The sequence below is a fragment of the Parviterribacter multiflagellatus genome (assembly GCF_056863265.1).
The window spans coordinates 1-54,197 of sequence record NZ_JBXPIZ010000011.1; the positions used below are offsets into that span (position 1 = coordinate 1).

Genomic DNA, 54,197 nt, shown 5'->3' on the forward strand with positions numbered 1-54,197 from the left:
CGCGGATGTAGTGGTCGCGGTCGTTGAGGAGTGGTTCGATGACCGGCAGTAGGTCGGGTGTGAGTCGGTCGCGCAGGGCGCTCATGGCGGTGAACCGGACGCTGCTGTCGGTGTCCGAGAGCGCTTGAACGATGCGCTGCGTGCCGGCCGGAAGGGGACCAGGCGGGCCGCCTCCATCGGACCGGTCAGCCTCTCGCAGTCCAAGCGGAGACGTACGTGAATCCGGCTCCGGTTGAGAATCGCCGGCGCTCGAGGGTCCGTCAAAGAGCGAACGATTCTCTTGGCTCCAATACCGGTCGATGACTTCGACAGGGATGCCGTAGCCGGTGCGGGGGTCAATGCCTTCCTCCCGCGGAAGATCCCGGCTCACCACGATGGCCACCACGGCACTGGCCGTCTCGTCCCAGACGGCCGAACCGGAGAACCCCGGTTCGAGCATGTACCCGCGCGGGGAATCCGCTTCGAGTTGTAGGCGTTCGTGGCCCGCCGCACCGACGATCTCACCACGAGACCACACACCACCTGTGTGGCCCCGCGGATACCCATAGCTCCGAAACCGGTGATTCCAGATGCCATCTGTCGTCGGCCTGAGCGCAGCCACAGCGGCACCCGCAGGCGGCGGTTCCTGAAGCTCGAGAACCGCGAAATCGCCGGTGCCGTTCGGCGCCTCGGGCACCCATCCGTCCGCTAGAGCAATCGCTTCAATCGGCGGCGCCCCGTCCACGAATTGGAACTGGACGTAGACAGGGTCCGAAGGAGCCTCACTGCTGAGCGCCCCGGTGACCACGTGCGCGCACGTCAAGACGTGACGGTCGGTGACGAGAACGCCAGCGCCAACCGGATCAGCCTCTTCTTGTCGCCGGATTTGGACCTGCCAGGCGGGCCGTTCGTTCATTTCGTGCTGCGCGCCCTCACGTACCGCCGGAACGAGTCCAAGCGAGCTTTACGACGAAGTGACTCTCGGCCGCGGTCTTGGCGACGATCACGCCGGCTTCAGCGTTCAGCTTGATTCCGAACTCGAGCTCAAACTGATCGGGACCGAGCTTGCGCAACCCGTCCGCCACGCGTTCCAGAGACGGCACGAGGCTCTCGACCGCGGCATCGAGTGTCTGGCTGGCTTCGACAACTCCACCGGAGCTGCGTGCTACTCGTTCGGTGCCGAAGTCCTGTCGTGATACCTCAACAGTCAGCGGCGCGCCCGCGTCTGTAGTGAACTGGACCAAGTCTGTCATGCCATACCAAGAACCCGTTCCATGCGCGGATGCTAGCTACGCGGGACCGCGGAAGGCGAAGACCAGATGACGCGGCAGTCAGGCGCTCGATTTGGCACTGCCGCCGGCTGTAGTTAGGTTGCGCAAATGAGCGACGAATTCGAGCTGTCCATCTCGCTGCCGCTGGATTCCGACGGATTTCTACGTCGTGAATGCCCCACGTGCGAGCGCGAGTTCAAGTGGCGCGTCACAGAGGACGAGGAGACGGCGGAGCCGGCGCCACAGCATGGCTACCACTGCCCTCTGTGTCGCGTTCAGGCATCCGCCGACTCGTGGTGGACGAAGCCGCAGCTACGCCTGGCCGAAGAAACCGCTGCCAAGGAGATCCTTGAACCAAAGCTCAAGGGCCTTGCCGATCGGCTCGGTAGCTCGTCAGGCGACTTCCTCAAGGTGACCGTAAACACCTCAGACCTACCCGAACCGCAGGCGCTCACGGAACCGAATGACATGCGGCGGGTCGACTTCTCGTGCCACCCGGCGGAACCGGTGAAGGTCCCCGATGACTTTGACGAACCAGTCCACTGCCCCATCTGCGGCACTCCCGCTTGACCTCATCCACCAGGAGATCGACGGGGTGCTGGTCGCCGTCGGCCATCGCGGCGTGTGCTGTCGATGTGAATCGGTCAGAGCACGGACATCGTCCGCGAGTAAGGGCGGGTGGACCACCCGTGGCTACCGCCACTACAGCCCATCGGGGACGATGTGACGATCGCCGACGAGGCGTTCGCGACCCCAGCTCCGGTCCCCTCCCGATCCCTCCTCGCACCCGTTCGCCCGGCGAACGGATAGACGTGCCGCTCAGCCCGATGGCGCCTGGCGTTCTGCTCCCTGTCCCGGTCCCGACCACCCCCAACGCACCGTGCAACAAGTTGGTCTGGGCGTTGGGGGTGGTCGGGTCCGGTCCAGGGAGCGAGCAGGACCAGGGCTGAGCGGCAGCGACCGAGGCCGGGCGAACGGGTGCGGAGGAGGTCGGGAGGGACCCGGAGCGGGGGACCTGGGACGGGGTCGAGGGCGTATAGCGAGCTAGCTGTACAGCGAGCGCGGCAGATGTCCTTGAGGCGGCGGAGCACTGCAAGCGAAGGGCAGGCGAGGGCGGCGACGGAGGTCATCCCATCCGTGGATGGCACAGGCGCATCAGCGCGAGCGCTCTCGTCATCGCTTCCGACCGAGTTACAACATATTTAGCGCTCTATCCGGCTCCGCCGGGGCGCGCTCCACCGAAGCCGAGCCGAGCATCGCGTCGCGCCTTCACGCGCATGAACGAAGCCGACGACAGCACCCGCGTGACGCTCGCCGAACCGCTCCTGACCGCCGAGGACGTCGCCGCCCTCCTGGCCGTCCCACAGTCGAGCGTCTACGACTACGCCCGCCGCCAACACGACCCTATGCCCTCCGTCGAGATCGGCCGCCACCGCCGCTTCCACCGCCCTGACCTCGCCCGCTGGATTGCCAACCAGCGAAACCGCAGCCACTGATCGTCACGACTCTGCGCAGCCTCTGCACCAACTCTGCGCAGACGACCCACATCTAGGGGGCACGCGGGTAACGTCGCCGGCTGACAATTGAAAGCGGCCCGGCCGGTGCGCAAACACCGCCGGGCCCGGCCCAAGGAGTCCTACCTCCGTGAGCACCGCACAGGCTACGTTGCGCCGTCTCGGCGCGCGTGTCCACCTCCGTCCGCGGAGCGCGTCATGACGCGCATCCTCGGCGAGTACACCACCCTTGCCGGCGGCTCTCGCCGCGTCGTCGCCGTCGAACGCGCAGGCCCGCCCGGCTGGTGCCTCCTCGACGTCTCCGCACGCACGGTTGCATCGGAGGACGATGTTCAGATCGTCCGACGCCACGGCGCCCCGCGAGGGTTCGCCGCGATCGCTGAGTGGTGGATCAGGCAGGCGAGCACCTCCCCGCTCTCTTCGAACTGGTTCGAGTGGTGGATTGCGCGGGAGGCCCAACGCAACGTACTCGCCGTTCAGGCGACGGTTGACATCTACCGTGACCGCTTAGGAATGCGACGACTCGTTCTAGCGGCAGAAGCCTCAACGGATGACTGCGTGCACCTCGTCGATGTCCCGGTGGACCCGAATGGAGCCGCTGCTCGCCTCGTAGCCATCGACGTTGAAGACCGTGACCACGGAAGGGCCTTGGCGAGCGTGTACGTGGAGCAGCGTCTTCTCCAGGTTGCCGCGCAAAGCGCGCGGGCCCGTTAGCCGTACTTCCGGACGGCTTCAGTCGAAACACGGCCTCCGAACCCCTCCGGCGGTCTCAATCTGAGAGCGCTCGGTTGCGTCACGGCAGCGCGCAGCCCTACGAAGCACTCGGTCGGACGAATCGCCAAACTACGTAGACATGGATGTGCGCGTCCTAGACGGTCGATTCGTGCTCGACCCGGTTCCGCCGCGGGTCGGCGGCACGGCCCACGTATGTCGAGCCACTGATCATCATGCTGAGGGCAGACGCGTAGCGATCAAGCTCTACAACGGTGACGCCATTGACGATGAGCTACTTCGTGAGTGCTTCTTGCGGGAGCGGGCGGCGCTCCAGGCACTTCATCACCCGAACGTGGTTCGTCTCATTGCAGCCGGGCACGATCCTGACCGCGGGCAGCACTGGCTTGCACTGGAGTGGATAGAACGCACTCTCGTCGACCATCTAGCTGACCTGCCTGCATCGGAGCGGGGGTGGAGCGCCATGGCCCGGACGGTTCTGCGTCCGCTCTTGGTCGCACTGGGCGCGGCACACGCTCGGAACATCCTTCATCGTGACCTGAAGCCGGCGAACGTGATGTTCGGCAACGACGAACGGATCAAGCTGACCGACTTCGGCGTCGCAAAGCTCTTGGACTCAGCGCGCTTTGGCATGACGGTTAGCGACCTCCACTCGCGGCCGTACGCGGCGCCAGAGCGCGACAGCGGGGACGTCGACGCCCGAAGCGATCTGTACTCGCTCGGCGTGACGATGATCGACCTACTTGGAGGAACTCGACTCCCGCGCTCCGCAGACCCCGCACAGGCTCTTGACGCGCTCGCGCTCGGACCGGATGCCAACCATTTTCTCGCCGCCCTGATCGCACCGGTACGCGACGATCGTCCGCTCACGGCGAAGGTTGCGCTTGTCGAACTCGATCGGATCCTGGCGTGGGAACAAACGGCAGCCGAGGTTCATCGTCCGCGCCTCCAGGTCGCGATCACGAAGGCGGTGATAGGCGCTGGGCGCGGTGCGCTCAATGTCGATGACGTTGTAGAGGTTCGGCGTCGACTCATCGCCGACCTCAACGCTGATCCTCCGAGCATCGTCCGCGATCGTAGGTCGGAGGGGGGTTGGTCTGACGAAGCGGCTGTGGATCTGGATCTGGTGGGCCAGGAACTCCTCTTCTCAGCCCGCTTCGATCGCGACGGCAGCGGCATCCTTGTTCTTAGAGGCCTACGGCCTGTTCCGCCAAGTCTGCTTGAGCGGCGACGTGAGGACGGCATCGAGGTCGCGTGCGAGCTCGTGTTTGACCGGCGGATCGACGACGCCCGCAGCGGAGCTGATCACTTGATTGAGGCTCTGTCGTCGCACGAGGTCGAGGCTCGAGCTGCTGCGCTGGATCGGGCAGAAAATGGGCTCTTTGATCGTTGGTCGTCGATGCTCGAGGCCAAGACGGCGCTAGAGGCCCGTCGTGAGCAGCCGGTCGCGTATGACGGTGTACGCCGTGACGGCGAGCTGGTTCTCTTCACCGTGAAGGCGGATATCGACGAGAGCTACGTCGGGCAGACTCGGCGAGTCCCCGTTCCCGGCGGCGGCGCGGTGGTTGGGAGCATCGCGCAAGTCGGCGACGGTGAAGTCGGCGTTGCGGTAGAGCGCGGACATGTAGATGGTTTGCCCGACCGCGGACAATTGCTCATTGACCGCTCTGCGTCGCGTCGGGCGATCGATCGGCAGAAGCGAGCACTGGCCGACGTGCGTGCGGGTGATGGTGCTCGCTCCGACCTAGGTGAGCTCCTCGTTCATCCGGACCGCGTAGCCGAACTCAGCGAGCTGACGCTGGGGCCCTTTCTGCAAGAGCTCGATGAGCCCAAGCGCCAGGCGGTCGAAGCAGCCCTCGCGTCACCGGATTTCACGCTCGTACAAGGCCCGCCTGGTACCGGAAAGACAACCTTCATCGCGGAGCTGGTCGCGCAGTTGCTCACCTCGCGCCCGGGCGCCCGAGTGCTCCTGTCGTCCCAGACACATGTCGCGGTCGACCACGCCGCGGCAAAGCTCGATTCACTGCCCGGTAGTTGGCGAATGGTTCGGGTGGGTCGGCCCGAGCTCGTCGATAGCAACGCGCAGCACCTGACCGTCGGAGAGCAGCTCAAGCTCTGGCACCGCGAGGCAGACCGCGACGGGCGCGCGTGGCTCGAGACTTGGGGGCGCGAGCGAGGTATCAGCCAAATCGCACTGGATGCGTACGCGCTTGCCGCAGAACTCGTGAGCACGGAGCAGGCGTCCCGGCGGCTATTTGATCGACTCGTCGAGCTCGCGGAAGAGGAAGACCTTCTACTCGATCGGGTAACGGACCCCGCCAGGCCAGCGCCGACAGCGACCTCTACGGGCGAAATGCTGAGCGACGCGGAGGACGAGCTCGCAGCGGTCCAGGACGAGGCTGAATCGAGGCGCGCTGAAGAGGCGAGGAACGCTGCCGAACGCGAACGAGTGGCCGCCGAGCTGAAGCGCGTTCTCCCTGGCGGAGCCTCGATTGACGCCGATGCTGTGGAGCAGACGCTGAGGACGCATTTCCCCGTCGTCGAGAGCGACCTGTCCGCCTACAGGCGGTTGCTCGCGTTGCAGGACGAGTGGCTCCTGCGCTTTGGTCAAGGGGACGGCTTCACGGAGGCGCTCATCGGCCAGGCGCAGGTAGTAGCCGGCACGTGCATCGGACTCGCTGGCGCGCTCGACGACCAAGACGCCTTTGACTTAGCGATCGTCGATGAGGTTTCGAAGGCTACGCCAACCGAGGCGCTCGTTCCCATGATCCGCAGCCGTCGTTGGGTGCTCGTCGGCGACGACCGACAGCTTCCTCCCTATGTGGACGGCCAGCTGTTGGACGATGGGCTTCTCGACGCTCACGGCTTGAGTCGGGAGGACCTGGAGGAGACGCTTTTCTCCGCGCTGGTCGACCTACCCGAGGACCGGCGTCGTGCGCTTTCGGTCCAGCACCGCATGCTGCGGCCGATCGGTGAGCTAATCAGCCACTGCTTCTACGGCGGCGAGCTAGAAAGCTCCCGTCCCGCAAGTTCGGCATTTCGGTCTCTCGACGTCTTCCCGGCACCGGTCACGTGGTTCTCAACGGCTCGGCTGCCGGGCCGTCGAGAGAAGAAGGTGGGCACGACGTTCTGGAACGAGAGCGAGCTGCGTGTCATACGACGACTGCTCAACCAGCTCCAGGCCCGGGCACAGCAGAACGACGAGCGCCTGAGTGTCGCGGTCGTCACCGGCTATGGCGAGCAGGCGCGCCGCGTCCGTCGCGATCTGCGCACACATGATCCAAAGTGGTCGCACCTGGCGATCGATGTTCACCCGGTTGACTCTTTTCAGGGACAGGAACGGGACGTCGTTCTGTACTCGGTCACGCGCTCGAATGCCGACAACGACCTGGGGTTCCTGCGGTCAGAACGCCGAATCAACGTGGCGCTGAGCCGCGCGCAAGACGCGTTGGTGATCGTCGGCGATGCTCGATTCTGCGCTAGGGCCCGCGGCGGAGACAATCCGTTTGCGACGGTCCTCGAACGGATCAGGATCCAGGACGGTTGTCAGCTGCAGGAGGCGAAGCGGTGACGGCTGAGGAAGTCGCGCGACGCTATGCCGGCGCGCGCTCCGGATATCGGCTGATCTCCTTCCGGGAGGTCGCTCTGCCCCTCTTCAAGATCGATCTAGAGCTACTGGTGCTGGAGCGAAAGGACCTGCCGCCCCTGCAGGAGTACGTTCTGCGTGCGGTCGAGGCCGGTCTCACTGATCTGGGCTCGATTGCCGGGCTGCTCGGTCTGCAGGAGCCAGTGGTGCGGACGGCCGCAGCCGAGTTGCTCGGCGCGGATGCTCTGGTCATGACGGGGGGAGCAGACAATGACCGTCACCATCGGTTGGCCCTCACCGACAAGGGCAAGCGCACTGCGAGCGAAGCAGCTTCCGTCCAGCCGGTCGAGGTCAACCTGCCTGTCTGGGTTGACGGGCTGACTCGCGAAGTTCTGTCGGTGACGGGTCGCGGCGAGCCGTGGTTTCCAGCCGGCCGCTCGCTTGAGCGCGGCCTAGTCGAGATTCCGGCGCATCCACGCCGGCGGCCAGGCCTTGAAGCGCTACCCCTTGAATCGGTCCAGGCGGTGATACGTGCCGAAAGTGCCGGTCGCCGCGCGCGTCGTGAGGTGGTTGGGATCACCGGTATGGGAAAGGCCCGACGGTTTGCGCGGGAGGCCGTCGCGCTCGCCTACGCCGCCCCGGGGGAAGACGAGCCGCTCATCACGCTAATCGTGGATGGTGAGCCGAGCGAGGCTCACGACGCGGCGCTCGCCCGCGCGCTGGCACGCTCGGCGCGTCGAGCCACGCCGCAGGACTGGCACGAGGCTCCCGCTGCGGCTCAGAAACTCCTTGGCGACGAGCTAGTTGCTGAGGCTGCCGAGGTCGACGTCACTGAACGTCTGGAACGCGAGCGCGAGGATCTCCGCGCCGAGGACCGGACTCTGCGGCTCGCCGCTGAAGAGGCTACGCCCAACGACCTTGCCGCGCTGCGAGAACGGTTGGCCGAGTCCGAGAGGCGACAGGCGCAACTGCAGCGTGCGCTCGACAACATCTCGGTGCGACACGTTCCTGTTTACGAGCATCCTGGGTACTTGCGGAAGGCACTTCAGCAAGCACGCAGCCGTGTGCTCATCGTGTCGCCGTGGATCCGTTTTGAGGTGGTCAACGATGAACTGATCTCCCAAATGCGCAAGACGCTGGATCGAGGTGTGGATCTATGGATCGCGTACGGGATTTCGCCCGAAGGCGGTTATCGGTCCAAGGCGAAGGGCGAAGGCGATCGTGCGGCAGAACGCAAGCTCAGGCTCTTGGGTGACGATTTCCCGCGAAACTTCCATATGACGCGCCTCGGGGATACTCACGCCAAGGTGCTGGTCTGCGACTCACGGTTCTCGATTGTCACCTCGTTCAACTGGCTCTCGTTTCGAGGTGACGACAAGCTCAACTTCCGGGACGAGCGCGGCTACTACGTCGGCCTTTCAGACAAGGTCGACGAGCTCTTCGAGAGCTACCGCCGTCGCTTCGACGAGGCAAATGCATAGTGGTTGGGGCGCCGGGCAAGGCAAGCGTCGCGGCCTTTCCCGTTTAGATGGCACGGATGCGAGGTGAGCACATGACCGGCGATCAAGGAGCCAGAAACAACACCCGGTTGCTTCCGCAACCCGTGCTCGAAGCTCTCCTTGAGGATCGACTACTGCCTGTGGTTGGAGCAGGCTTCTCGCTCAACGCTCTAATGCCCGCCGGACGAAAGATGCCTCTCTGGTGGCAGCTAGGGGAGCAGGTCAAGAGCGAGGTGGAGTACCTCACACCGAACGCCGACGCCGTCGAGGTGCTGTCGGCATACGCCGCCGAGCACGGTCGGCAAGCTTTGGTCGCGCGGCTACGGCGAGCTCTGCATGACGGATTCGCAGCACCTGGATCGGCGCACCTCGCCTTCGCTCGCCTTCCATTTACAACGGTGGTGACCACGAACTTCGATCCGCTGCTGGAGGATGCGTACCGTGCGGTCCGCCGCCCGTTCCGTGTCGTGATCCGCGAGGACCAGCTTGCGTCCCCCGTCCCTGGCGAAGCAGTCACCGTGGTGAAAGCGCATGGGGACTACGACAACGAACCCGTGCTCGTAGCAACGGAGGAGGACTACGACGCCTTCCTCTTGACCCGTCCGCTGTTAGCGACGCATCTCGCCAACCTCCTCATCACCCGCCTGGCGTTCTTGGTCGGGTACTCCCTGTCCGACTCGGATTGGCGCCAGCTGCTCACTGCTGTGAGATCCCGTCTCGGGAGGTCACGCCAGAAGATCTACGCCGTCGAAGTCGATCCCTCTCCGGCGACGGTCGAGCGGTTTCGCCGCCGCGACGTCACGGTCATTCCCCTGAGGTCGAACGGGCGAACGACTGCCGACACCTTGGAGGAGATGTTCAACGAGATGCGCAGCTACGCCGCTGAACATGGCCTTGAAGACGCGATAGTCCGGGACGAAGGGGCGCTCGAAGAGCTCCGTGTGACCGGACGGGCAGACCGGCGGCTAGTGTTGTTCCTTGTCCCGGAGCGGCTTCTCGCTTTCTACCGCGAGCAAGTGTTCCCAGCACTCCGCGCTGGACGACTCAATCCGATCACGGTCTTCGACGTAGATGCCCGCGGTGGAGGTTCGACACATACAACGACGCTCGCACTGATCGAACAATCGGTTGCGATCGTCGCTGACGCGACAGATGGCAACTCGAACGTGATGTTCGAACTGGGGCTCGCGACGACGACGCCATCCGCAGCCGGACGCGTTGCCATCATCTCTCGCGGTTCCGTCCCCTCGGAGGTGGGCGCGCTTGAGTCCATTCCGTTCATCTCGGACGCCGGCCATGAGCCGTTCCTCAGCCAGTTGCTCGCCTGGTTGAACGAAACAACAGGTGGCTCGTCTCCGGCGCCGCCTAGGGACGTCAGTCTGTCTGGCGAGCCTCAGCACGACCCTGGGTGGTTGGTCGTCCGAGCGTTCCGGGACCTCGAGATGGCGCTGCGGCAGCGATACGAACGTGACCAGCGTGTCGGACCTGTAGTCCCCTTGCTTCGTCGCGCGATCGACGATGGCGTGATTTCCGCCGACTTGGCCTCCCGCCTGGACTCTGCTCGCCGTCTGCGCAACGAGGTATTGCATCTGGGTGTCGATCCGGATGCCGATGAGGCGATCACCGCAGCTGCAGCGATGGATGAGGCAACGAAAGCGCTGGAGCAACCCTGAATCGACGTCCTCTGGTTCGCGTCGAACTTCGAGAGCCGAGCTCGTCCGCTCATTCCGCGACAGCGAGGTCGTCGGGGCGTAACGTCGCCGTTATGGGCTTCAACGAGAACGACAAGATCATCTTCCCGGACCCGCTGAACGACGGCGCGATGACGCCGGGCAGGTTCCACGAAGTGGCGGTGGACGAGCCGCTGGAGGTCTCCGGACCGGAGGGCGGCACGCGGAAGGTCGACGCGGCCTGGGTCAGCCGCGAAGAGGATGGAACGACGGCACGGGTCCGGTACGCCGACATCCGCCCCGCGTGAATTGGTCTGAGGTGAGGGCCGGAGCCCGAAGGAGTGCCGGCTAAGCGGACGCGAGATCCCGAGTGGGTTACGGATCGGGACCCGGTCTGCGGCCCCAGAGGTGAGCTGCGTAGGAGTCTCAGAACCGACAAACCCCGGTTCGGTTTGGACCCGAACCGGGGCTCTTCGAAGGTGCCGACGGCAGCTGTGACGCGCGCGTCAATGACGCATACGAGAGGGCGTGCCCGCTGCCGGTAGGCCGATTCCTCAAGGGCCCGGAAAGGTCAGCCTCGCGCCGACCTCGATCCCGAGTTCCGATCGCGAGCATTCCGCTCTTGACCGTGCGAGGCAGTCTGCAGGAGCCGTCGGACGGAACGCACTCAACTCTCGCGGTTCGACCGCCAGTCGTCCAGGCGAGCAGAGAGAGGGCGGGATCGTGCGTCGGGTTCAAGGGCTGGGCCCGTGCCGCGCGAGAACGGTCCGCCGCCTCGCGGCGCGTTCGACGCGCCGCCCGCTGGCTACGCGGGTTCGCGTGTGATCGTGAACGCCGCGCGAGCCCATGGATGGGCGTCCGGATGGTTGATCGGCGCCTGCCCTGCAGGGCCGATCAGCGCGGCCGCGCGCACGAGGAGTCGCATGCTCTCCGGCGTGTCGTCGATCTTGTCGCGCTTCCATTCAGCGAGCCAGTCCTCTGGCGTACGACCCGTCGCATCCGCGAACTGCTGACGCAGGGCCTCGGGGTCGGCAACGGGTGCGTCGTCGCGAAACCGCTGCACCCGAGCCTGCTGGGCCTGCATGTAGCGGTCGAGCGCAGCCTCTGGCACCTTTGTCTTGCGGGCGGAGACCCGCTCGACGTCGAGCTTGCCGCGCTGGATCAGCTTGTAGACCCCGTCGGGGGTCATGCCGAGTCGATCCGCCGCCTCCTGGACGCTGAGATATCCGGTCTGCGTCTGGGCCATGGGTTCACCGTACCAGTCGACTGTCCGCTTCGTCCACTTATTCTTCTTCGTCGGCTAGTTCTTCCCAGTCCTGAAGCCCGTCATCAAGAAGTCCGCCGAGGGCGCCGTTGACGTGATGGAGCCAGCCGTCCGGCGGCGGAAGCTCGGCCGGCTCGCGCACGTGGTTGGCGGCGCCGTAGGGGTGACGGTGGATCCGCGGGTGCGCGTCGTCCTCGTCACCGACGTCGAGCCGCTCGGCGCCAAACGCGCCGGACGTCTCGCCGACCTGGACGTGCCAGCCGCACGCGACGAGGTGGCACCCCTCCTGTTCGAGGCGCCGGTCGCCGTGGGGATCGTCGCCGTCCCGCCAGGCCTCGGCCACGGTGAGCGTCACCCGGACCGTCTCGCCGTCGGTCACGACGGTCCGTTCTGGCACGTTGCCTGCGACGCGTGGGGCTTCGAGATCGTGCCGCCGTTCAGTGAGGAGTCGCTGCGCGGAACGCGACCTCGCCGGGCGCGAGGCCGCGCACATTGGAACAGCCGGGTGTTGACGATGCTCTCCTGCGTCCCCGGGCGAGAGCCTAGAACCTTGCGAACGACGTCCCGCAAACGCCGACGAAAGGTCCCGAGAAGGTCCCCAACCGACCTCCGCCACCCCCACGCAACCGCTCCAGCCGGTACCATCCGCCCCGGAAACAGCGGGTTTCCGCCCCGAGGGCTGACCTACGGAACCGAAGGTCAGAGGTTCGAATCCTCTCGGGAGCGTTCTTGGGAGCCCCCGCTTTGACGGGGTTTCCTCGTTCTTCGGCCCTACTCCAGGTCGGGCGCTCGCGCCACGAGCGCGCGCAGGGTGGCGCCGGCCCGGTCGCCCCGGTGGGCGTCGAGCCACTGCGCCGCTCGCTCCGCCGCCTCGCGCCAGCTCCCGGCGCGGGAGGCGACCTCCTCTGACAGGTCGTAGGGGCTCGGCGCGGCAGTCGCGGACCATCCCTCCTCGGACCAGCGCAGCTCGACGTAGGTCTCGGGATCGATGGTGGCCTCCACCCGACCGATGTCGACCTCGAGCGTCGCGTCGGGGGCGTCGTCGAGGGCGACGATGTCGCGCGGCGGCGGCTCCCAGTGGGTTCCGGGGTCGAACGGCACGTCGGTGGCCGTCGCGGCGTAGCGCGCGACGAGGTCGCGGATGTCCGCGCCGCTGTCGCCACCGCGGTTGACGTCGAGCCAGTCCGCAGCAGCGTCGGCCGCCTCTTGCCAGGTGCCCCACGCGAGGTCGACGATCCAGTTCCCGCTGTCGTCCTTGGAAGTGGTCTCGACCACGCCCCATCGCGCTCCTTCGCGGCGCCGCAGCTCGAGCAGACGACCCGGTCCGAGTGTCAGCAACACCTGGTCGCTGCTCGTGACCTGGAGGCGGACCCCGGGGCGCGTCGACAGGTCGACGCCAAGGCGCGGCGAGAGCCGGCCGGGCTCGCTGCTCTGACGGCGCGGCACGATGGACTCGCAGCGTCGGAGCATCTCGGCGTGCGACGCGACCGGGGTGCCGGTGAGGCGAGCCTCGAGCTCGAAGCTCTCCTCGACCCAGTCCCAGTCGGTCAGCGGATCGCCGCTGCGGGTGTCGGCGGGGCTGCCGCTCGTCACGACGGCCGCCTTCACGAGGTCGACGCGCACGTCGTCCATCCCTTCGACACCGCCGGATTCCGCGATGGCGGCGAGGCGTCCGGCGTCCGTCTCGGGCCCGGCGGCCCTGGCCTCAGCGTAGCGTCCGAGCAGGTAGAGCACGCCGGCCCGGCCGTGCGGATGCGGCGCCCACTCGCGGCGGTCGGCGGCCAGCGGCTCGAGGAAGGCGGCCGCGCGCTCGCGGCGGCCCGCGAGGTGCCAGAGCCCGGCGATCCACGCGCGGTCGGCCGGCGTGCCGTCCGACAGCGTGCCCTCCAGATCGGCTGCGACCTCCGCGAAGAGCGATCGGTTGTCGTCCAGGTCCAGCCACCGCCGGGTGCGCGCGATCTGCTCGCGCGACGCTGGACCGTCGAAGCTCTCGGCGAGGTGCTCGAGCCTGCGCAGGGCTGTGGCGAGATCCGCGGCGTCGACCGTCACCGGCGTGCCTCAGCGGTTGGGGTACGGGACATCGATGATGTCGAGGTCGTCGACGTTGCCGCCTTCGCGGATGATGCGCGCACTGGTGTCCACCCCCGGACCGTAGGCCTTCACGCCGGCCAGATCCTGACGGACGTGCACCACCTTCGCGTCGAAGCTGCGGCGCCCGGCGTTGAGCTCGTCGATGAGCCGGGCAGCGAACTCGTAGTCGCGCTTCCCAGACTCCTTCATCAACCGAAGGTAGTCGTTGCTACCGCTGCGTTGCGCCCGCAGCCACGGGCGGCTCGGCTGCACGTGGACCCGTCCGCCCACCGACGACTGCAGCTTCTCCAGGGTGAGCGGCTTGTCCCCGGCCAGCGTGCCCTTCGACTCGACGACGATCAGGCGGTTCTGCCGGCGGTCGTAGGCGACGATGTCCGGGCCGTTGCGCCCCAGTCCGTTACCCGGCCGGCCGTCCACGAGAATCCTGATGTGTCCTGCTGGGCGAGGATCAGGTCGACCGTGACGAGCGGGTCCGGCCCGCCGTACAGGCCGAAGCGCAGCGTCTGCCGCTCGCGCACGCGCGCTGTGACGTCACGGTAGATCGCGGCCCGCGTCGTGACGGTGCCCCGGTCCCCGGTAACCCCTGTCCCCGGTGCATCAGCGGCGGGCGCTGCGCAACGGTCAGTTCCCGCCGCCCCCGCCGTCCCCGCCGTCCCCGCGCGGCGGTCGCGTTGTCGTCGGCGGTGGAAGCGCTCTCCCCAGCCCACGACCTCCCCAGGCCACGACCTCCGCGGCCCACACCTCGCCGACGAGCTCGACGCCGCGGGGGCGCGGACGTCGGGGGGCAGGTCGAGGTCGGTCTGCAGCACCCGCCACATGGCGCCGTGCACCGTCGCCGCGTGCGGCTCGCTCGTCATCCGCAGCCCGTCGTTGAGGCGGCGCGCCGCGGCGTGAGACGGCGCCGTCTCGTCGCCCAGGACGAGCTGGAGCTCCAGCGGCCACAGCGGCGGCACGGCGACGTCGGCGTCCCCGAGCCGGATCGGCACGCGGTCGCGCTCCCGCCCACCGCGCTCGAGCCGACAGACGCCGCGCACCACCAGCTCCTTGAACGCCGTCGGGACGAGCGACCGCTCGCCGACGCGGGGGTCGAGGAGCGCCGACGTCGCGGTCGCGGAGACGGGCCAGGGCGAGTGGACGTCCGTCGGGCGAGTCTCCCTGCTCTGTCAAGGCTCGCGGCGCTGGCGACGACCGAGGCGAGAGGGAGCAGGACGCGCGCGGGGCGCGCTACGACGCCGGCGTGTCGACGACGAAGATCAGGTTGCCGTCAGGGTCGGTGATGTGGAACATCGCCGGCGCCCCCGGAGTCGTCATCACGTCCGAGACCGTCACGCCGAGCCCGGCCAGCCGCGCGTGCTCACCCTCGACGTCGGTCGTCTCGACGCCGATCGTGCCGCCACCGGGCTCGCCGCCCATCGGCGGGTTGAGCGCGAGGCGCGCGGTCGAGCCGGGCGGCGCGACCTCGATCCAGCGGTGCTCGCCGCCCTCGCCGAACGGCACGTCCGCGCGCAGCTCGTAGCCGAGCTTCTCGGTGTAGTACCGGATCGCGGCGTCCTGGTCGGCGACGGAGAACATCGCGACGCCGATGTTGGTGACGGTGGTGGGGCTCTGCGTGGTGTTCGTCATGGCCCTTAGACGGCGGCCACGCGCGGAACTCATCGGTGGGCCGAGACTCACCCGCGCGGACGCCGCCCGCTGAGCGTCCCGCGCACCAGCTGCGGCTTGCGACGCGCGGGAACCGACCGGGCGGAGCGGCGCGCCTGCCCGAGCGTCCGCGGCGCCTCGCCGCGCCCCTCCGCCGCCGCGAGCAGCTCGGCGAGGAGGAGCAGCATCACCAGGTCGGGAGGCAGTCGCCAGATCGCGGGGCGCACTGCGACGCACGGTACACGCCGCGCCACGCGTCAACCACCGTCTCCGCCCCCGCCTCCGCCGTCTCCGCCATCGCCCCCGCCACCGCCGTCCAGCGCCGCCCCCGCGTCGTCGGCGGCGGCGAAGAGCTGCGGCCAGGTGACGACCTCGGCGGCCCACACGACCCCGGTCAGCTCGACCCCCCGGAAGCGGCTGGCCTTGGCGACCTCGGCGACGAGCGTCCGCGGCGCCAGCGCGACGAGCCCGCCGAGCGCGGTCATCGGCTCCGCGAGGTCGGAGCCGTTCTCCAGCGCGGCGCGGACGCCGCCCTCGCGCGTGCGGGCCTCCTCCGCGAGCGCCTCGCCGGCCGCCGTCGGCACGAGCACGCTGCGCGCGAGCCCCAGACGGCGGCGGCGCAGCGTGGCGAGGTCGCGGTCCACCAGCTCGCGCTCCACCTCGGCGCGCAGGTCGTCGAGCACCGTGAGGTCGGTCTGCAGGAGACGCCAGACCGCGACGCGCACGGGCGACCAGCCCGGCTCGCTCGTCGCCCGCAGCCCGTCGTCGAGGCGGTGGAGCACCGCGTAGGGCGGGAGGGCGTGGTCGTGGCGCACGAGCCGCAGCTCGCGCCGCCCCTCGGGGACCGCGAGCTCGGTCTCCCCGAGCCGCACCAGCAACGGCTTGCGGCCGGGCCCGCGCTCGAGCGCCCACGCGCCCCTGAGCAGCAGCTCCTTGAAGGCCGTCCGGAACAGCTCCTTCATCCCTGCACGTGGGTGGAGGAGCGCCGCCGTCGCGGTCGCGGAGACGGGCCAGGTGAGCGGCTGGAGGTCCACGGCGCGCGGAGTATGACGGCGCGCGCCGCCCTTGCCTACCGCGTCAGGTGGCCGCGACGAGCTGCGTCCGCATGGCCTCGACGCCGGTCCGCCAGATCGCGTCGACGTCCGAGTCCGGCGGGAAGCGCCCGAGGATCTCCAGATCGATCATCCCGTGGGCGAACGCCCAGATCGCGCGGGAGAGGTTCGGCCGGTTGTCGGTGACGCGTCGGACGGCCTCGCCGGCGTGGTGCTCGGCGGCCGGGTCGACGCGGGAGCGGTCGAGCTTGGCGCCGTAGCTGAGGCGGTAGACCTGCGGGTGCTCGAGCGCCCAGGCGCGGGCCGCCGACATCAGCGCCTCCAGCTGGTCGTCCGCGCCGGTGATCGCCTCCAGCAGCCGGTCGCCGCTCTCCCACAGCCCCTGCTCGATGATGATGAGCTCGAGCTCGCGCTTGTCGGGGAAGTGGCGGTAGAGCGCGGGCGCCTGGATGCCGAGCTGCGCGGCGACCCGCCGCATCGACAGCGACTCCAGCCCCTGCTCCTCGAGCAGGCGGCGTGCCGCGGTGACGATCTCCATCGCCCGCGGGCTGAGGTCACGGAAGCGCTGCGGGCCGGCGTGCGTCATGCGGCACTCCAAGCTACTCGGGGGCGCCGCGGTCCACCATGGGACGAACGCTTAGTGACGGACGGCGGGCGCGCTCCGGGAATCCGGCTCCCGGAGCGCGGCGCACGCCGGCGCCGGCCCTGCTCCTAGGCGATCGCGTACGTCACGACCACCGTCGCGGTCGCCTGCGCGGGGACCCGGCACGTGCGCCGCGTGCCCGCCCGCACCCGCCGGCGCGAGCCGTCGGCGCGCGTGACCGTGCGGTACCGCCCGACGCGCCCGCAGTACCGGCCGGGGCCGAACGTGCCGTCGAGGCCGCTGCGGAAGAAGGGCGGGAAGCCCCCGACGTTCGGCTGCGGGTCGCTGATCGCCGTCAGCGCGCCGAGCGTGACGCCGGCCTGCTGCGCCAGCCGCTGCGCGCGGGCGCGGCCGTCCGTGAGCGCGCGCGGGAGCGCCTTCTCGTACGCCTCCTCGACGGCGGCCTTGATCGACGCGTTGCTGTTGCGGTCCCCCGGCGTCACCGCGACCGACCCGGTGCCGACGGCGGTCACGCCCGGCGCGGGGACCGGCTGCTGGGCCGCGGCGGGAGCCGCGGCGACGAGGATGACGGCGGCGGGAAGGGGGGCGAGGAACAGACGGGCGAAGGGCAAGGGAGTCTCCTTGATCAAACGAGGCGTACAGCATGAAGTGGCGCGAGGGGCCGGAGTTGTGACGAGCACCCTCGCAAACACCTCGGTGTTCGAGTAGCGTCGCGTCCATGCGCGTCTCCCGTCCGCTCCTGCTCGCCCTGTCCTGCCTCGCGGCGCTCGCCGCGGCCGCCGGCGCGTTCGCCGCCACCCAGGGGGTGCCGATCGCCATCCGCGCGGACGTGAAGGTGACGCCGAACAAGGCCGGGACGCCGAGCAAGCCGCAGAACGTGCGGCTCAGCGGGACGGCGTGGATCGAGATGCCGGGCGACTTCGAGCCCCCGCTCACGCAGAACATCGACGTGTGGATCGGGCCGGGCGGCCGCTACCAGGGCGGCAAGCACCCGGCGTGCTCGCTCACGGTGCTGTCGCGGCGCGGCCCGTCGGCGTGCCCGGACGCGTCGATCATGGGCAACGGCAAGGCCACGGCGACCGCCGACACCGTCCCGACGTACCCGGAGATCACGATCGTCAACGGCGGCCAGTCGAAGATCTACTTCTACACCGTGATGCGCAACCCGGCCCGCGTGCAGGCGCCGGTGGTCGCGGACATCAAGCCGGCGACCGGCCGCTGGGCCTACAAGATCTCCGCGACGATCCCGCGCAACCTCCAGATCGTCGCCGGCATCCCGGTGCTGGTGAGCAAGCTGCAGATGCAGGCGGGCCGCGGCGACTGGCTCGTCACCACCTCGTGCCCGCGCGACAAGCGCTGGCGCTACCACGCCAAGGTGACGTTCAAGACCGGCCAGGTCGCCAAGTACGACGGCTCGGTCCCCTGCCGGTAGGGCGGCGCCGCCCATGACGCGCGCCCGCGTCGTCCTCGCGCTCTGGGCCGTCGCCCTCGCGGTCGCGGCGCCGTTCGCGCTGCGCCAGTCGGACGAGCTGACCGCCCGCGGCTTCGACGTCGGCGGCACCGAGTCGCAGCAGGCCGAGCGGATGCTCGCGGGCGTCCCCGCCGACTTCCGCGCGACGAGCCTCGCGGCGGTGCTGGTCAAGACCGGCGACGCGACCCGCGAGGACTACGCGCGGGCGCTCGCCGACCTGCGCCGCGCCGGCGACCGCATCCCCGGCGTCGACGTGCCGAAGGAGCTGGCCGAGGCCGGCCTGTACATGGCCGAGGAGCGCCCGGGCCGCCCGGTGGTCGTGCCCATGCGCGTGGGCGTCGACGAGTTCACCTCGCCCGACGTCGCGCGCGACCTGCGGCGTGAGCTGCGGCTCGGCGACGACGACGGCGGCCGGTACGGCGGCGTGCAGCTGTCGATCGTCGGCGCGGGCGGGCTGTGGGCGGCGATGCTCGACGTCACGAAGGACGACCTCCACGAGGCGGAGCTGCTCGGCTTCCCGCTCGTGCTGGTGATCCTGCTCGCCGTGTTCGGCTCGGTCGCCGCCGCGCTCCTGCCGCTGGCGCTCGGTGCCGTCGCGGTCGTCACCACCGGCGCGCTGATCTACGCGCTCTCGACGGCGACGCTCATGAGCTTCTACACGACGAACATGGCGTCGATGATCGGCCTCGGCGTCGCGGTCGACTACTCGCTGTTCGTCCTCGTGCGGTACCGGGAGGAGCGGGCGCGCGGCGCGTCGCCGGAGGAGGCGCGGCGGGTCGCCATGCGGACGTCGGGCCGTGCGGTGCTGGTGAGCGGCGCGGCGGTCGTCGTCGCGCTGGCCGGGCTGCTGCTGGTCGACAGCGCGGCGGTGCGCTCGCTCGCGCTCGGGGCGATCCTCGTGGTGCTGATCGCGATGCTCGCGTGCTCGACGCTCGTGCCCGCGCTGATCGCCGTCGCCGGCCGGTGGCTCGACCCGCGCCCCGCCCGCCGCGCGCGCGACCCCGACCGGCCGCGGCTCGTCGAGCGGTGGGCGAGCGCGGTCCTGCGCCGCCCCGGCGTCAGCCTGGCGGCCGGGCTCGCGATCCTCGCCGTCCTCGCCGCGCCCGCGCTCGACCTGCGCACCGGTGACGGCGCGCTGCGCCAGCTCCCGGAGGGCGACCCGACGCGCGCCGGGTTCGACGCCGCGCGGTCGGTGATCGGCGCCGGCCGCGGCGCGCCGCTGACGATCCTCGTCGCGCGCGCCGACGTCGACCGCGCGGTCGCGGTGCTGCGCGCCGACGACGCGGTGGTGAAGACGGGGGTCCGCACGCAGACGCAGGACGGCAAGCACCTGCTCGTCGTCGCGACCCCGCGCGCCGACGGCGACAGCGCGGAGGCCAAGGCGCTGGTGGAGCGGCTGCGCGACCGCCTGCCCGCGAGCGCCGTCGTCGGCGGCAACACCGCCGCGCAGGTCGACTTCAACGAGGAGATCACGAGCAAGCTGCCGGTGATCCTGGTGTGGATCGTCGCGCTGACGTTCGGCCTGCTGCTCGTGGCGCTCAGGTCCCTCCCGCTCGCGCTCGGCGGCGTCCTGACGAACGTGCTCAGCGTCGCCGCCGCGTTCGGCGTCCTGACCGCGGTGTTCGGCTGGGGCGAACCCGGCTACGTCGACACCATCGCGATCCCGCTCGTGCTCGCCGTCGTCTTCGGCCTGTCGATGGACTACCAGGTGTTCCTGCTGAGCCGCATCCGCGAGCGGTGGCTGGCGACCGGCGACACGCAGGACGCCGTGCGCCACGGGCTGACGACCAGCGCTCGCACGATCACCGGCGCCGCGCTCATCATGGTCGCGGTCTTCACCGCGTTCCTCATCACCGGCGTCCCCGCGGTGCAGGAGGTCGGGCTCGGCGCGGCGGCGGCGATCGCGGTCGACGCGACGGTGGTGCGCCTGCTGCTCGTCCCGGCCGGGATGGCGCTGCTGGGCGAGCGGTGCTGGTGGCTGCCCGGGGCCGGCGCGCTCAGTCGCCGGGCGCCGCGAACGCCCGCACGGTCGTGACGGTGTCGGCCTCGGCGGCCGTCTTGTCGTCGCGGTAGCGCTTGACGCGCGCGAACCGCAGCGCCATGCCGGACGGGTAGCGCGACGAGGTCTGCACGCCGTCGAACGCGATCTCGACGACGAGCTCGGGGCGGACGTGGACGACGATGCCCTCGCGGCCGGTCTGGCGCGCGAGCAGCTGCTCGGTCTGCCACGCCAGCAGCTCGTCGGTGAGCCCCTTGAACGTCTTGCCGAGCATCGCCCAGCCGGAGCCGGCCTCGTCGTCGCGCGCGCCGAGCCACAGGTTCGAGAGCTTCCCCTGCCGCCGGCCGTGGCCCCATTCCGCGGCGAGCACGACGAGGTCGAGCGTGTGCACGGGCTTGACCTTCAGCCACCCGCTCCCGCGCCGCCCCGCGGCGTACGGCGCGCCGAGGTCCTTGACGACGATCCCCTCGTGCCCGGCGGCGACCGCGGCATCGAAGGCCGTCTGGGCGCCGGCGGCGTCCTCCACGACCGTCCGGCGCACGCGGTGCTCGGGCGGGACGAGGCCGTCGAGCGCGGCGGCGCGCTCGTGCAGCGGCCGCTCCAGCAGGTCCTCGCCGTCGAGGTGGAGGAGGTCGAAGTAGAGCGAGGCGAGCGGGACCTCGCGGGCGCCGCGCGAGCCGAACCGCGACGCCGTCACCTGGAACGGCTCGGGCCGGCCGTCGCCGCGCAACGCGATCGCCTCGCCGTCGAGGACGAACGCCTCGGCGGGCAGCGCCAGCGCGCCCGCCACGAGCTCCGGGAGCCGGCCGGTGACGTCGTCCAGCGTCCGCGTGAAGATCGCCACATCGCTGCCGTCGCGGTGCACCTGCACGCGCGCGCCGTCGAGCTTCCAGTCGACCGCCGCGGACGGGATCTTCTCCATCGCGGCCGCGGCGTCGGCGGCGCTGCCCGCGAGCATCGGCGCGAGCGGCCGCCCGACCTCGAGCCGGATGCGCGCCAGCCCTTCGGACCCGTCCGCCAGCGCGATCGCCGCGATGGCCGCCAGGTCGCCATGGAGCGTCAGCGCGCGCCGCACCTCCGTCACCGGGACGCCGGCCGCCTTCGCGACGGCGTCGGTCATGACGCCGGCCAGCGCACCCTGGCGCAGCTCGCCGCCCATCAGCCGGACGAGGAACGGCTGCTCGACGGCGTCCGCGCGCGCCAAGAGCGTGCCGACCGCCTCCCGCCGCGCGGTCTGCGAGCCCGCCCCGCGCAGCGCGCCGATCGCCGTGAACGCCTGCTCGACGTCCGCCACGGCCAGGCTGGACGCGTCGCCAGGCGGCGGCGCGTCGCGGAGCAGCGCCCACCCGACGCCGATCTGCCGCTGCGTCAGCTCGCCCGACAGCCACCGGACGACGGGCGCGACCTCGTCCGGTGCGGCGTGGCGGAGCAGCTCGGCGAGCGCGGCGATCTTCGCCGTGCGCGCGCGGGTCGCCCCGACGGCGGTGGAGACGTCGACCAGCTCGCGCAGCAGCACGAGCCCAGCCTACGGCCCGCCCTAGCCGCCCGCCGAGACCTGGACGTCGCGGGCATCCCGGACGCCCGCGAGGACGATGAGGTAGATCCCGCCGGAGACCCGCGCGACGTGCCGCGCCTCCCCGTCGTCGACCGCCACGCGGCGGACGCCCTCGCCCGCCTGACCGAAGACGAGCGTCCGCGGGGCCGGCTCGCTGACGTCCACGACGGTCGCGCCCACGTTGCCCGGTGCCGGCTCCGACGCGCACGCGCCCGCGCGCCCAGGATCGTCCGATGGGTACGCGCGGAACGTGCCGCCGTCGACCACGCCGAGCGCGTTGCCGCGCACCCAGCCCGCGACGACGCAGCTGTGCCCGGCGGCGCTCGTGTACGTGCGCAGGCCCCACGCGCCGCCGGCCTCGGGGTCGCTCGCGCGCAGCGCGATCGGCTCGCCGGGGCCGGGCGCCGGCCTCACGTCCGCGGGCAGGGCCTGCGGCGCGCGGGCGGGCTCGCCCGTCGAGATGAGATCGCCCGCGGTCGCCGCGCCGGCCGCGACCAGCGCGACCCCCGCCACGATCCCGGTGATCCGCCCGTGGCGGCCCCACCGCTGATGCGTACGAGGCCCGCCGGCCTCGCCTCGCCCCCCTGCCGTCGCCGGTCCGATCTCCCGCCGCGCCGCCTCGCCCAGGCTGTCGCCCAGGGCGCGGAGCGCCGGGAGCATCCCGTCGCGCTCGTCCCTCATGCCGCCGTCTCCAGGTTGATGCCTCTCCGGTCCAGGACACGGGCCATCGCGCGCAGCCCGCGGGACACCCGCGCGCGCACGACGTCCTCGCTCACCGCGAGCCGCTCCGCGATCTCGCCGTACCCCAGCTCGTCCACCACGCGCAGCTCGACCGCCCGCCGCTGATCGGCCGGCAGCGCGCCGAGCGCCTCCGCCAGGACCGGCTTGAGCTCGTGCAGCCCGGCGAGCGTCTCGACGCGCTCAGCCTCGGCGTCCGAGACGTGCGGCACCTGCACGGCGAAGCGGCGGACCGCCTCGCGCTCGACGTCGCCGCGGCGCCAGTACCGGCTCACCTGGCTGCGCGCGATCGCGAAGACCCAGCCCGCCTCCTCCTCGTCGGTGACGCCGCGGAACTGCTCGCGCTTGGCGAGCACCTCCGCGAACGTCTCCGCCGTGAGGTCCATCGCGGTATCGACGTCGAGGACGCGACGGGTGAAGAACAGCAGCACGCGCTCGGCGTACCGGGTGTAGACCTCGTCGAACGCCGCCGGGTCTCCTGCCGCCCGCGCGAGGGGGCAGAGCGCTCGGCGAGCGCCGGGGATGAGGGTCTTCCAGGTCACCGTGGGCAGGGATGCGGTCGTCCCGGCACCAACGGTACCCCGGACGGCCGCAGTCCCGCCCGCGCTCATGCGCAGTCCGCGCCCTTGATGAACGGGGGCATCGGCAGCTCGATCGTCTTCGAGCCGCCGCCGTCGAGCGTCCACGTGATGTCGACGTGGTCGTCGGCGCCCGCCTCGTCGCGCGGGACCTCGAACACGACCGTCCCGATGACCGGCTTGGCCCGGTACGTCGTGCCCGCGCCCGTCCGGAGGACGACCTCCGTGGCCGCCGCCGGGACGGCACCGCTGACGCGGGTCAGGTGCTCGGGCAGGTCGTCGGCGCACAGCTCGCCGCCGAACACGCGACCGTGCTCGACCTGGTCGACGCCGGAGCAGTGGCCGCTCGCGTGGTCGTCGAGGATGCAGAGCTTCTCGCCGTTGGTCGAGCGGTAGACCGCCTTGCCGGACGGGGAGACCGCGCCCTTCTGCTGCTTGGCCGGGTCGATGCCGAAGCGGTCGAGGACGTCGTTGTACGTCTTGTGCTCCGGCGGGGGCGACCACTTCGTCGCGACCGGCTGCGAGTCGCCGGTGGCGAGGTTCGTCCCGATCGGCGTGAGGACGACGGCGAGGGTGAGCGGCAGGAGGATGCGCCGCGACGGGAGCTTGATCATGAGCGTCGCCTCCTAGTAGTCGAAGCTCGACGTGACGAGCACGTCGTTGTAGCCGGAGTAGTTGCCCCACCCGCCGCGGAGCACCGTGGTCGTGTTCGGCGTCATCTCGTAGACGGCCGAGCCGTAGCCGTACGAGATGTGGTAATGCGCCCCCGTGGTGGGGTACATGAGCCACGAGGCGATGTAGTAGAGGTCGCTCGGCGCGTACGCCTTGTGGTCGTCGTAGGTGTGATCCGAGCTCGTGAAGCAGTACTCGTTGTGATCGAGCACGCAGCCGGAGGCCCAGTTGCCGGCGGAGGCGTTCGTTGAGAGGGCTAGCGCGAGCATGAGGGCGAGCACGGCGCTGCGCGCGCCGAGCGAGTAGATGGACAATCCGTCCTCCTTGACGGGCCCGTGGGACCGGGGCCATGTGACCTGATGCTCTAGAGAGCCACGAGCGTGTAGATCTGTGACGGACGTATGTCCAAGTTCTTCACAGAAGCGCGTCCTAGACTCTCTTCACCGTGCGCTTCCTCAGTGGCACGGCCCCGGCGTACGACGCCACCTACGACGACGTCTTCCTCGTCCCGAGCCGCTCGACGGTCGGTTCGCGGCTCGACGTCGACCTGGCGACGTCCGACGGCGCCGGCACGACGATCCCCGTCGTCGCCGCCAACATGACCGCCGTCTCGGGCCGCCGGATGGCCGAGACGATCGCCCGCCGCGGCGGGCTCGCCGTGATCCCGCAGGACATCCCGGTCGACGTCGTCGCCGACGTCATCGCGTGGGTCAAGCGGCGCCATCTCGTCTACGACACGCCGATCGTCCTGCGTCGCCACGACACGGTCGGCGAGGCGCTCAACCTGCTCCCCAAGCGCGCGCACGGCGCGGTCGTGGTCGTCGACGGCGAGCGGCCGGTCGGCATCGTCACCGACGTGGACCTCATGGGCGTCGACCGCTTCACCCAGCTCGGCGGGATCATGTCCACGGAGCTGACGACGCTGCCGGACGACGTCGAGCCCGCGCGTGCGTTCGACCTGCTCCACGACCGCCGCCACCGGCTCGCGCCCGTCGTGGGCGCCGACGGCCGGCTGGCCGGCGTCCTCACGCGCCAGGCGGCGCTGCGGGCGACGCTCTACCGCCCGGCGGTCGACGCGAACGGCCGGCTGCGCATCGCGACCGCGCTCGGCGTCGGGCGCGACGCGGCGCAGCGCGCCCGGGCCCTCCTCGACGCGGGCGCCGACGTGCTCGTCGTCGACACCGCGCACGGGCACCAGGAGAAGATGCTCGAGACGCTGCGCGCCGTCCGCGCGCTCGACCCGGGCGTGCCGGTCGTCGCCGGCAACGTCGTCACCCGCGAGGGCACGCGCGACCTGATCGAGGCGGGCGCCGACATCGTCAAGGTCGGCGTCGGCCCGGGCGCGATGTGCACGACGCGGATGATGACCGGCGTCGGGCGGCCGCAGTTCTCGGCCGTGCTCGACTGCGCCGCCGAGGCGCGGGCGCTCGGCCGCCACGTGTGGGCCGACGGCGGCGTGCGCCACCCGCGCGACCTCGCGCTCGCGCTGGCCGCCGGCGCGTCGAGCGTGATGATCGGCTCCTGGTTCGCGGGCACGCACGAGTCCCCGGGCGACGCGCACCGCGACCCCGACGGGCGCCTGTTCAAGGAGAGCTTCGGCATGGCGTCGGCGCGCGCGGTGCGCTGGCGGACGGCCGACGAGACGCCGTTCGAGCAGGCGCGCAAGGCCGTGTTCGAGGAGGGCATCTCGACGTCGCGGATGTACCTCGACCCGGCGCGGCCGGGCGTCGAGGACCTGCTCGACCAGATCACCGCGGGCCTGCGGAGCGCCTGCACGTACAGTGGCGCGCGCACGCTCGACGAGCTGCACGAGCTGGCGATCGTGGGCGTGCAGAGCGCGGCCGGGTACGCCGAGGGGCGCCCGCTGCACAGCAGCTGGAGCGGCGTCTAGCCGGACAACCTGTCGCGGGCCTGACGGTCGCGTCACGAAATCGTCCGTTGCGGCTCTTGACGGACGATGGAGATCGTTCGCCGGCGCTCGCTGGAGCGCGACGAGGACAAGTGCTCGGTCGTCGCCGAGCTCGTGGAGGCCTGCGCGGAAGCCGCCGGCGTCGACGTCGACCCCGCGACGTGCCGCGAGGTCGTCGGCCGGCTGGAGGCCGGGTTCGCCGGCCGGGTGGTCTCGCTGGTCGGGCGTCTGGAGGGCGGCTGGCAGCGGCGGCGCTTCGACGCGGCGATGCGCCACCGGCCGGTCCAGGAGTGCGTCCTCAACGCCGCGTTCCGCGCGCTGGTGACCGCCGAGCTGTCGCCCGAGCAGCGCGCCGACATCGCGCGCCAGCTCGAGCAGGAGCTGCATGCCGCGGTGCCCGCCGTCGTCGAGACGCTGCGCACGCAGCGCTTCGACGAGACGACGCGCGAGCTGATCCCGCGGTAGCCGCGGGCGCGCGCCTCAGCGCGCCCGCTCGCCCTCGGGCAGGTAGTGGATCAGCGCCAGCTCCGTCGTGCGCTCCGTCGCCGGGCTCTCGACCGAGCGGCGCGCCGCGACGCGGGCCTGGATCTCCAGCGCCTTCTCGACGGTGTCGCCGAGCAGGCTGGTCACCTGGGCGTAGCCGCGCTTGTCGAGCTCGAGCCGTTCGAGCCGGTAGCGGGCGCCGTCGGCTTCGAACCCGCCGTTGCTCACCGCCTTGCGGGCGTGCTGCCACACCATCTCGAGCGCCTGCCCCAGGAGGGCCTGGCGCGCCGAGTCGGGCAGCTGGGCCCACTGCTCGTCGGAGAGCATCGCGCGCGTGGTCGCGCGGTAGTAGTGCTTGATCGCCCCGCGTCGCTGCTCCGTGCGGACGAGCTCGATCGTCCCGTAGTCGCGGAGCATGCGGACGTGGTAGCCCACGTCTCCCAGCTTCGCGCCGAGCTCCTCGGCGATCTCGCGCGGGCTCGCCACGCGACGGCCGAGGATCTCGAGGATCCGCTGCCGCAGCGGATGGGCGAGCGCTTTGACTTGCCGGTCGTCGATCTCGGGCGGCGCCGAGCCGGACTTCCTCGCTGACACGAGGCATAGCGTAGTGTCTCGAACGGCGTCTCCGCCACCGACGTTCTCCACCGATCAGGACACTGAGCATGCAGAAGAGGTCGAAAGCCGCGACGGGGGCGCTCGCCGCCACGGCCGTCGCAGCCGCCTGGGAGGCCGCCCGCCGACGCGACCTGGCGCGCGTCCACGCCGACCCCGAACACGCCCGACTGAGCCGTGTGATCGAGGGCGAGCAGCGCACCGTCATCGCGCCCGACGGCACCGCGCTGCACGTCGAGCTGCACGGCCCCGAGGACGCGCCGCCGGTCGTGCTGATCCACGGCTGGACGTGCGCGATCCGGTTCTGGGTGGGGCAGATCGAGGATCTCGCGCGCACGAACCGGGTGATCGCGTACGACCTGCGCGGGCACGGCAGGAGCGCGCGCCCGGACGGCGGGGACTTCTCCACGGACAAGCTCGGCGAGGATCTCCAGGCGGTGCTGGAGGCGACCGTCGGCGACGACCGGCGCGCCCTCCTCGTGGGGCACTCGCTCGGCGCCATGACGATCGTCGCTTGGGCAGGCGCGCGCCCCGAGGAGGTCCGCAGGCGAGCCGCCGGCGCGGCGCTCCTGAACACCGGGATGGGAGATCTGGTGACGGACTCGCTCGTCGTCCGCATGCCCGATCGGCTCGGGAAGGTGAAGGGGCACGTCGGCCGCCACGTGCTCGGCGCGCAGGCGCCGCTGCCTCCCGCGTCGCCGATCAGCGCCCGCGCGCTGCGCTACGCGGTGCTGTGCGGCGCGGCCTCCCCGGCGCAGGTCGCGTTCTGCCAGGAGCTCGTGCTCGAGTGCCGGCGCGAGGTGCGCGGCGGCTGCGGACGGATGCTGTCCGAGCTCGACCTGCTCGAGTCGCTGCAGCACCTCGACGTCCCGACCGCGGTGCTGGCGGGCGAGCGCGACCGGCTGACGCCGCCCAAGCACGCCGAGCGGATGGTCGCGGCGCTCCCGCAGGTCGTCGAGCACCGCGTCGTGCCCGACACCGGCCACATGGGCCCGATCGAGGCGGCCGACGAGGTGCGCGGGCTGCTCGCCCGGCTGCAGGAGCACGCGCTCGGCGCCGGCGCGGGCGCCGCCGCGGTCGCGTAGGACCCTACTCGGCGGCGGGGTCGGCGGCCGCGGCGCGGCGGTCGGCCCCCGCGTGCGCGTTCCAGTTCACGAGCCCGCGCCCGAGCGTCTTGGGCGCGTTGACCGCGAGGTGCTCGGCCGCCTCGCGGGCCTCGTCGCCGTCGAGCGCGAGCACGTCCTGGGCCAGCCGCAGCGCGGCCTTCAGGCGCGAGTTGACGACGAGCGCCGCGCTCGTGCCGGCGGGCGTCAGCCTGTACTCGCCCTTCTCGACCAGCCCGAGCTCGCGCAGGCGCGCGATCATCTCGTGGGCGGTGGGGGCGGAGACGCCGACGCGGCGCGCGATCTCCGACTGGCGCGGCGTCGTGCCGCTGCGCTCCAGCGCGAACAGCGTCACGAGGTAGCGGGCGCTGGCCGGGCTGAGCTCCACGCACGGCTGGTTCGCCGGGACGCTGAGCAGGGCTCGGCGCGTCTCCTCGGCGGGAGCGTGCTCGGACGGGTGGGCGGACTCGGCGTCGCGGGACAGGAACTCTCACGGTAACACGCGGCAACGCGCACATGAAGGTCGACGCCTACCGCTCAGGATCTTCCGATGTCTAACGGATCTTGCAGCGCTTCAGACACACGGGCGATGCGCCGATGGGGGCGACCATGGGACTGGAGTCCTGGCTCATCGGTGGGCGTGCCGGACGTGACCGGCTGCTCGACATGGACCGCCGGCTCAGGCCGCTGCGCCGCGCGTCGTTCGGCGTGCTCGGGCTGTGCGCGGTCGTCGCGGTGCCGTGGGTCGGTCCCTGGCCGCTGCTGCCGCTGGCGCTCGCGGCTGCGGTCTACGCGCTCGCGGACCGGCGGCTCGCGCGCGGCGCACGGCCGGGGCCGACGATCGTGGGAGCGTGGGCGCTCGCCCAGGTGCTGCTGGCGGCCGCCGCGGTGCTGAGTGGTGGGCTCGGCTCGCCGATGCTCGCGTGGCTCGCGCTGCCGATCGTCACGCTCAGCGCGCGCTTCTCCGTCGTCGGGCTCACCGCCGGGGTGCTGTTCACGCTCGGACTGCTCGGCGGGATCGCGCTCGGGGTCGACCCCGCGGCGGCGATCGCCGAGCCCCCGCTGCTGATCATCCCCGCGATCGCGATCGCGTCCACGGCGCTGCTGTCGACGGCGCTGATGCGGTCGGACCTCGAGCACCGCTCCGAGGCGTCGGTCGACGGCCTCACCGGTCTTCCCAACCGCCGCGCCGCCGTCTCACGCGCGCGCGAGCTGGCCGAGCAGTCGCGGGTGAGCCCGCAGCCCGTCGGGCTCGTGCTCGCCGACGTCGACCGGTTCAAGGCGATCAACGACACCGCCGGGCACGCGGCGGGGGACCGCGTGCTGCACGGCGTGGCGCAGCGGCTGCGCCGGACGCTGGGGCGCGGTGGGCTCGTCTACCGCCTCAGCGGCGAGGAGTTCCTGATCCTGCTTCCGGGCGCCGACCTCCTGCGCGCGACCGGGGTGGCGGAGCTGCTCCGCGCGGCGGTCCGCGAGACGCCGATCGAGGAGCGGGACGTGACGGTCAGCTTCGGCGTGGCGGCGTCGAGCGCGGGCGAGCGCTTCGACTACGAGGCGCTCTTCGTCGCCGCCGACACGGCGCTCTACGAGGCCAAGCACGCCGGCCGCGACCGCGTGGTCGGCGGGCCGGCGCCGGCCGCGGCTACGCCTTCGGCTCGCCCTCGGGCAGGTAGTGCAGCACCATGAGGCCCGTCCGGGCCTCGTCCGGTGCGGGCTCCCCCTCGCCGCGGCGCGCGATCACGCCGTCCTGGATCTCGCCGGCCTTGGCGAGCGCCTGGTCCAGCAGCTTCGTCATCGCCTTGTAGCCGCGCGCGTCGAGCTCGAGCCGCTCGATCGCGACGCGGGCGCCGTCGGCCTCCAGGCCGCCGTTCTCGGCGGCGGACCGCACGCCCTCCCAGCCCTGCTCGAGCGTCTGCCCGAGGATGCGCCGGCGGGCGGACGCGGGGAGGCGCTCGCGCTGCTCCTGGTCGAGCATCGCGCGGGTCGTCGCCCGGTAGTAGTGCTTGATCGCGCCGCGACGCTGCTCCGTGCGGACCAGCTCGATCGCGCCGTAGTCCCGCAGCATCCGGAAGTGGTAGCCCACGTCGCCCAGCTTCTCGCCGAGCTCCTCGGCGACCTCACGTGGGCTCGTGATCTTGCGGTTCAGGATGGCGAGGATCCGCTGGCGCAGCGGATGTGCGAGGGCCTTGACCAGCTGGTCGTCGACCAGCGTGGGCTCCTCGGTGGCGGGAGTGGACTGCCGAGGTGGGGTCACGGGTGCGCGGATCGTACACCGCGTTCGTGCAAAATTGGACTTGGAAAGAGAAACGCGCTCGTGTACTGTGCTCGGAGCGCGTAGCCGGGGTGGGCTTCGCGCCACGTCTCTCCACCCCCGTGGGACAGCGTCGGGGTGGAGGCTCCGGGCGGCGACGGTGGTGTCGCCGCCCGGAGCACCCCTACGTCGCGGGGTGCTCCGCGGTCGCGGCGCCGTCGGCCCGCGCCTTGGCTCCGCGGTACGCCAGATCCGCCTCGTGCTCGCCGACGAACGGGACGAGCGCGGCGTACAGCAGGTCCGGCAGCAGGCCGGGCAGCTCGTCGACCTGGTCGGCGCGCAGGCGCGTGTAGACGATCTCGTGGATGGCGCCGACGACCGCCTCGCTGACGAGCGGGCGCGGCGAGTTGCCGGTTGCCTCCGCCGCCGCCTCGAACTCCTGCGCGAACGCGCGGATGACCGCGTTGCGGCGGTCGATCGCGTTGGGGCCCGCGCCGAGGACGTCGACGATGCACATGTGCGAGAAGCCCGGCTCGTGCACCATGAACTGCATGAACGAGGAGAGGCCGTTCTCGACCTTGAGCGCGAACGTCGGCGCGTCCTCGAACGCGCGCCGGACGCCGGCGAGGAGGCCCGCCGAGACCTCGTCGTACGCGGCGAGGAAGGCCTCGTGCTTGTTCGAGAACTGGTCGTAGAACGTCCGCCGCGACACGCCCGCGCGCGCGACGACGTCCTCGACGGTCAGAGCTGCGTAGCCGTGCTCCGCCGTGACGGCCGCGAGGGCCGCCATGATGCGCTGGCGCTGGTTCTGCGCGACGAAGGTCGCGGAGAGCCCGTGACGCCCGGCGGGGAGCTGATGGTCGCCGCGAACGCGGCGCCCGTGCGGTGCGGCAGCCATGGGGGGAACATACTCGTGTCCAGGCCCGTCGGCAACGCGTGAGAGCTGCCGACCGGTTCACGCGCGGGAAGGATCCCGCGCGCGAGGGACACGGGCTTCTGCTAGGCGGCCTTGCGCCGCCGGCGGGCCTTCGCAGACCGCTTCGCGGCTGCTGCCTTGTCAGCACCCACGTACGGGAGCAGGAGCGCCCCGACGAGGTCCGGTCCGAGGTCGGGCAGCTCGGCGAGCCGGTCGGCCGCCGCACGCGCGTAGATGACCTCGTACACGGCGCCGACGACGGCCTCCGCGATGAGCGGACCGGGGCGGCCGCGCTTGGGCAGCGCCTCGGCGGCCTCCTCGATGAGGCCGGTGAACCAGGACACCGTCTTGCCGCGGCGCTCGACGGCGGCCGGGCCGGCCGCGAGCACCTCGACGACGCAGACGTGCGCGGCGCCCGGCTCGCTGGCGAAGTAGTCGAGCACCGTCTCGAGCGTCGTGCTGACGCGCGCGGCGAGATCTTCGACGCCGGCGATCGCCTCGTCGACCCGGGTGCGGAGCCGGTCCTCGTACCGGTCGTACGACGCGAGGAACGCGTCGTCCTTGCTCCGGAAGTGGTCGTAGAACGTCCGGCGCGAGACGCCGGCCGCGGCGATGATGTCCTCGACGGTGAGCGTCGCGTACGTGCTGACGCCCGCCACCTCGCCGACCGCGCTGAGCAGCCGGTCGTGCTGGTTCTGTACGACGAAGTCGCGCGACAGGCCGTGGCGCCCCGCAGGGAGCTGGTGCGGTCCGCGCTTCCGTGACGTGGCCTCCTGCGGCATAGGTGGAAACATACACGTTTCGCGGACGGAATCGCGCGGTTCTCCGCTCAATCCGCAAGACGGTGGAGCAATCGTGCGAGATCTGGCGCGAGGCCGCGCAGTCGCTCGGCGTCTCCGCGCCACACGTACGACTGGATCACGTGCGAGATCGCACCGATCGCGGCGGCGCTCGTGACCGGCGCGTCCTCGGCGTCGAGCGCGAGCGCGGCGGCGAGCCGCGTCTGCAGGAGGCTCATCGCCCGGACGTGCCGCTCCAGCCCGCTGGCGCCGGTCGCCGCGGGCTCGGTGAGCAGCACGTGCGCGACTTCCGGCCGCTCCGCCATGTGGTCGAGCAGCGCCCCGAGTGCGCCCTCCAGGTGCGGGCCGCCGTTCGCGGACGCCTCGGCGAGGAGGGCGAAGAGCTCCTCCTGGAGCGCGTCGTACGTCGCGAGGAAGCACTCCTCGCGGTTGTCGAACAGGCGGTAGAAGGTGCGTCGCGACATCCCCGCGCGCCGCAGGACGTCCTCCACGGTCGTGTGCGCGTAGCCCAGGTCGGCGACCGCGTGGGCCATCGCGTGGACGGCGCGATCGTGGTGCTCGCGGAGCTCGGTGTCGGCTGGAGACACCGGGGGATCGTACCTGGTCCGAAAACGAACGTGGATATGGAGTGTTGCCGGGTTGCGAATCCGTTGTCACAAGGTCGCGCGCTCGTGGCTCTCTAGGGCACAGGACCTGACTGGCGACAAGGCAGGGACGCATGGGGAAGATCATTCGGCTGAGGGTTGGAGCGAGCACGGAGGACGCGCACGACGCGGACGCCATGGGTGTCCTGCCCGCGTACGGCCTGAGCCCGTTCCTCGTGTCGGTCGCCGCGGTCGCGTTCGACTTCGACCTTGGCCGTCCCGGCGTGCCGCGCTTCCTGCTGCGCGCGTCGGGCACCGACGGCGACGGCCGTGACGCTGCACGCGCCAACCTGGCCGGCAGCTGGATCCTTGGCGCGTGCGCGCCCGCGTGGCTGCGCGCGACCGGGCGCGACGAGGCCGCCGACCGGCTCGCCGCCACGGCGGACGACCTCGGCGGCGTCGGCGGGCTGGAGCTGGCCGAGGCCGGGCGTGCCGCGGCGTCCGTGCGCGCGGAGCTGCGCGCGCGGGTCCGTGCGGCCGCGCCGGGCGTCGGCAGCCTCGCCGTGGGCGCGCCCGCCGCGCTGTGGGCCGGCGTCGCCGACCGCTACGCCGGCCGTCCTGGTCCGCTGTGGTTCGAGGCGGTACGACATGCGTGGACCGCGTCGTGGATGGGCGAGCGCCTGCTGTGCGCCGACGACCCCGACGCGGCCGCCGCGCTGCGCAACGACGTCGACCGCGCGGCGTGGTCGCTGCTCGAAGCACTGGTCCGGCCCGCACCCATCCCGGCGGGTTCCCCCGCCTGAGCGGCCCGTCCGGCGCCTGACACGACAGGACGACGCCTGGCCGCCTGACCGGTGATGTCCGGCCGCGCCAGGCATCCGGAACGCCTCGCTCAGGTCGCGGTGATCACGCAGCTGGAGCCAGGAGCCGGCCGTGCTGCATCCTGCGCGCGAGCGTGCGGAGGCCGCGCGACACGCGCGCGCGGGCGACGTCCTCGGAGACGCCGGTCTCCGCCGCGATTGCCTCGTACTCGAGGTCGTGCACGACCCGCAGGGCGACCGTGCGCTGCTGCTCGGCGGGGAGGGCGCTCAGGGCCGCGAGGAGGTCGGGGCGTGCGCGCTGGACGTCGCAACGGTGCACGATCCGCACCGTCGGCTCCTCCTCGTATGCGCCGGAGACCTCGAACGACGCGACGACGCGACGCTCGATCGACGCCCGCCGCCAGTGGTGCGCGACCTGGCTGCGCGCGATCGCCAGCAGCCACGCGCGCTCCTGCCCGAGGCTCGAGCCGCGGAACTGCTCGCGGTGGACGAGCGCGGTCGCGAACGTCTCGGCGACGAGGTCCTTGGCGGCCTCGCACGAGCCCGCGCGCGGGCCGACGAAGGCCTCCACCGAGCGGACGTGCGCCCGGTAGAACGCCGTGAAGTTGTCGTTGCGGGGGTGGTGCTCGCCCCTCCGAGCACCCCGCTTGTGGTGCGTTCTCGCCTTCATCTCGACCCTGGATGACCGCTGGCGCGGCGGCCATCCTCGCAGCGTTCCTCACACTGGTCAAGTGCTGGAACCGAGCAGCAGCGGTTGATGATGTACGCAACGTCCGGGGAACTGTCGAAAAACGTAGCTGTACAGGAACGTTTTCGTATATCGTGGAGGAATGGCCTCACCAACCTCGGCACCCATCGGGCTCGCGTTGCGAGCGGTGCGGACCCTCGCGGCGTCCGACGTGCTGGACCGCCTGGGCGTCCGCGACGGCGCCGAGCGTGTCCTGTACCGGACGACCCGCGACGGCTTCCGCGCGATCGGCACGGCGGGCCGGACGTTCACGGCCGCCAAGCGCGCCGGTCGTCCGGCCCGGCTCCGCACCACGCGCTCCGGCCTGTTCGACCTGACGCCGACCGACGAGCAGGAGATGCTGGTCGAGGCGTTCGGGGAGTTCGCGCGCAAGAAGCTGCGGCCGGCGGCGCTGGAGGCCGACAAGGCGAGCGCGCCGCCCGCGGAGCTGCTCGCGCAGGCCGAGGAGCTGGGGCTGACGATGCTCGGCGTCCCCGAGGAGCTGGGCGGCGCGGTCGAGGAGCGCTCCTCCGTCACCGCCGTCCTCGCCGCCGAGGCGCTCGCGCACGGGGACATGTCGCTCGCGGTCGCGGCGCTCGCGCCGACCGGCGTCGCCACGGCGCTCACGCTGTGGGGCGACGCCGACCAGCAGGCCACCTACCTCCCGCCGTTCGTCGAGGACACCGCGCCCGCCGCGGCGCTCGCGATCCTCGAGCCGCGCGCGCTGTTCGACCCGTTCGCGCTCCGCACGACGGCCCGCAAGACGCCGGACGGCGGCTACGAGCTCGACGGGGTCAAGACGCTCGTCCCGCGCGGCGCCGACGCCGAGCTGCTGATCGTCGCGGCGCGCCTGGAGGGCCACGGCCCCGCGTTCTTCCTCGTGGAGCCCGCGGCCACCGCGGGCGTCGCGGCCCGCCCGGCTCCCGCGATGGGCCTGCGCGCGGCGGCGACCGCCGACCTCCAGCTCGAGAAGGTGCGCGTTCCGGCCAACGCGCTGCTGGGTGACGGCGACCCGCAGGTGTACGCCGAGGGCGTCCGCCGCGCCCGGCTCGCCTGGTGCGCGGTCACCACCGGCACCGCGAAGGCCGTGCTCGACCACGTGATCCCCTACGTCAACGAGCGCACCGCGTTCGGGGAGCCGATCAGCCACCGCCAGGCGGTTGCGTTCACGGTCTCCGACATCGCGATCGAGGTCGAGGGCATGCGGCTGGCGACCCTCCGTGCGGCGGCCAAGGCCGATGCCGGCGACGAGTTCGGCCGCGAGGTCGCGGCCGCGCGCCACCTGTGCTCCGAGCACGGGGCGAGGATCGGCTCCGACGGCGTCCAGCTCCTCGGCGGGGCCGGGTACATCAAGGAGCATCCGGTGGAGCGGTGGTACCGCGACCTGCGCGGCACCGGCGTGATGGAAGGGGCGCTGCTCGTCTGATGATCAACCTCGAGCTCCCCAAGAAGTTCCAGCCGCTCGTCGGCCAGGCCCACCAGGTCGCGACCGAGGTCTTCCGCCCGATCTCCCGCCGCTATGACCGCGAGGAGCATGCCCGGCCCAAGGAGCTGGACATGCTCGCCGCGCTGGTCGACGGCATGAACGACGGCTCGGACCTCGGCGGCGCGGGCGCGTCCGGCGTCCGGCGCACGAACGGCAGCGAGACGGGCAACCGCAACGGCTCCAACATGTCCACCGCGCTGTCGGTGATGGAGCTGTGCTGGGGCGACGTCGGCCTGCTCCTGTCGATGCCGCGTCAGGGCCTCGGCAACGCGGCGATCGCGTCGGTCGCCGACGACGAGCAGCTCAAGCGCTTCGAGGGCAAGTGGGCGGCCATGGCGATCACCGAGCCGGAGGCCGGCAGCGACTCGGCGGCCATCCGCACCACGGCGACGCTCGACGGCGACCACTACGTCCTCAACGGCGAGAAGATCTACGTCACCGCCGGCGAGCGCGCGGACCTCGTCGTCGTGTGGGCGACCCTCGACAAGTCGAAGGGCCGCGCCGCGATCAAGTCGTTCGTGGTGGAGCGCTCCAACCCGGGCATGATCCTCGAGCGGCTCGAGGAGAAGCTCGGCATCCGCGCGAACGACACCGCCGCGTTCCGGCTCGAGAACTGCCGCGTGCCGAAGGAGAACCTCCTCGGCTCGCCGGAGATCCTCGACGCCAAGAAGTCCTTCGCGGGCGTGATGCAGACGTTCGACAACACGCGGCCGCTCGTGGCGGCGATGGCGGTCGGGCTGACGCGCGCGTGCCTCGAGGAGACGACGAAGCTCGTCAACGACGCGGGCATCGTCGTCGACTGGGACCGCCCCGCGCAGTCCCAGCCCGCCGCGGCCGCCGAGCTGCTGGCGATGGAGGCGGACTACGAGGCTGCCCGGCTGCTCACGCTCGAAGCGGCGTGGATGGCGGACAACGGCAAGCCCAACTCGCTGCAGGCCTCGATGGCCAAGGCGAAGGCCGGCCGCACCTGCGTGGACGTGGCGATGCGCTGCGTGCGGCTCGCAGGCGGCCTGGGCTACAGCGAAGAGCTCCTGCTGGAGAAGTGGGCGAGGGACGCCAAGATCCTCGACATCTTCGAAGGCACCCAGCAGATCCAGCTGCTCATCATCGCGCGGCAGCTGCTGGGCAAGACGTCGGCCGAGCTGCGATGACCCCGCAGCGCTCGTAGGCCGGCAGACCGGCCGAGGACCTTACCCACCCCTCGGCCACGGCCGGGGCGCCGCCTCACACGACCCAGGCGGCGCCCCGGTCCTCAACCAACGTCCGGCGGGGCCCGCCGGGCGTTGACCGAGGAAGCCACGGTGCACCCTCGGCCGTGGTGCGGTGGGGCCTACTTGCGGAGGGTGACCGGCTTGCGGGTGGTGGTCTTGTCGCCGGCGGTGTCGACGGTGACGACGGCGGTGAAGGTCGCCGTGCGGAGCTTGCGGAGGCGGGCGCGGTGCTTGCTCGCGACCTTGACGCCGAGCTTGGCGGTGCCGGCGCGGCGGAGGGTCGTGGAGGCGCGGCCCGCGCGGCGGCCCTGCTTCAGGCGGAGCGCCTTGGCGGTCTTGGCGTCCGCGACGAGCTCGACGGTGACCTTGCACGCGCCGGCGCAGGGGACGCTCACCTGCAGCCCGCGGCCGGTGAGGGCCGAGAGGCGCGCGGAGGCGACGGTGACGCCCGTGGCGCTCGTGCCGCCGCCGGAGCCGCCGGAGCCGCTGCCGGGCTTGACCGGGGTCGTGGGCTTCGGCGCCGGCGGCGGGGTCGGCGGGGCCGGCTGCTGCGGCACCGGGCGCGGCTGCGGCGCGACGTTCGCCGGGCCCCAGTGCGGCTCGGTGCCGCCCGGGATCGCCTTCACCGGCTGCGGGGCGCCGCAGTTGGCGAGGTCCCGCTTGATCATGATCGAGCCCTGGCTGACGTACGCCAGCGCGCTGCCGTCCGGCGCGATCGTCGGTGACGCGTAGCCCGCCGTCTTGTCGGTCGCGCACTCCGGCGTCGGGGTCGCGGGCGGCGCGCCCGTGCGCGGGTCGCCGTTCACCGAGAACCACATGATGTGCGTGCTGTCGCCGTAGCCGCGGACGCCCGCGAGCCACTTGGCGTCGCGCGACACCTCCGCGTCCCCGAAGTCCGTCGCGACCGACATGTCCGCGTAGTCGCTGTCGTCGAACCAGTGGACCTCGGCGTCGGCGCCCGCGTCGTGGAGGTTCACGTGGCCGCCGAAGCCGCCGCTCACCAGCGACCGCGTGCTCGTCACCCACGACGTGTTGCCGCGGTTGTAGAGGTTGCCGGGGAGCTTGGCGCCGTCCGCGCTCACGTACCCCGTCGTCTGCCGCGCGACGTTGCAGTCCGCGCCGGGCGGGCACGAGACGTCGACGAACGAGTAGGCGATCCGCGCGCCGTCCGGCGAGATCGCGACGTCGAGCGGGATGCCGTCCACCGCGTGGCTCGTGGAGTTCACGAGCGCCGGCGGGTCGATCCGGCGGACGACCTCGCCGTTCTGCTGCAGGAGCACGATCTGCTCGCCCTTGCTCGCCGCGATCAGGCCGCTGTCGGCCTGCGACGGCGAGCGGTACGGCGCCCCCGCCGTCCCGTCGGTGGTGACCTGGTGGAGGCCCGTCCCGTCGCCCTTGGCGAGGAAGACGTTGGCGTCCTTGAGGAAGACGATCGAGTCGGCGCCGGCGGCGGCCGGTGCGGCGGCCAGGGCGACCGTCGCGAGGGCCGCGGCACGGGCGGCGCGGGAGCGGTTGAGGAGCATGGCGGCGACGCTACGGCCGCGCCGGAGGCGAGACATCGGGGGCGCTCCTAGTGCCCCGACCCCGACGGCGTGGCGACCGGCGGGTCAGGGTCGCCCGGGGTAGGCTGCCGCGATGGCTGAGCTGCTCCTCGGGCCCCTGCTCCGCTACGTCGATCCGACCAGCGCCACGGTGTGGGTCGAGACCGACGCGCCGTGCGAGGTGGACGTGCTCGGCCGGCGTGCCCGGACGTTCGCGGTCGAGGGCTGCCACTACGCGCTCGTCGTCGTCGACGGGCTGGAGCCGGGCAGCGTCCACCCGTACGAGGTGCGCCTCGACGGCGCCCGCCGGTGGCCGCAGGAGGGCTCGCCGTTCCCGCCGCCGGCGATCCGGACCCCCGCGGACGACGAGCCCGCACGGCTGGCGTTCGGCTCCTGCCGCGTGTCGGTCCCGCACGAGCCGCCGTACACGCTGCGCAAGGACCAGGATCCACGCGGGCGCGAGGTCGACGCGCTCCACGCGCTCGCGCTGCGGATGACGCGCACGCCGCCGGAGGAGTGGCCGACGCGGCTCCTCCTGCTCGGCGACCAGGTCTACGCGGACGAGGTCTCGCCGCGCACCCGCGAGCACATCGCCGCGCGCCGCTCCACCGACGTGCCGCCGGGCGAGCAGATCGCCGACCTCTCCGAGTACGTCCAGCTCTACCGCGAGTCGTGGAGCGAGCCGGTGATGCGCTGGCTGCTGTCGACCGTCGCGACGGCGATGATCTTCGACGACCACGACGTCCACGACGACTGGAACATCTCCGGCGCGTGGATCGAGGACATCCGCCGCGAGCCGTGGTGGGAGGAGCGCATCGTCGGCGCGTTCGTGTCGTACTGGATCTACCAGCACATCGGCAACCTCGCGCCCGCCGCGCTGGCCGACGACGCGGTGTGGCAGCAGGTGCAGGAGGCGGGCGACGCGGACTGCGGGCCGCTGCTGCGCGACTTCGCGCGGCGCGCCGACCGTGAGCAGAAGGGCTCGCGCTGGTCGTACTGCCGCGACTACGGCGGCGTGCGCGTCATGGCGATCGACTCCCGCGCGGGCCGCGACTTCCGCGACGGCCGGCGGCGGATGGTCGACGACGAGGAGTGGGAGTGGATCTGCTCCCACCTGGTCGGCGGGCACGACCACCTCGTCATCGCGACGTCGCTCCCGCTCCTGCTCGGGCACGGGATGCACTTCCTGGAGGCGTGGAACGAGGCGGTCTGCGCCGGCGCGTGGGGCGCGACCGCGGCGCGCCTGTCGGAGCGGCTGCGGCGGGGGATCGACCTCGAGCACTGGGCCGCGTTCGGCGCGTCGTTCCGGCTGCTCACCGACCGCATCCGCGAGGTCGCGGCGGGCGAGCACGGGCCCCCGCCCGCGTCGATCGTCGTGCTGTCCGGCGACGTCCACCACGCGTACCTGGCCGAGGTCGCGTTCCGCCGCGACGCGGGGGCGCAGAGCGCGGTGTGGCAGGCGGTCTGCTCGCCGGTCCGCAATCCGCTCGACGCACGGGAGCGGCGGATGATCCGGCTCGGCGGCTCCCGCTTCGCGCACGTGGTGGGCCGCGCGCTGGCCCGGACCGCGGGCGTGCGCGACCCGGACCTGCGCTGGCGCGTGTGCGAGGGGCCCGTGTTCGACAACCAGGTGGGGACGCTGACGCTCCACGGCCGCCACGCGTCGCTGCTGCTGGAGCGCAGCGAGCCCGACGACGGCGGCCGCCTCGTCGAGGCGTTCAGCCGGCGACTGGCGTGAGCCCGCTGCGCCTGCTCACCGGCTCTCGACCTCCGCGTTGGCAAGCCGCTCCAGCAGCGGCGCGGCGCGGCTGAGCAGCGCGCGCTCCTCGGCGTCGAGGATCGTCATGCGGAGCTCGAGCGCCTCGGCGCGGGCGCGCTGGCGGGCGGCGAGGCGCTCCAGCCCGTCGGCGGTGATCGCGACGAGTACGGCGCGGCGGTCGGTGACGTCCTCGGCGCGCTCGGCGAGGCCCTGCTCGGCGAGGCGGTTGACGAGCGTCGTCATCGACGGCTGGCTGACGGACTCCCAGGCGGCGAGGTCGGTCACGCGCTGGGGTCCGGCGGCGCGCAGGCGCGCCAGCACGGAGGCCGCGGACCGGCTCAGCCCCGGGGAGGACTCGCGCAGCAGCACGTGCGCGAGCCGCGACACGCTCTGCTCGAGCGCGGCGGTGGAGGCAGGGGCGGAGGACACCATAGGGCCATGATGTAACGACCCTGTGGAGTGGTCAGTTCACGGCGCGGCGCGTGCGGGCGGAGGAAGCGCGGGCGACGGCGCGGAACGCGACCGAGAGGTGCTCGAGCGAGTCCGGCAGCTCACGGGCGGCCCGGGCGGTGGCGCAGGCCACGGCGCCCGCGGCGGTCAGGCGGGTCGCGTCGGCGGTCTCGGGGTCGACCAGCTCCAGCATCACCTCGCGCCACGAACGCACGACCTCGTCCCAGGCCTCGGGGTCGAGCGGCAGGCCGGTGAGCAGCTCGAGGTACGCGCGCAGCTCGTCGCCGGCGGGAAGGAGCCACGCCGCGACCTGCAGGTCTTCGAGGAGGCCGAAGAGCGTGTCCCCGGCCGTGGGGGTGGAGCGCGGCTTGAACATGGGCCGAGCCTCCCGCACCGCGAGACCCCGACGCATCAGGGGTGTCCCCGGTCTTCGCGACGTCGGGGTGGGTAGGCGGCGGTAACCGTCAGGGCCCGGCGGCGATGGCCTCGCGGACCTCGCGCTCGGACGGCGAGCGGTCGAAGCTCGTGAGGAACCACGTCGCGCCGGCGGAGCGCCACGGCTCGGGGTCGGCGCCCGCCGGGCCCTCGGCGGCGAGGTCGAACGCCTCCGGCAGGCCCTCATCCCGGCGCTGCGCGGCGATCTCGTCGCGCAGCTCGGCGAGCGCGTCCGGGCCCGGCAGCTCGATGGGGAACAGGCCGTCCCAGCGCGCCGCGCGGCGCACCGGCCTGCGGGCCGGCCAGCGGGAGGCGAGCCAGACGGGGATGCGCGGCTCGCGCACCGGCCGCGGCTCGAACCGGCCGCCCCAGTACTCGGTCAGCTGCGCGAGGCCGGCGTCGAGGAGCTTCGCGCGCTCGCGCGGCTCGCTCACCTCGTCGTAGTCGGTGAACTCGCCGTGGTTGTCGCTGCCCAGCCCGGCGCCGAAGATCAGCCGGCCGCCGGAGAGCCGGTCGAGCGTGACCGTCTCGCGCGCGAGCTTGTGGATGCGCCGCCGCGACACGGGGGTGACCATCGGGCCGATCTCGACGCGCTCGGTGGCCATCGCGACCGCGGCCATGACGACCCACGGGTCGCTCACGCGCGTGACCGGCGCGGAGTACTGGATGTGGTCCCAGACGAAGAAGCCGTCGAACCCGGCGGCCTCGGCCTCCGCGGCGAGCTCGGCGACGAGCCGCGGCTCGCTCAGCTCGTCGAACGGCGCGACGAAGATCGCGCGCTTCACGCTTCGGCCTCCGCCGGGATCAGGCGCTCGAGCGACGCGCGCAGCGGCGCGGGCATCTCGGCCGGGCGGCGCGTCTCGCGGTCGACGAAGACGTGGACGAACCAGCCCTCGGCCACCGGCGCGCCGTCGCGGAAGAGGCCGATCTCGTACTTGACGCTCGTCCGCCCGAGGTGGCCGACGCGCAGGCCGGCCTGGATCTCCTGCGGGAACTCGACCGCCGCCTTGAACGCGCAGTGCGACTCGGCGCAGAGCCCGATCACCGCGCCGCGGTGGATGTCCAGCTCCCCCTCGCGGATGAGCCACGCGTTGATGACGGTGTCGAAGAACGAGTAGTACTCGACGTTGTTGACGTGGCCGTACACGTCGTTGTCCTTCCACCGCGTCGGGATCGTGGCGACGTGCGGGTACGCGTCGAGCTGCATCGCGGCCGGACCCTACCGGTGGCGCTGGGTGAGGAGCTGGTCGGCGGGCGCCTTGTCGTCGGTGAGCACCGGCGCGCCGGAGGCGAAGTCCTCGACCCACGCGCGGCCGTGGAGCGCGCCGTCCTGCCCGAACGCGACGTCGTCGAGCCGTAGCGGCGCGTCGGAGGCGAGGAAGACGAGGTTGCCGCCGGGGTCGGCGCGGTCGTCGACGAGCGCCACGTCGGCGAAGCGGTCGAGCAGCGTGGCCGCCTCCGCCTTGGCGAAGTTCAGCGGCGGCCGGTCGATGAGGTTGAGCGCGTAGACGCCGCCGGGGCGCAGGACGCGGCGCAGGTCGTCGACGAACTCGCGCGTGGTCAGGTGCCAGGGGACGGAGAGGCCGCCGAACGCGTCGCCGACGATCAGGTCCGCGGAGTCGTCGGGGACGTCGCGGAGCGTCACGCGGGCGTCGCCGGTGCGGACGCGGAGCGCGTCGGAGGTGCGCAGGCCGAGCTTCTCCCGGTCGAGCTCCACGAGCTGCTCGTCGACCTCCAGGACGGTCGAGCGCGCGTCCGGAACGCGGGCTGCCAGGTAGCGCGGGAGCGTGAACCCGCCGCCGCCGAGGAAGACCGCGGTGCGCGGCCGGCGGGCGTCGATCACGTCGCCCATCCACCGCACGTACGCGAACTCCAGGTGCGTCGGGTCGTCGAGGTCGACGTACGAGTGCTGCAGGTCGTCGAGCAGGAGCGTGCGGCCCGACGGGTTGTCCGGGTCGGCCTCGACGCGGGCGCAGAAGTAGACCGACTCGGTGTCGCACTTCGAGCCGACCGCGGTGCCGAGCAGCGCCGCGAGGAGCGCGACGGCCAGCGCCGCGCCGCGGGGGCGGGCGCCGAGGAGCAGGCCGGTGAGGACGAGCGCGCCGCCGATCGCGTAGATCGTCGCCCGGGACGGCAGGAGCGGGACGAAGACGAAGCCCGCGGAGAACGTGCCGGCCAGCGCGCCGCCGGTCGACCACGCCGACACGCGGCCGACGACCGCACCGGCGTCGGCGAGGCCGGTGAGGAGGAGCTTCGCGACCGCGGGCGTGACCGCCGAGAGGACGGAGGCGGCGGGCAGTAGCGCGATCAGCGCGATGAGGAACGCGGAGCCCTCGCTGCTGGCGCTCGCGGTCGCCTCGCCGACGATCCGCACCAGCGGCACGACGGCGATCGTGAGGACGCCGCCGCCTGCGAGCAGGAGCGCGACGAGCCGGCGCGGCTCGTGCCGGTCGGCGAGCTTGCCGCCGAGCGCCGCGCCGCCGGCGATCCCGGCGAGCACGACGCCGATGATCGTCGTGTACGTCTCCAGCGTCGAGCCGACGTACGGCGCCAGCAGCCGCACGGCCAGGATCTCCAGCACCAGCACGGCGCCGGAGGCGGCGAAGACGATCCCGTACACGCCGCCGCACGGTACGGCACCGCGCTCGCGCGCTTTCGCCCCGCGCCCCCACGCGGGGGAGGGGCGTCACGTCGTGGCGGCGAGTCCTTCGAGCAGCGCGGCGACGAGGGCGGGCTGCTCGTCGAGCGGGCGATCGCCGGCGGGCAGGTCGGTGACCTCCCACCCGGGCGCGCCGAGGCGAACCCGCGGCGGCTCAGGCCGCTGCGTGCAGTGCACGTAGACGCGGCGGCGCGCGGGCGGGAGGCCCGCGACGTCGGGCGCGTCGGCGAAGTGGACGTGCTGCGCGACCCGGGCGGACGCGACGCTCGCGATCGCGCTCCCCGCGCCGTCGTGGCCGACGAGGACGACGTCGTCGAGGTCGTGCCGCTCGAGGACCGCGGCGACGTCCTCCGGCGGTGCGGTGTGGACGGCGTGGCCGGAGCGCTCGAGGAGCTGCGCGACCGGGCCGGCGCCCGGGACGAGGACGAAGGTCGACATGGCCGGGACACTAGATGTGAATGCGGGCACAAATCGCCCGCATGGTCCTGTAGCGTCGCCGACATGTCCCGCCCGACGACGCGCGTCCTCACGTTGCTCGAGCTCCTTCAGGACCGGCCGGGCATCAGCGGCCGGGAGCTCGCCGATCGGCTGGAGGTGGACACCCGGACGGTCCGCCGCTACGCCACGAAGCTGCAGGAGCTCGGCATCCCGGTCGAGGCCGAGCGCGGCCGCGCGGGCGGCTACCGCCTGCGCCCCGGCTACCGCATGCCGCCGCTCATGCTCACCGACGACGAGGCGACCGCGGTCGTGCTCGGGCTGGTGGCGGCGCGGCGGTTCGGGCTGGTGACCGCCGAGCCCGCGGTCGACGGGGCGCTGCAGAAGATCGAGCGCGTGCTGCCGCTGGCCCTGCGCGAGCGGGCGCGCGCGGTGATCGAGATGACCGGCTTCACGCGGCGCGGGTGGGGCGGCAACAACTCGCCGCCGGCGACCGACACGGTGCTCAAGCTCGCCGAGGCGGCGCGCCTCAAGCGGCGCGTGCGGGTGACCTACCGCTCGTTCAAGGGCGAGGAGTCCGAGCGCGACATGGATCCGTACGGGCTCGTCGTCCACGCGGGTCGCTGGTACCTCGCGGCGTTCGACCACAAGCGCGAGGAGGTGCGCACGTTCCGCGTCGACCGCGTCAGCTCGGTCGAGCGGCGGGCCGAGCGCGCGATCCCGCCGGACGACTTCGACGCGGTCGAGCACGTGTCGCGGTCGCTGGCCCGCGTGCCGTGGCGGCAGGAGTGCGAGGTGCTGCTCGACGCGACCTACGAGGAGGCGCGGCGGCGGGTCGGGCCGACGTGGGGCGAGCTGGAGGAGGTCGACGGCGGCGTGCTGCTGCGGGCGGGCGCGACCGACCTCGCGTACATGGCACGGCACCTCGTCTCGCTCGGGTTCGACTTCCAGGTGATCTCCCCGGACGGGCTGCGCGACGCGCTGCGCGAGCTGGGCGAGGAGCTGCTGGCGAAGGCCGAGCGCCCGGCTCAGCTCACGGCCGCGCCCGCACCCGAGGCCGCCACGCGGTAGGCGGCGGCCGGCGCCGCGAAGGTGCGCCGGTAGGTCGACGGCGGGACGCCCATGGTGCGCGCGAAGTGGCGGCGGAACGCGGCGGGCGACGGGATGCCGACGAGCGCGCCGACGTCCTCGACGGGCGTGTCCGTGCGCTCGAGGAGCGCGGCGGACGCGGCGATGCGCTGCTCGAGCAGCCACCGCGCGGGCGGGACGCCGACGGCCTCGGTGAAGCGGCGCGTCAGCGTGCGCGTCGAGAGGTGCGCGGCGCGGGCGAGGTCGGGGACGCCGATGCGCTCGTCCAGCCGCTCCAGCGCCCACTCCATCACGAGCGCGATCGGATCGTCCTGCGGCCGCGGCGGCACGGGCGCCTCCACGAACTGCGCCTGGTCGCCCGTCCGGTGCGGCGAGACGACCATCCGCCGCGCGACCTGGTTGGCCACGTCCGCTCCGTGGTCGCGCCGGATGAGGTGCAGGCAGAGGTCGATCCCCGCCGCGGTCCCCGCGCTGGTCAGCACGTCGTCGCCGTCGACGTAGAGCACGCGGTCGTCGACCTCGATGCGCGGGTACCGCGCACGCAGCAGCTCCGCGTACCGCCAGTGCGTCGCCGCGCGCCGCCCGTCGAGCACGCCTGCCGCCGCGAGCACGAACGCGCCGGAGCAGATCGACACGAGCCGCGCGCCGCGCGCGTGCGCCGCGCGGACCGCCTCCAGCACCGCCGCGGGCGGCTCGCCGTGGACGTCAGGGGTGCCGGGGAAGAGGACCGTGTCCGCCGTGGTCAGCGCTTCCAGCCCGTGGGGCACGTCGATGCCGAACCCGCCCACGGCGCTCACGCGTCCCGGCCGCTCCCCGAAGACCGCCAGCTCGTACCACCAGCCGACGTCGAGCTCCGGCCGTTCGAGCGCGAACGCCTCGACGGCGACGCCCAGCTCGAAGGCCGGGAGACGGTCGAACGCGTAGACCGCGACGCGGTGCGTGCGTGGGGCGTGGGCAGACATGTGGCCGGAACGTAGCGGACATCGTCCGTTCGGACACTGTTCCGATCAACGGACGGCGCGCAAGATCGTGCACATGAGCTTCGTGACTGCCACGCTCGCCGCCGCTCCCGCCGCCGCCGAGGCGCACTTCGCCGCCCGCCTGGCCTACGAGACCGACGCCGCCGACGTCGGCGCCGCGATCGCCGCGCCCGAGCCGCTCGACTTCGTGCTCGTCGACGTCCGCAGCCGCGAGGCGTACGTCGCCGGGCACGCGCCGGGGGCGATCTCGCTCCCCCACGGCGAGATCACCGCTGAGACCGCGGCGGCGCTGCCCGACGGGCTGGTCGTCGTCTACTGCTGGGGCCCGGGCTGCAACGGCGCGCAGCACGGCGGGCGCAAGCTCGCCGCGCACGGCCGGCAGGTCAAGGAGATGCTCGGGGGCTTCGAGTACTACGTCCGCGAGGGATGGCCGGTCGAGGGGGAGCAGACGTACGACGCCGGCGTCGACCGCGCGGGGCTCGTCGGGCTGGAGAACCTGACCTGCTCGACGTGACGCTGGCGGTCCGGCCGCCCGGGGTGGGAGAGTTCGACGCCATGAGCACCGTCGCGAAGGCCCACCAAGGGCTCGGGTTCCTCTTCCTCCTGGGCGCCACGATCATGTTCTTCCTCGCCGGCACCGGCGCGTTCGGCGAGGGCTTCAGCGCGCACGTCGACCTCGGCCGCGCGCTGCAGGCCGTCGCGCTGCTGCTCGTCGTCCTCGCCGCCGTCGGCCGGCGCGACGCGCTCGTCCCGAGCATCGTCCTGCTCGTCCTCATCGTGATCCAGGGCGTGCTCGCGGCCGTGGGCGACGACGTCTCCTTCGTCGGCGGCCTGCATCCGGTCAACGGCCTGCTCATCCTCGTCGTCGCGCACAACGTCGCACGTGGCATCCCATTGCCCCTGATCGGCAACGGCAACGCTCAGCGCGCTGTCTGAACGCACCGGAACCTGGGAGCTTCCGCGCGCCACGTTCGTCCAGACAGGCCGACTTCCAGGCGCTTTGCCGCTTACAACGAAGGAGATGTCAGATCCCCGTCCCGGAACCATCCAGCAGCGCACGGCCCTCTTCGAGGACGCCACGCGCGTCGTCGAGGCCGACTACGACAAGGACCTCAACCTCAACGACGTGGCCCGCCGCATCGCGACATCTCGTCGCCAGCTGCAGCGCATCTACCTCGAGATCGGCCACACGACCTTCCGCGACCAGCTGACGCGGGTGCGCATGACGCGCGCCGCCGAGATGCTGCGTCGCAACGGCATCACCGTGCGGGAGGTCGCGGGGCGCGTGGGGTACCGCCAGCCCGCGCAGTTCGCCAAGGCGTTCCGCGCTCACCACGGCGTCTCGCCGTCGGAGTTCCGCAGGGCGCAGGGGCCCGGCGGCGTGTAGCTCCGCCCGAGGTCGTGTGGCGTGCCGGGCGATGCGCGACACGACGTCGGGGTGGGGTGCGACCCTGCCCGACGTGCCTGACCGGCAGCAGATCAAGCGCCGCCGCCTGGCGGCGCTCGCCGCCGTCGCGGTCGTCGCCACCGGCGGCGGCATCGCCGTGGGGGCGAGCGGCGGCGGGAAGGACTCGCGCGCGGAGACCTGCCCAGACGGCAACCTCGCGTGCCCGGTGCTCGCCGAGGAGCTCGGCGGCGACGCGACGACGCCCACCTCCACCACCGCGACCACGACGAGCACCGCGCCGCCGGCAGGGACGCCGACGGGCGCGCGGCTCCAGCGCGAGGCCGGCCAGACGATCGTCCTGCGCTTCACCGGCACCTCCGCGCCCGCGTACGTCCTCGAGGCGCTGCGCGAGAAGCGGGCCGCGGGCGTCATCCTCTTCAGCGACAACGTCGTCTCGCGGGCGCAGCTGCGGTCGCTCACCCGCGCCCTGCACCGCGCCGCCGGCGGCCGCACGCTGATCATGACCGACCAGGAGGGCGGCGAGGTGCGCAGGATCCCGTGGGCCGCGCCGGCCTCGCCCGCCTCGCGACTGCGGTCGCCCGCCGCCGTCCGCGCGGTCGCCGCCGCCACCGCGCGCGACCTGCGCGCCGACCGGATCAACGTCAACCTGGCGCCGGTCGCCGACGTCGGGTCGTGGCCCCGATCGGTGATGCGCCCGCGGGCGTTCCCCGGCGACGGAGAGGCCGTCGGCAAGGCGGTCGCGGCGACCGTGCGCGCCTACGCGCGGGGCGGCGTGCTGGCGACCGTCAAGCACTTCCCCGGGCTGGGACGCTCGACGAAGAACACCGACTTCGACCTCGCGCGGGTCGCGGGCCGCGGCGACCTCGAGCCGTTCCGGGCCGCCATCGCCGCGGGCGTCCCGCTCGTCATGACCAGCCACGCGGTGCACCCCGAGCTCGATCCCGACCGCATCGCCTCGCAGTCGCACGCGATCACCACGAAGCTCCTCCGCGACGAGCTCGGCTTCGAGGGCGCGTGCATCACCGACTCCCTGGAGGCGCAGGCGGTCGTGCGGCGCTCGTCGACGCCGGTCGCGGCCGAGCGCTCGATGCGCGCCGGCTGCGACCTCATGCTCACCACCGGTCCTGGCTCCTACCTGCAGGTGCTGCGCCGCTTCGTTGCGCAGGCGCGCGCCGACGAGGCGTTCCGCGCGCGCCTGGCCGAGGCGCGCGGGCGGATCGCGAAGCTCGACGTGGGTCGCTAGGCGACGGCGAGCGACGGCGTCGCGCAGGCGAGCGACAGCCGGCGCCCCGCGATGCGCAGCGCGTCGATGGCCGCATCGATCGACGGGTTCGTGGCGCCGGCGCGACGCGCCACCGAGATGATCCGCTTGGGCGGTTCGCCGCTGAACGGCCGGATGACGACCTCGGCCGGGACGGCCATCGACGCGATCGACGGGATGACCGTCACGCCCATGCCGGAGGCGGTGAGCCCGAGCAGCGCCTGGTAGTCGTCGGTCTCGAACCGGACGCCGGGCTCGTAGCCCGCCTGCGCGCAGGCGCGCAGGACGATGCTCGTGTCCTCGCACGTGCCGCCGTTGGCCGGCAGCATCCAGTCCTCCTTGGCGAGGTCGGTCATCGCGATCGCCGGACGGCTCGCGAGCGGGTGGCTGCGCGGGAGCGCGACCATCATCGGGTCCTCGAGGATGTGCTCGCTGACGATGCCGTCGCGGTTGGGGAGCGGGTTGAGCTCGGACCCGATCATCATCGCCAGATCGAGGCGGCCGACCTGGAGCTCGTCCAGCGCCGGGTCGCCCTCGATCACGCGCAGCTGCGGGCGCACGTCCGGGTGGGCGGCGCGCAGCTCGCGCAGCGCCATCGGCACGATGCCGGCGGCGGCGGTGGGGAAGGCGCCCAGGTTGACGTGCGGCACATGGAGGCCCGCCTCGGAGCGCACGTCGGCCTCCGCGCGCGCGGCGGCGTCGAGCAGCGCCTCGGCGTGGCGGAGCATCGTCAGCCCCGCCCGCGTCGGGCGCACGCCGCGCGCGTCGCGCTCGAAGAGCTTGGCCCCGATCTGCTTCTCCAGCCGCGCGATGTGCTGCGACACCGCGGGCTGCGTGAAGCTCAGGGCCTCGGCCGCCGCGGAGAACGACCCCCGCGTCGCGACCTCGCGGAACGTCTCCAGCAGGCGCAGATCGAGCATGAGCGGACGGTATCACGCCGACTTATCGTTGTCATGTGGGATCGCTCTTTGACGTTATGCCTCGTGCGGAGGACCATGAAGACATGCCCGCCACCGACGTCACCTCCACCACCGCCACCGTCCTTCTGCGCCACGCGAACGCCGCCGACGCGGACAGCCTGCGGGACCTCGCCGCCCTCGACAGCGCCCCGGTCCTGACCGGTCCGATCCTCGTCGCCGAGGAGTCCGGGGAGCTGCGCGCCGCGCTCTCGCTCTCCGACGGCCGCGCCATCGCGGACCCGTTCCACCCCACCGCCTCCCTGGTCGCGCTGCTGCGCGCCCACGGCGCCGCCAAGGCCGCGCGCGAGAAGCGCACGCGCCCGCACCGGCGCCCGCGCCTCGCGCTCGGCGTCTAGCCACCCTCCGCTAGGCGTCGCGCGCGGGACGCCGCGCCAGCTCCCAGGCCAGGATCGCCGCCGCCGCGGCGACGTTGAGCGACTCGAACCCCGGTGCCGGGATCGTGACGGCGAGGTCGCACTGCGCGATCTCGCCGTCGCTCAACCCGTCCCGCTCGCTCCCCAGGACGACCGCCGCGCCCGGCGGCAGCGCCTCCGGCGCGGCCCCGCCACGCGGCACCGCCGCCGCGAGGGGCGTGGGGCCGCGCAGATCGGCGAGCGTTCGGCCGGTCGCCACGAGCCCGGGTGCGAACGACGCGCCCAGCGCCGCCCGCAGCGCCTTGCGCGACCACGGGTCCGCGCTCCCCTCCAGCACCTCTACCCGCGGCAGGCCCAGCGCGCCCGCGGTGCGGACGATCGACCCGACGTTGCCCGCGTCGGTCACCCCGGCGAGGACGAGCGAGCCCGGCGGCAGGGGGAGCGGCGGCTGCGGGGGCCGGCGGACGATCGCGGCGACCTCCGGTGGCTGGCCCAGCGCCGCGAGCGCCCGCAGCGCGTCGGCCGACGCGACGACGTCCCCGTCCCGCGCGCAGGCCGCCGCGGCGAACACCACCTCGACCGCGAGCCCCGCGGCGCGCGCCTCCGCGAGCAGCTCCGGTCCGTCGACCACGAACGCGTCCTCGCCCGGCGCGCGCAGCAGCTGCGCGGCGCGGACGATGCGCGGGTCGCGGGCGGAGGTGGCGGGCGGCGGCACGCGGGAGAAGGATGGCGGAGCGGGGGCCGCGGGTACGTTCGAGAGGTGTCCACCGCCCGCTTCTCGATCGACGCCGAGACCCGCTCGGGCGCCTTCAAGCGCCAGGAGTCCAAGTTCCGCGACTGGGTCACGGAGCCCGTCGCGGGGCGCTACCACCTCTACCTCGCGCTCGCGTGCCCGTGGTCGCAGCGGGTCGCGATCGTGCGCAGGCTGAAGGGGCTCGAGGACGCGATCTCGATCTCGTACGCCGCGCCCTACCGCGACGAGCGCGGGTGGGCGTTCCCCGGCGGCCCGTACGTCGACGACCTGCACGGCTGGGACTTCCTGAGCGAGGGCTACGTCCAGACCGACCCGGACTTCGGCGGCCGCGTCACCGTCCCGGTGCTGTGGGACAAGGAGGAGCGGCGGATCGTCTCCAACGAGTCGCAGGACATCGTGCGGATGCTCAACGCGGACTTCCAGGACGTCGCGCAGAACCCGGGGCTCGACCTCTACCCCGAGCCGCTGCGGCGCGAGATCGACCAGCTCAACGACCGCATCTACGACTCGGTCAACAACGGCGTCTACAAGTGCGGCTTCGCGACGTCGCAGGAGGCGTACGACGAGGCGTTCGGGGCGCTGTTCGACTCGCTCGCCTGGCTCGACTGGCTGCTCGGCGAGCGGCGGTACGTCGCCGGCGACGTCCTCACCGAGGCCGACTGGCGGCTGTGGGTGACGCTCCTGCGGTTCGACCCCGTCTACTACGTGCACTTCCGTTGCAACGGGCGGCGGCTGATCGACCACCCGAACCTCTGGGCCTACGCGCGGGAGCTGTACCAGCAGCCCGGCGTGCGCGAGACGGTCGCGATGGACCAGATCAAGGAGCACTACTACACGACGCACGACATGCTGAACCCGAAGCGGCTCATCCCGGCGGGGCCGCTGGACCTCGACTGGGACGCGCCGCACGGACGCGGCTGAGCGCGCGGCGGGCTACTCCCGCGGCGCGCCCAGCATGATCTGATCGACGGCGCGCGCGGCCCGGCGGGTCCTGGTCTCGGGCCGCTTCGCGCCGCCGACCCACTCGGCGTACTCCTTCCGGTGCGTGTAGGAGAGCGCGCCGAAGAGCGCCTTCGCCTCGTCGCTCGACTCGAGCGCGGCCGCCAGCTCGGGCGGCGGCTCGACCTCGCGCGGCGCGGTGTCCGGCTCGATCTCGACGGAGATCTGGTCCCCCGCGTCCACCCCGGCCAGCAGCCGGTGGGCGCGGTTGAGCGGGACCATGTACTCGTCGCCGTACTTCGCGATGGTGGTCCGGTACGCGTGGCCGTTGATCATCACGCAGACCGCGGGGCGCTGCTGCCCGCCGAACAGGGCGGGCACGTCCAGCGGGACACGGAAGTACGTCGCCGTCTTCCCGCTCACCTCCACGATCGTGTCGAATGTCACCATCGCGTGAGGAACCTTACGCCTCTCCGCGGCGGTTGTCAGCTACCGCTCGGCGAGCACCGCACGCATGTCGCGTACCGCGCGCAGCGTGCCGCGCACGCCTGCGGTCGTCTTCCCGCGGCCGGGTCGAGGGCGGTATGGGACGCGCACCTCGGCGATCCGCCAGTCGGCCCGGCTCGCGCGCACGACCATCTCCAGGGGCCAACCGAAGCGGCGGTCCGCCATGCCGAGGTCGAGCAGCGGCTGGCGGCGGGCGGCGCGCATCGGGCCGGCGTCGGTGAGCCGGGTGCCCGCCCGGCGGCGCAGCTCGAACGCGAGCGCGCGGTTGGCGAGCCGGGCGCGGGCCGGCAGCGCGCCGGGCTCTAGGACGCGCGCGCCGAGCACGAGGTCCGCGTCGCCGCTGCCGACCGGGTCGGCCACCCGCGGCAGGTCGCGCGGGTCGAGCGTCCCGTCACAGTCCATGAAGCACACGACGTCGCCCTCGGCTGCCAGCAGCCCGGCGTGACACGCGGCGCCGAGCCCGCGCCGCGGCTCGTGCACGACGGTCGCGCCCAGCTCCCGCGCGACGTCCGCCGAGCCGTCGTCGGAGCCGTTGTCGACGACGATCGGGTGGTATCCGCGCGGCATCGCGGCCAGCACCGCGGGGAGCGCCTCGACCTCGTTCAGCACCGGAAGCACGACGTCGACCATTCGCCGCGACACGGTAGACCTCCGCGACGCGGGTGGCGAAGATCACCGCGGGGCGGGCTGCTCCGCGACGACCTCGAAGTCGCTGCCGCGGAGGCGCTTGAGGCCGCGGAGGTCGTCGTTGTCCCAGCGCTCGGACGGGGCGCCGGAGATGTACCACGGGGAGCCGTTGTCGGCGAGGAGCATCCCGTAGCGCTTGAGGGCGCGGACGATCACGCGCGCCTGCGGACCGAGGCCGGCCTCGCTCACCTTGCGCTTCAGGCGGACGCGCTGGCCCATCGCGGGGAGCGACGGGTCGTCGAGCGAGGAGGCGAAGTGGCGCGCGGGGAAGACGAACGCGCGACGGGTGCGCGGCGCGGTGAACCGGAGCGCGTGGCGGATCGCGCCGGCGCGGACCTCGTCAGCGCGCGCGAGGCCGGGCAGGATCGGCAGGCCGGCGGCGTCCGCGGACGTCCACCCGCGCGGGCGCGGCTTGCCGGTGCGCAGGTCGAAGATCGCCCCGCTCCCCGCCCGCCACGAGCGCCCGCCGCCGACGCGCTGCGCGGCGAACAGCTCGAACAGCCGGCACGTCCCGCGCTGCACGACGAGCACGTGCCGGTCCGAGCCGCCTTCGATCGGCGCGTCGCGCGGGATCGGGTACGGCCCGCGGTCGGACTCCGACGCGTACTGGAACGACACGCGCACCCGCTTCTGCGCCCGCGGCACGACGGTGTACGGGATGCCGATCCGCCGCCCCTCCCACCGGCCGGCCCCGAAGTCCGGGTGCACGCCCGCGTCCAGCCCGATCGAGCGCACGATCGCGTCCGACCGCGGATGCACCGGCAGCGCGTCGACCGGCTGGTTCCACGGGCTCGACGCCGGGAGCACCGGGCAGCCGGCGACGGCGAGGGCGGCGAGCGGGGGACGGCGAGGACGCATCACGGGCCGCGACTACACTGCCTGCCGCGTGAACCCCTTCTGGCTCTGGGTCCAAGGCCTGACCGTGATCTTCATCCTCGCGGGCATGGTCATCGCCGCAGTCCGACTGCTCTGAGCAGCCCGCGCTTGCGCCGCTTCGGCGGCGGCCCCGGCGCGGGCGGGATCGGCCCGCCGTCCAGGATCGCGCGCGGCACCTCGACGGTCATCCACTCCGCCTGCTCCAGCAGCCCCGGCAGCTCGGCGTCCGCCGCCTGGATGCCCTCCAGCAGCCCCGGCGGCCGTC

At 72.5% G+C, this 54,197-nt stretch carries 61 protein-coding genes (1 of these 61 running past the window's edge); 24 read left to right on the forward strand and 37 right to left on the reverse strand.

What is annotated here, in order from left to right:
• Positions 1 to 895: trypsin-like peptidase domain-containing protein (locus tag AC1UE5_RS22160; protein WP_482927669.1), on the reverse strand; the 895-nt coding region annotated here is incomplete at its 3' end.
• Between the two features lie 16 nt (positions 896 to 911).
• The gene (locus AC1UE5_RS22165; RefSeq protein ID WP_482927671.1) at positions 912 to 1,223 is read right to left on the reverse strand and encodes a CU044_2847 family protein; all 312 of its coding nucleotides are present in this window, start codon (positions 1,221 to 1,223) and stop codon (positions 912 to 914) included.
• A 135-nt stretch (positions 1,224 to 1,358) separates the two neighbouring features.
• On the opposite strand from AC1UE5_RS22165, the gene AC1UE5_RS22170 reads away from it, so the two are divergent.
• From AC1UE5_RS22170 to AC1UE5_RS22200, 7 genes are all read left to right on the forward strand, one after another.
• A complete protein-coding gene (locus AC1UE5_RS22170; protein ID WP_482927673.1) occupies positions 1,359 to 1,820 on the forward strand; it encodes a hypothetical protein in 462 nt (153 codons plus the stop codon).
• A 707-nt stretch (positions 1,821 to 2,527) separates the two neighbouring features.
• A complete protein-coding gene (locus AC1UE5_RS22175) occupies positions 2,528 to 2,746 on the forward strand; it encodes a helix-turn-helix domain-containing protein (RefSeq protein ID WP_482927675.1) in 219 nt (72 codons plus the stop codon).
• 216 nt (positions 2,747 to 2,962) lie between these two features.
• A complete protein-coding gene (locus tag AC1UE5_RS22180; protein ID WP_482927677.1) occupies positions 2,963 to 3,478 on the forward strand; it encodes a hypothetical protein in 516 nt (171 codons plus the stop codon).
• 169 nt (positions 3,479 to 3,647) lie between these two features.
• On the forward strand, positions 3,648 to 7,067 hold the full coding sequence (locus AC1UE5_RS22185; RefSeq protein WP_482927679.1) for an AAA domain-containing protein: 3,420 nt from the start codon (positions 3,648 to 3,650) through the stop codon (positions 7,065 to 7,067).
• The gene (locus tag AC1UE5_RS22190; protein WP_482927681.1) at positions 7,064 to 8,563 is read left to right on the forward strand and encodes a phospholipase D-like domain-containing protein; all 1,500 of its coding nucleotides are present in this window, start codon (positions 7,064 to 7,066) and stop codon (positions 8,561 to 8,563) included. The genes AC1UE5_RS22185 and AC1UE5_RS22190 overlap by 4 nt, the downstream gene beginning before the upstream one ends.
• A 71-nt stretch (positions 8,564 to 8,634) precedes the next feature.
• On the forward strand, positions 8,635 to 10,254 hold the full coding sequence (locus AC1UE5_RS22195; RefSeq protein WP_482927683.1) for an SIR2 family NAD-dependent protein deacylase: 1,620 nt from the start codon (positions 8,635 to 8,637) through the stop codon (positions 10,252 to 10,254).
• A gap of 92 nt (positions 10,255 to 10,346) precedes the next feature.
• Positions 10,347 to 10,559 carry a hypothetical protein gene (locus AC1UE5_RS22200; RefSeq protein ID WP_482927685.1) on the forward strand — a complete coding sequence of 71 codons (213 nt, stop codon included), beginning with the start codon at positions 10,347 to 10,349 and terminating at the stop codon, positions 10,557 to 10,559.
• 497 nt (positions 10,560 to 11,056) lie between these two features.
• Here AC1UE5_RS22200 and AC1UE5_RS22205 read toward each other — a convergent pair whose 3' ends face one another.
• The 9 genes from AC1UE5_RS22205 to AC1UE5_RS22245 form a co-directional block, all read right to left on the reverse strand.
• On the reverse strand, positions 11,057 to 11,497 hold the full coding sequence (locus AC1UE5_RS22205; protein ID WP_482927687.1) for a helix-turn-helix domain-containing protein: 441 nt from the start codon (positions 11,495 to 11,497) through the stop codon (positions 11,057 to 11,059).
• Between the two features lie 37 nt (positions 11,498 to 11,534).
• Positions 11,535 to 11,894: a hypothetical protein gene (locus tag AC1UE5_RS22210; protein ID WP_482927689.1), complete on the reverse strand. Its 360-nt coding sequence runs from the start codon at positions 11,892 to 11,894 to the stop codon at positions 11,535 to 11,537.
• Positions 11,895 to 12,286: 392 nt separating this feature from the next.
• The gene (locus tag AC1UE5_RS22215) at positions 12,287 to 13,564 is read right to left on the reverse strand and encodes a hypothetical protein (RefSeq protein WP_482927691.1); all 1,278 of its coding nucleotides are present in this window, start codon (positions 13,562 to 13,564) and stop codon (positions 12,287 to 12,289) included.
• 9 nt (positions 13,565 to 13,573) lie between these two features.
• Positions 13,574 to 14,023, reverse strand: coding sequence for a hypothetical protein (locus tag AC1UE5_RS22220; RefSeq protein WP_482927693.1), 450 nt, complete (start codon positions 14,021 to 14,023; stop codon positions 13,574 to 13,576).
• A gap of 807 nt (positions 14,024 to 14,830) precedes the next feature.
• Complete coding sequence (locus tag AC1UE5_RS22225; RefSeq protein ID WP_482927695.1) at positions 14,831 to 15,229, reverse strand: VOC family protein; 399 nt, start codon at positions 15,227 to 15,229, stop codon at positions 14,831 to 14,833.
• Positions 15,230 to 15,276: 47 nt separating this feature from the next.
• Positions 15,277 to 15,474, reverse strand: a complete 198-nt coding sequence (locus tag AC1UE5_RS22230) for a hypothetical protein (RefSeq protein ID WP_482927697.1) — start codon at positions 15,472 to 15,474, stop codon at positions 15,277 to 15,279.
• Positions 15,475 to 15,504: 30 nt separating this feature from the next.
• Positions 15,505 to 16,281, reverse strand: a complete 777-nt coding sequence (locus AC1UE5_RS22235; RefSeq protein ID WP_482927699.1) for a hypothetical protein — start codon at positions 16,279 to 16,281, stop codon at positions 15,505 to 15,507.
• A 43-nt stretch (positions 16,282 to 16,324) separates the two neighbouring features.
• On the reverse strand, positions 16,325 to 16,885 hold the full coding sequence (locus tag AC1UE5_RS22240) for a TetR/AcrR family transcriptional regulator (RefSeq protein WP_482927701.1): 561 nt from the start codon (positions 16,883 to 16,885) through the stop codon (positions 16,325 to 16,327).
• 125 nt (positions 16,886 to 17,010) lie between these two features.
• Complete coding sequence (locus AC1UE5_RS22245; RefSeq protein WP_482927703.1) at positions 17,011 to 17,514, reverse strand: SIMPL domain-containing protein; 504 nt, start codon at positions 17,512 to 17,514, stop codon at positions 17,011 to 17,013.
• 107 nt (positions 17,515 to 17,621) lie between these two features.
• On the opposite strand from AC1UE5_RS22245, the gene AC1UE5_RS22250 reads away from it, so the two are divergent.
• Positions 17,622 to 18,335 carry a hypothetical protein gene (locus AC1UE5_RS22250; protein ID WP_482927705.1) on the forward strand — a complete coding sequence of 238 codons (714 nt, stop codon included), beginning with the start codon at positions 17,622 to 17,624 and terminating at the stop codon, positions 18,333 to 18,335.
• A gap of 13 nt (positions 18,336 to 18,348) precedes the next feature.
• Positions 18,349 to 20,409 carry an MMPL family transporter gene (locus AC1UE5_RS22255; protein ID WP_482927707.1) on the forward strand — a complete coding sequence of 687 codons (2,061 nt, stop codon included), beginning with the start codon at positions 18,349 to 18,351 and terminating at the stop codon, positions 20,407 to 20,409.
• On the opposite strand, the gene AC1UE5_RS22260 is transcribed toward AC1UE5_RS22255, so the two are convergent.
• The 5 genes from AC1UE5_RS22260 to AC1UE5_RS22280 form a co-directional block, all read right to left on the reverse strand.
• Complete coding sequence (locus AC1UE5_RS22260; protein WP_482927709.1) at positions 20,372 to 21,889, reverse strand: ATP-dependent DNA ligase; 1,518 nt, start codon at positions 21,887 to 21,889, stop codon at positions 20,372 to 20,374. The genes AC1UE5_RS22255 and AC1UE5_RS22260 overlap by 38 nt on opposite strands.
• Positions 21,890 to 21,910: 21 nt before the next feature.
• Positions 21,911 to 22,609, reverse strand: coding sequence for a hypothetical protein (locus AC1UE5_RS22265; protein WP_482927711.1), 699 nt, complete (start codon positions 22,607 to 22,609; stop codon positions 21,911 to 21,913).
• The gene (locus AC1UE5_RS22270) at positions 22,606 to 23,208 is read right to left on the reverse strand and encodes an RNA polymerase sigma factor (RefSeq protein WP_482927713.1); all 603 of its coding nucleotides are present in this window, start codon (positions 23,206 to 23,208) and stop codon (positions 22,606 to 22,608) included. Before AC1UE5_RS22270 ends, AC1UE5_RS22265 begins: the two co-directional genes overlap by 4 nt.
• Before the next feature lie 65 nt (positions 23,209 to 23,273).
• Complete coding sequence (locus AC1UE5_RS22275) at positions 23,274 to 23,858, reverse strand: hypothetical protein (protein ID WP_482927715.1); 585 nt, start codon at positions 23,856 to 23,858, stop codon at positions 23,274 to 23,276.
• Positions 23,859 to 23,870: 12 nt separating this feature from the next.
• The gene (locus tag AC1UE5_RS22280) at positions 23,871 to 24,230 is read right to left on the reverse strand and encodes a hypothetical protein (RefSeq protein WP_482927717.1); all 360 of its coding nucleotides are present in this window, start codon (positions 24,228 to 24,230) and stop codon (positions 23,871 to 23,873) included.
• Between the two features lie 131 nt (positions 24,231 to 24,361).
• On the opposite strand from AC1UE5_RS22280, the gene AC1UE5_RS22285 reads away from it, so the two are divergent.
• Positions 24,362 to 25,807, forward strand: coding sequence for a GuaB1 family IMP dehydrogenase-related protein (locus tag AC1UE5_RS22285; protein WP_482927719.1), 1,446 nt, complete (start codon positions 24,362 to 24,364; stop codon positions 25,805 to 25,807).
• A 66-nt stretch (positions 25,808 to 25,873) separates the two neighbouring features.
• Positions 25,874 to 26,290 (forward strand): hypothetical protein, encoded by a 417-nt coding sequence (locus AC1UE5_RS22290; protein ID WP_482927721.1) that lies wholly within the window; start codon positions 25,874 to 25,876, stop codon positions 26,288 to 26,290.
• Positions 26,291 to 26,305: 15 nt separating this feature from the next.
• On the opposite strand, the gene AC1UE5_RS22295 is transcribed toward AC1UE5_RS22290, so the two are convergent.
• Positions 26,306 to 26,902: a helix-turn-helix domain-containing protein gene (locus AC1UE5_RS22295; RefSeq protein ID WP_482927723.1), complete on the reverse strand. Its 597-nt coding sequence runs from the start codon at positions 26,900 to 26,902 to the stop codon at positions 26,306 to 26,308.
• A 68-nt stretch (positions 26,903 to 26,970) separates the two neighbouring features.
• Between AC1UE5_RS22295 and AC1UE5_RS22300 the strand changes: the two genes are divergently transcribed.
• On the forward strand, positions 26,971 to 28,005 hold the full coding sequence (locus AC1UE5_RS22300) for an alpha/beta fold hydrolase (protein WP_482927725.1): 1,035 nt from the start codon (positions 26,971 to 26,973) through the stop codon (positions 28,003 to 28,005).
• Positions 28,006 to 28,009: 4 nt separating this feature from the next.
• Here the strand turns inward: AC1UE5_RS22300 and AC1UE5_RS22305 are convergent, their stop codons facing one another.
• Positions 28,010 to 28,411, reverse strand: a complete 402-nt coding sequence (locus tag AC1UE5_RS22305) for a metal-dependent transcriptional regulator (RefSeq protein WP_482927727.1) — start codon at positions 28,409 to 28,411, stop codon at positions 28,010 to 28,012.
• Positions 28,412 to 28,632: 221 nt separating this feature from the next.
• Here AC1UE5_RS22305 and AC1UE5_RS22310 point away from each other — a divergent pair, with 221 nt between their 5' ends.
• Positions 28,633 to 29,709, forward strand: a complete 1,077-nt coding sequence (locus AC1UE5_RS22310) for a GGDEF domain-containing protein (protein ID WP_482927729.1) — start codon at positions 28,633 to 28,635, stop codon at positions 29,707 to 29,709.
• On the opposite strand, the gene AC1UE5_RS22315 is transcribed toward AC1UE5_RS22310, so the two are convergent.
• The 4 genes from AC1UE5_RS22315 to AC1UE5_RS22330 form a co-directional block, all read right to left on the reverse strand.
• Entirely contained in the window at positions 29,666 to 30,277 is a 612-nt protein-coding gene (locus AC1UE5_RS22315) for a helix-turn-helix domain-containing protein (protein WP_482927731.1), read from the reverse strand. The two genes, AC1UE5_RS22310 and AC1UE5_RS22315, sit on opposite strands and share 44 nt — an antisense overlap.
• 181 nt (positions 30,278 to 30,458) lie before the next feature.
• Positions 30,459 to 31,172, reverse strand: coding sequence for a TetR/AcrR family transcriptional regulator (locus tag AC1UE5_RS22320; RefSeq protein WP_482927733.1), 714 nt, complete (start codon positions 31,170 to 31,172; stop codon positions 30,459 to 30,461).
• A 101-nt stretch (positions 31,173 to 31,273) separates the two neighbouring features.
• Positions 31,274 to 31,972, reverse strand: coding sequence for a TetR/AcrR family transcriptional regulator (locus AC1UE5_RS22325; RefSeq protein WP_482927735.1), 699 nt, complete (start codon positions 31,970 to 31,972; stop codon positions 31,274 to 31,276).
• A gap of 47 nt (positions 31,973 to 32,019) precedes the next feature.
• The gene (locus tag AC1UE5_RS22330; protein ID WP_482927737.1) at positions 32,020 to 32,577 is read right to left on the reverse strand and encodes a TetR/AcrR family transcriptional regulator; all 558 of its coding nucleotides are present in this window, start codon (positions 32,575 to 32,577) and stop codon (positions 32,020 to 32,022) included.
• Between the two features lie 194 nt (positions 32,578 to 32,771).
• Here AC1UE5_RS22330 and AC1UE5_RS22335 point away from each other — a divergent pair, with 194 nt between their 5' ends.
• Positions 32,772 to 33,377, forward strand: coding sequence for a hypothetical protein (locus tag AC1UE5_RS22335; RefSeq protein WP_482927739.1), 606 nt, complete (start codon positions 32,772 to 32,774; stop codon positions 33,375 to 33,377).
• A 103-nt stretch (positions 33,378 to 33,480) separates the two neighbouring features.
• Here AC1UE5_RS22335 and AC1UE5_RS22340 read toward each other — a convergent pair whose 3' ends face one another.
• Positions 33,481 to 34,065 (reverse strand): RNA polymerase sigma factor, encoded by a 585-nt coding sequence (locus AC1UE5_RS22340; RefSeq protein ID WP_482927741.1) that lies wholly within the window; start codon positions 34,063 to 34,065, stop codon positions 33,481 to 33,483.
• 184 nt (positions 34,066 to 34,249) lie between these two features.
• Between AC1UE5_RS22340 and AC1UE5_RS22345 the strand changes: the two genes are divergently transcribed.
• A complete protein-coding gene (locus tag AC1UE5_RS22345; RefSeq protein ID WP_482928245.1) occupies positions 34,250 to 35,548 on the forward strand; it encodes an acyl-CoA dehydrogenase family protein in 1,299 nt (432 codons plus the stop codon).
• Entirely contained in the window at positions 35,548 to 36,759 is a 1,212-nt protein-coding gene (locus AC1UE5_RS22350) for an acyl-CoA dehydrogenase family protein (protein ID WP_482927743.1), read from the forward strand. Before AC1UE5_RS22345 ends, AC1UE5_RS22350 begins: the two co-directional genes overlap by 1 nt.
• Before the next feature lie 179 nt (positions 36,760 to 36,938).
• On the opposite strand, the gene AC1UE5_RS22355 is transcribed toward AC1UE5_RS22350, so the two are convergent.
• Entirely contained in the window at positions 36,939 to 38,342 is a 1,404-nt protein-coding gene (locus tag AC1UE5_RS22355; RefSeq protein WP_482927745.1) for a hypothetical protein, read from the reverse strand.
• 112 nt (positions 38,343 to 38,454) lie between these two features.
• Between AC1UE5_RS22355 and AC1UE5_RS22360 the strand changes: the two genes are divergently transcribed.
• The gene (locus tag AC1UE5_RS22360) at positions 38,455 to 40,098 is read left to right on the forward strand and encodes a DUF7800 domain-containing protein (RefSeq protein WP_482927747.1); all 1,644 of its coding nucleotides are present in this window, start codon (positions 38,455 to 38,457) and stop codon (positions 40,096 to 40,098) included.
• A gap of 15 nt (positions 40,099 to 40,113) precedes the next feature.
• Here AC1UE5_RS22360 and AC1UE5_RS22365 read toward each other — a convergent pair whose 3' ends face one another.
• From AC1UE5_RS22365 to AC1UE5_RS22390, 6 genes are all read right to left on the reverse strand, one after another.
• A complete protein-coding gene (locus AC1UE5_RS22365; protein ID WP_482927749.1) occupies positions 40,114 to 40,551 on the reverse strand; it encodes a MarR family winged helix-turn-helix transcriptional regulator in 438 nt (145 codons plus the stop codon).
• Positions 40,552 to 40,582: 31 nt separating this feature from the next.
• The gene (locus tag AC1UE5_RS22370) at positions 40,583 to 40,945 is read right to left on the reverse strand and encodes a hypothetical protein (protein WP_482927751.1); all 363 of its coding nucleotides are present in this window, start codon (positions 40,943 to 40,945) and stop codon (positions 40,583 to 40,585) included.
• Between the two features lie 88 nt (positions 40,946 to 41,033).
• Entirely contained in the window at positions 41,034 to 41,789 is a 756-nt protein-coding gene (locus AC1UE5_RS22375; protein WP_482927754.1) for an LLM class flavin-dependent oxidoreductase, read from the reverse strand.
• The gene (locus AC1UE5_RS22380) at positions 41,786 to 42,211 is read right to left on the reverse strand and encodes an acyl-CoA thioesterase (protein WP_482927756.1); all 426 of its coding nucleotides are present in this window, start codon (positions 42,209 to 42,211) and stop codon (positions 41,786 to 41,788) included. Before AC1UE5_RS22380 ends, AC1UE5_RS22375 begins: the two co-directional genes overlap by 4 nt.
• A 12-nt stretch (positions 42,212 to 42,223) precedes the next feature.
• Positions 42,224 to 43,624 (reverse strand): fused MFS/spermidine synthase, encoded by a 1,401-nt coding sequence (locus AC1UE5_RS22385; protein ID WP_482927758.1) that lies wholly within the window; start codon positions 43,622 to 43,624, stop codon positions 42,224 to 42,226.
• Between the two features lie 66 nt (positions 43,625 to 43,690).
• Positions 43,691 to 44,101, reverse strand: a complete 411-nt coding sequence (locus tag AC1UE5_RS22390) for a hypothetical protein (protein WP_482927760.1) — start codon at positions 44,099 to 44,101, stop codon at positions 43,691 to 43,693.
• 63 nt (positions 44,102 to 44,164) lie between these two features.
• On the opposite strand from AC1UE5_RS22390, the gene AC1UE5_RS22395 reads away from it, so the two are divergent.
• Entirely contained in the window at positions 44,165 to 45,169 is a 1,005-nt protein-coding gene (locus AC1UE5_RS22395) for a helix-turn-helix transcriptional regulator (RefSeq protein WP_482927762.1), read from the forward strand.
• Here the strand turns inward: AC1UE5_RS22395 and AC1UE5_RS22400 are convergent.
• Positions 45,127 to 46,149, reverse strand: coding sequence for a helix-turn-helix domain-containing protein (locus AC1UE5_RS22400; RefSeq protein WP_482927765.1), 1,023 nt, complete (start codon positions 46,147 to 46,149; stop codon positions 45,127 to 45,129). The two genes, AC1UE5_RS22395 and AC1UE5_RS22400, sit on opposite strands and share 43 nt — an antisense overlap.
• A 73-nt stretch (positions 46,150 to 46,222) precedes the next feature.
• On the opposite strand from AC1UE5_RS22400, the gene AC1UE5_RS22405 reads away from it, so the two are divergent.
• From AC1UE5_RS22405 to AC1UE5_RS22420, 4 genes are all read left to right on the forward strand, one after another.
• Entirely contained in the window at positions 46,223 to 46,681 is a 459-nt protein-coding gene (locus tag AC1UE5_RS22405; protein WP_482927767.1) for a rhodanese-like domain-containing protein, read from the forward strand.
• A 41-nt stretch (positions 46,682 to 46,722) separates the two neighbouring features.
• The gene (locus tag AC1UE5_RS22410) at positions 46,723 to 47,103 is read left to right on the forward strand and encodes a DUF6220 domain-containing protein (protein WP_482927770.1); all 381 of its coding nucleotides are present in this window, start codon (positions 46,723 to 46,725) and stop codon (positions 47,101 to 47,103) included.
• 85 nt (positions 47,104 to 47,188) lie between these two features.
• On the forward strand, positions 47,189 to 47,554 hold the full coding sequence (locus AC1UE5_RS22415) for a helix-turn-helix transcriptional regulator (RefSeq protein WP_482927772.1): 366 nt from the start codon (positions 47,189 to 47,191) through the stop codon (positions 47,552 to 47,554).
• A 73-nt stretch (positions 47,555 to 47,627) separates the two neighbouring features.
• Positions 47,628 to 48,818, forward strand: a complete 1,191-nt coding sequence (locus tag AC1UE5_RS22420; protein WP_482927774.1) for a glycoside hydrolase family 3 N-terminal domain-containing protein — start codon at positions 47,628 to 47,630, stop codon at positions 48,816 to 48,818.
• Here the strand turns inward: AC1UE5_RS22420 and AC1UE5_RS22425 are convergent.
• Positions 48,815 to 49,756: a LysR family transcriptional regulator gene (locus AC1UE5_RS22425; RefSeq protein WP_482927776.1), complete on the reverse strand. Its 942-nt coding sequence runs from the start codon at positions 49,754 to 49,756 to the stop codon at positions 48,815 to 48,817. The two genes, AC1UE5_RS22420 and AC1UE5_RS22425, sit on opposite strands and share 4 nt — an antisense overlap.
• Positions 49,757 to 49,839: 83 nt before the next feature.
• On the opposite strand from AC1UE5_RS22425, the gene AC1UE5_RS22430 reads away from it, so the two are divergent.
• Positions 49,840 to 50,151, forward strand: coding sequence for a hypothetical protein (locus AC1UE5_RS22430; RefSeq protein WP_482927778.1), 312 nt, complete (start codon positions 49,840 to 49,842; stop codon positions 50,149 to 50,151).
• Between the two features lie 10 nt (positions 50,152 to 50,161).
• On the opposite strand, the gene AC1UE5_RS22435 is transcribed toward AC1UE5_RS22430, so the two are convergent.
• Positions 50,162 to 50,884 carry a TrmH family RNA methyltransferase gene (locus AC1UE5_RS22435; RefSeq protein ID WP_482927780.1) on the reverse strand — a complete coding sequence of 241 codons (723 nt, stop codon included), beginning with the start codon at positions 50,882 to 50,884 and terminating at the stop codon, positions 50,162 to 50,164.
• 45 nt (positions 50,885 to 50,929) lie between these two features.
• Here AC1UE5_RS22435 and AC1UE5_RS22440 point away from each other — a divergent pair, with 45 nt between their 5' ends.
• Positions 50,930 to 51,844: a glutathione S-transferase family protein gene (locus tag AC1UE5_RS22440; protein ID WP_482927782.1), complete on the forward strand. Its 915-nt coding sequence runs from the start codon at positions 50,930 to 50,932 to the stop codon at positions 51,842 to 51,844.
• Between the two features lie 12 nt (positions 51,845 to 51,856).
• Here AC1UE5_RS22440 and AC1UE5_RS22445 read toward each other — a convergent pair whose 3' ends face one another.
• From AC1UE5_RS22445 to AC1UE5_RS22460, 4 genes are all read right to left on the reverse strand, one after another.
• Positions 51,857 to 52,312 (reverse strand): YdeI/OmpD-associated family protein, encoded by a 456-nt coding sequence (locus AC1UE5_RS22445; protein WP_482927784.1) that lies wholly within the window; start codon positions 52,310 to 52,312, stop codon positions 51,857 to 51,859.
• 39 nt (positions 52,313 to 52,351) lie between these two features.
• On the reverse strand, positions 52,352 to 52,999 hold the full coding sequence (locus tag AC1UE5_RS22450) for a glycosyltransferase family 2 protein (protein WP_482927786.1): 648 nt from the start codon (positions 52,997 to 52,999) through the stop codon (positions 52,352 to 52,354).
• 42 nt (positions 53,000 to 53,041) lie between these two features.
• On the reverse strand, positions 53,042 to 53,914 hold the full coding sequence (locus tag AC1UE5_RS22455) for a hypothetical protein (RefSeq protein ID WP_482927788.1): 873 nt from the start codon (positions 53,912 to 53,914) through the stop codon (positions 53,042 to 53,044).
• An 89-nt stretch (positions 53,915 to 54,003) separates the two neighbouring features.
• Positions 54,004 to 54,197 carry the 3' portion of a tyrosine-protein phosphatase gene (locus AC1UE5_RS22460; RefSeq protein WP_482927790.1) on the reverse strand. The gene runs 595 nt beyond the window's last position, so 194 of the gene's 789 nt are visible here — the last part of the coding sequence; the start codon falls outside the window, past its right edge — the gene reads right to left on this strand; its stop codon occupies positions 54,004 to 54,006.

Excerpts from the sequence above, each read along its gene's own strand:
- AC1UE5_RS22195 (WP_482927683.1), top strand. The coding sequence starts at position 8,635 with ATGACCGGCGATCAAGGAGCCAGAAACAACACCCGGTTGCTTCCGCAA.
- AC1UE5_RS22350 (WP_482927743.1), top strand. The coding sequence starts at position 35,548 with ATGATCAACCTCGAGCTCCCCAAGAAGTTCCAGCCGCTCGTCGGCCAG.
- AC1UE5_RS22400 (WP_482927765.1), bottom strand. The coding sequence starts at position 46,149 with ATGTCTGCCCACGCCCCACGCACGCACCGCGTCGCGGTCTACGCGTTC.
- AC1UE5_RS22360 (WP_482927747.1), top strand. The coding sequence starts at position 38,455 with ATGGCTGAGCTGCTCCTCGGGCCCCTGCTCCGCTACGTCGATCCGACC.
- AC1UE5_RS22250 (WP_482927705.1), top strand. The coding sequence starts at position 17,622 with ATGCGCGTCTCCCGTCCGCTCCTGCTCGCCCTGTCCTGCCTCGCGGCG.
- AC1UE5_RS22335 (WP_482927739.1), top strand. The coding sequence starts at position 32,772 with ATGGGTGTCCTGCCCGCGTACGGCCTGAGCCCGTTCCTCGTGTCGGTC.
- AC1UE5_RS22320 (WP_482927733.1), bottom strand. The coding sequence starts at position 31,172 with ATGGCTGCCGCACCGCACGGGCGCCGCGTTCGCGGCGACCATCAGCTC.
- AC1UE5_RS22370 (WP_482927751.1), bottom strand. The coding sequence starts at position 40,945 with ATGTTCAAGCCGCGCTCCACCCCCACGGCCGGGGACACGCTCTTCGGC.
- AC1UE5_RS22265 (WP_482927711.1), bottom strand. The coding sequence starts at position 22,609 with ATGAGGGACGAGCGCGACGGGATGCTCCCGGCGCTCCGCGCCCTGGGC.
- AC1UE5_RS22225 (WP_482927695.1), bottom strand. The coding sequence starts at position 15,229 with ATGACGAACACCACGCAGAGCCCCACCACCGTCACCAACATCGGCGTC.
- AC1UE5_RS22325 (WP_482927735.1), bottom strand. The coding sequence starts at position 31,972 with ATGCCGCAGGAGGCCACGTCACGGAAGCGCGGACCGCACCAGCTCCCT.
- AC1UE5_RS22405 (WP_482927767.1), top strand. The coding sequence starts at position 46,223 with ATGAGCTTCGTGACTGCCACGCTCGCCGCCGCTCCCGCCGCCGCCGAG.
- AC1UE5_RS22200 (WP_482927685.1), top strand. The coding sequence starts at position 10,347 with ATGGGCTTCAACGAGAACGACAAGATCATCTTCCCGGACCCGCTGAAC.
- AC1UE5_RS22180 (WP_482927677.1), top strand. The coding sequence starts at position 2,963 with ATGACGCGCATCCTCGGCGAGTACACCACCCTTGCCGGCGGCTCTCGC.
- AC1UE5_RS22205 (WP_482927687.1), bottom strand. The coding sequence starts at position 11,497 with ATGGCCCAGACGCAGACCGGATATCTCAGCGTCCAGGAGGCGGCGGAT.
- AC1UE5_RS22455 (WP_482927788.1), bottom strand. The coding sequence starts at position 53,914 with ATGCGTCCTCGCCGTCCCCCGCTCGCCGCCCTCGCCGTCGCCGGCTGC.
- AC1UE5_RS22290 (WP_482927721.1), top strand. The coding sequence starts at position 25,874 with ATGGAGATCGTTCGCCGGCGCTCGCTGGAGCGCGACGAGGACAAGTGC.
- AC1UE5_RS22395 (WP_482927762.1), top strand. The coding sequence starts at position 44,165 with ATGTCCCGCCCGACGACGCGCGTCCTCACGTTGCTCGAGCTCCTTCAG.
- AC1UE5_RS22340 (WP_482927741.1), bottom strand. The coding sequence starts at position 34,065 with ATGAAGGCGAGAACGCACCACAAGCGGGGTGCTCGGAGGGGCGAGCAC.
- AC1UE5_RS22425 (WP_482927776.1), bottom strand. The coding sequence starts at position 49,756 with ATGCTCGATCTGCGCCTGCTGGAGACGTTCCGCGAGGTCGCGACGCGG.
- AC1UE5_RS22175 (WP_482927675.1), top strand. The coding sequence starts at position 2,528 with ATGAACGAAGCCGACGACAGCACCCGCGTGACGCTCGCCGAACCGCTC.
- AC1UE5_RS22275 (WP_482927715.1), bottom strand. The coding sequence starts at position 23,858 with ATGATCAAGCTCCCGTCGCGGCGCATCCTCCTGCCGCTCACCCTCGCC.
- AC1UE5_RS22430 (WP_482927778.1), top strand. The coding sequence starts at position 49,840 with ATGCCCGCCACCGACGTCACCTCCACCACCGCCACCGTCCTTCTGCGC.
- AC1UE5_RS22355 (WP_482927745.1), bottom strand. The coding sequence starts at position 38,342 with ATGCTCCTCAACCGCTCCCGCGCCGCCCGTGCCGCGGCCCTCGCGACG.
- AC1UE5_RS22415 (WP_482927772.1), top strand. The coding sequence starts at position 47,189 with ATGTCAGATCCCCGTCCCGGAACCATCCAGCAGCGCACGGCCCTCTTC.
- AC1UE5_RS22450 (WP_482927786.1), bottom strand. The coding sequence starts at position 52,999 with ATGGTCGACGTCGTGCTTCCGGTGCTGAACGAGGTCGAGGCGCTCCCC.
- AC1UE5_RS22255 (WP_482927707.1), top strand. The coding sequence starts at position 18,349 with ATGACGCGCGCCCGCGTCGTCCTCGCGCTCTGGGCCGTCGCCCTCGCG.
- AC1UE5_RS22380 (WP_482927756.1), bottom strand. The coding sequence starts at position 42,211 with ATGCAGCTCGACGCGTACCCGCACGTCGCCACGATCCCGACGCGGTGG.
- AC1UE5_RS22390 (WP_482927760.1), bottom strand. The coding sequence starts at position 44,101 with ATGTCGACCTTCGTCCTCGTCCCGGGCGCCGGCCCGGTCGCGCAGCTC.
- AC1UE5_RS22445 (WP_482927784.1), bottom strand. The coding sequence starts at position 52,312 with ATGGTGACATTCGACACGATCGTGGAGGTGAGCGGGAAGACGGCGACG.
- AC1UE5_RS22170 (WP_482927673.1), top strand. The coding sequence starts at position 1,359 with ATGAGCGACGAATTCGAGCTGTCCATCTCGCTGCCGCTGGATTCCGAC.
- AC1UE5_RS22365 (WP_482927749.1), bottom strand. The coding sequence starts at position 40,551 with ATGGTGTCCTCCGCCCCTGCCTCCACCGCCGCGCTCGAGCAGAGCGTG.
- AC1UE5_RS22310 (WP_482927729.1), top strand. The coding sequence starts at position 28,633 with ATGGGACTGGAGTCCTGGCTCATCGGTGGGCGTGCCGGACGTGACCGG.
- AC1UE5_RS22240 (WP_482927701.1), bottom strand. The coding sequence starts at position 16,885 with ATGACGCACGCCGGCCCGCAGCGCTTCCGTGACCTCAGCCCGCGGGCG.
- AC1UE5_RS22300 (WP_482927725.1), top strand. The coding sequence starts at position 26,971 with ATGCAGAAGAGGTCGAAAGCCGCGACGGGGGCGCTCGCCGCCACGGCC.
- AC1UE5_RS22410 (WP_482927770.1), top strand. The coding sequence starts at position 46,723 with ATGAGCACCGTCGCGAAGGCCCACCAAGGGCTCGGGTTCCTCTTCCTC.